Source organism: Lapillicoccus sp., from assembly GCF_036559105.1.
In the GTDB taxonomy this organism is placed as follows: Bacteria; Actinomycetota; Actinomycetes; order Actinomycetales; family Dermatophilaceae; genus Lapillicoccus.
This window is the reverse complement of record NZ_DATBTV010000014.1, coordinates 1-56,593: the sequence shown is the minus strand read 5'-3', so window position 1 is coordinate 56,593 and position 56,593 is coordinate 1. Positions and strand designations below refer to the sequence as shown.

At 70.9% G+C, this 56,593-nt stretch carries 51 protein-coding genes, 1 tRNA gene and 3 pseudogenes (1 of these 55 cut by a window edge); 39 read left to right on the top strand and 16 right to left on the bottom strand.

Going from position 1 to position 56,593, the window contains the following annotated elements:
- Both VIG79_RS01465 and VIG79_RS01460 read left to right on the top strand, forming a co-directional pair.
- Positions 1-248, top strand: partial view of a hypothetical protein gene (locus VIG79_RS01465; RefSeq protein ID WP_331881186.1) — the 3' portion only. The gene continues 259 nt to the left of window position 1, outside the view; 248 of the gene's 507 nt are visible here — the last part of the coding sequence; the start codon falls outside the window, past its left edge; the stop codon is at positions 246-248.
- Positions 249-487: 239 nt separating this feature from the next.
- Positions 488-895 carry a type II secretion system F family protein gene (locus VIG79_RS01460; protein WP_331881184.1) on the top strand — a complete coding sequence of 136 codons (408 nt, stop codon included), beginning with the start codon at positions 488-490 and terminating at the stop codon, positions 893-895.
- On the opposite strand, the gene VIG79_RS01455 is transcribed toward VIG79_RS01460, so the two are convergent.
- Positions 877-1,326, bottom strand: a complete 450-nt coding sequence (locus VIG79_RS01455) for a hypothetical protein (RefSeq protein WP_331881310.1) — start codon at positions 1,324-1,326, stop codon at positions 877-879. The genes VIG79_RS01460 and VIG79_RS01455 overlap by 19 nt on opposite strands.
- On the opposite strand from VIG79_RS01455, the gene VIG79_RS01450 reads away from it, so the two are divergent.
- Positions 1,210-1,770 (top strand): aldolase/citrate lyase family protein, encoded by a 561-nt coding sequence (locus VIG79_RS01450; protein WP_331881301.1) that lies wholly within the window; start codon positions 1,210-1,212, stop codon positions 1,768-1,770. The genes VIG79_RS01455 and VIG79_RS01450 overlap by 117 nt on opposite strands.
- A gap of 82 nt (positions 1,771-1,852) precedes the next feature.
- Positions 1,853-2,191, top strand: coding sequence for an Lsr2 family protein (locus VIG79_RS01445; protein ID WP_331881181.1), 339 nt, complete (start codon positions 1,853-1,855; stop codon positions 2,189-2,191).
- A gap of 19 nt (positions 2,192-2,210) precedes the next feature.
- Here the strand turns inward: VIG79_RS01445 and VIG79_RS01440 are convergent, their stop codons facing one another.
- Genes VIG79_RS01440 through VIG79_RS01430 form a run of 3 tightly spaced genes read right to left on the bottom strand, consistent with a single transcriptional unit; the run spans position 2,211 to position 6,372 of the window.
- Complete coding sequence (locus VIG79_RS01440) at positions 2,211-4,052, bottom strand: sugar phosphate isomerase/epimerase and 4-hydroxyphenylpyruvate domain-containing protein (RefSeq protein WP_331881179.1); 1,842 nt, start codon at positions 4,050-4,052, stop codon at positions 2,211-2,213.
- A gap of 7 nt (positions 4,053-4,059) precedes the next feature.
- Positions 4,060-4,941 carry a shikimate dehydrogenase gene (locus VIG79_RS01435; RefSeq protein WP_331881176.1) on the bottom strand — a complete coding sequence of 294 codons (882 nt, stop codon included), beginning with the start codon at positions 4,939-4,941 and terminating at the stop codon, positions 4,060-4,062.
- Positions 4,942-4,983: 42 nt separating this feature from the next.
- Complete coding sequence (locus tag VIG79_RS01430; RefSeq protein ID WP_331881173.1) at positions 4,984-6,372, bottom strand: MFS transporter; 1,389 nt, start codon at positions 6,370-6,372, stop codon at positions 4,984-4,986.
- A gap of 111 nt (positions 6,373-6,483) precedes the next feature.
- Here VIG79_RS01430 and VIG79_RS01425 point away from each other — a divergent pair, with 111 nt between their 5' ends.
- Complete coding sequence (locus tag VIG79_RS01425; protein WP_331881171.1) at positions 6,484-7,515, top strand: LacI family DNA-binding transcriptional regulator; 1,032 nt, start codon at positions 6,484-6,486, stop codon at positions 7,513-7,515.
- A gap of 19 nt (positions 7,516-7,534) precedes the next feature.
- On the opposite strand, the gene VIG79_RS01420 is transcribed toward VIG79_RS01425, so the two are convergent.
- The gene (locus VIG79_RS01420; protein ID WP_331881169.1) at positions 7,535-8,293 is read right to left on the bottom strand and encodes an IclR family transcriptional regulator; all 759 of its coding nucleotides are present in this window, start codon (positions 8,291-8,293) and stop codon (positions 7,535-7,537) included.
- 70 nt (positions 8,294-8,363) lie between these two features.
- On the opposite strand from VIG79_RS01420, the gene pcaH reads away from it, so the two are divergent.
- The 9 genes and pseudogenes from pcaH to VIG79_RS01375 all read left to right on the top strand — a co-directional run bounded on the left by pcaH (position 8,364) and on the right by VIG79_RS01375 (position 15,418).
- On the top strand, positions 8,364-9,155 hold the full coding sequence (gene pcaH, locus VIG79_RS01415; protein ID WP_331881166.1) for a protocatechuate 3,4-dioxygenase subunit beta: 792 nt from the start codon (positions 8,364-8,366) through the stop codon (positions 9,153-9,155).
- A complete protein-coding gene (gene pcaG / locus VIG79_RS01410; RefSeq protein ID WP_414672560.1) occupies positions 9,152-9,709 on the top strand; it encodes a protocatechuate 3,4-dioxygenase subunit alpha in 558 nt (185 codons plus the stop codon). Before pcaH ends, pcaG begins: the two co-directional genes overlap by 4 nt.
- The gene (locus VIG79_RS01405) at positions 9,706-10,947 is read left to right on the top strand and encodes a lyase family protein (RefSeq protein WP_331881162.1); all 1,242 of its coding nucleotides are present in this window, start codon (positions 9,706-9,708) and stop codon (positions 10,945-10,947) included. Before pcaG ends, VIG79_RS01405 begins: the two co-directional genes overlap by 4 nt.
- Positions 10,944-11,708 (top strand): annotated as a pseudogene (locus tag VIG79_RS01400) (alpha/beta fold hydrolase); the annotation flags it as partial. The gene VIG79_RS01405 and the pseudogene VIG79_RS01400, both read left to right, overlap by 4 nt.
- Positions 11,709-11,765: 57 nt before the next feature.
- On the top strand, positions 11,766-12,182 hold the full coding sequence (gene pcaC / locus VIG79_RS01395; RefSeq protein WP_331881298.1) for a 4-carboxymuconolactone decarboxylase: 417 nt from the start codon (positions 11,766-11,768) through the stop codon (positions 12,180-12,182).
- Positions 12,182-13,381 (top strand): thiolase family protein, encoded by a 1,200-nt coding sequence (locus VIG79_RS01390; protein ID WP_331881160.1) that lies wholly within the window; start codon positions 12,182-12,184, stop codon positions 13,379-13,381. Before pcaC ends, VIG79_RS01390 begins: the two co-directional genes overlap by 1 nt.
- Positions 13,381-14,100: a 3-oxoacid CoA-transferase subunit A gene (locus VIG79_RS01385; RefSeq protein WP_331881158.1), complete on the top strand. Its 720-nt coding sequence runs from the start codon at positions 13,381-13,383 to the stop codon at positions 14,098-14,100. Before VIG79_RS01390 ends, VIG79_RS01385 begins: the two co-directional genes overlap by 1 nt.
- Complete coding sequence (locus VIG79_RS01380; RefSeq protein ID WP_331881155.1) at positions 14,097-14,768, top strand: 3-oxoacid CoA-transferase subunit B; 672 nt, start codon at positions 14,097-14,099, stop codon at positions 14,766-14,768. The genes VIG79_RS01385 and VIG79_RS01380 overlap by 4 nt, the downstream gene beginning before the upstream one ends.
- Complete coding sequence (locus VIG79_RS01375) at positions 14,765-15,418, top strand: class I SAM-dependent methyltransferase (RefSeq protein WP_331881153.1); 654 nt, start codon at positions 14,765-14,767, stop codon at positions 15,416-15,418. The genes VIG79_RS01380 and VIG79_RS01375 overlap by 4 nt, the downstream gene beginning before the upstream one ends.
- 131 nt (positions 15,419-15,549) lie before the next feature.
- Here the strand turns inward: VIG79_RS01375 and VIG79_RS01370 are convergent, their stop codons facing one another.
- Entirely contained in the window at positions 15,550-15,810 is a 261-nt protein-coding gene (locus VIG79_RS01370) for a hypothetical protein (RefSeq protein WP_331881150.1), read from the bottom strand.
- Positions 15,811-16,203: 393 nt separating this feature from the next.
- Between VIG79_RS01370 and VIG79_RS01365 the strand changes: the two genes are divergently transcribed.
- The 3 genes from VIG79_RS01365 to VIG79_RS01355 are packed head-to-tail and all read left to right on the top strand — an operon-like array spanning position 16,204 to position 17,119.
- On the top strand, positions 16,204-16,341 hold the full coding sequence (locus VIG79_RS01365) for a DUF4244 domain-containing protein (protein ID WP_331881148.1): 138 nt from the start codon (positions 16,204-16,206) through the stop codon (positions 16,339-16,341).
- 47 nt (positions 16,342-16,388) lie between these two features.
- Complete coding sequence (locus tag VIG79_RS01360) at positions 16,389-16,709, top strand: TadE family type IV pilus minor pilin (RefSeq protein WP_331881146.1); 321 nt, start codon at positions 16,389-16,391, stop codon at positions 16,707-16,709.
- Entirely contained in the window at positions 16,706-17,119 is a 414-nt protein-coding gene (locus tag VIG79_RS01355; protein ID WP_331881143.1) for an Rv3654c family TadE-like protein, read from the top strand. Before VIG79_RS01360 ends, VIG79_RS01355 begins: the two co-directional genes overlap by 4 nt.
- 129 nt (positions 17,120-17,248) lie before the next feature.
- On the opposite strand, the gene VIG79_RS01350 is transcribed toward VIG79_RS01355, so the two are convergent.
- Positions 17,249-19,762 (bottom strand): DEAD/DEAH box helicase, encoded by a 2,514-nt coding sequence (locus tag VIG79_RS01350; RefSeq protein WP_414672561.1) that lies wholly within the window; start codon positions 19,760-19,762, stop codon positions 17,249-17,251.
- A 183-nt stretch (positions 19,763-19,945) separates the two neighbouring features.
- Here VIG79_RS01350 and VIG79_RS01345 point away from each other — a divergent pair, with 183 nt between their 5' ends.
- The 12 genes and pseudogenes from VIG79_RS01345 (at position 19,946) to VIG79_RS01290 (ending at position 36,071) form a co-directional block, all read left to right on the top strand.
- A complete protein-coding gene (locus VIG79_RS01345; RefSeq protein WP_331881139.1) occupies positions 19,946-20,284 on the top strand; it encodes an STAS domain-containing protein in 339 nt (112 codons plus the stop codon).
- A 201-nt stretch (positions 20,285-20,485) separates the two neighbouring features.
- Entirely contained in the window at positions 20,486-22,936 is a 2,451-nt protein-coding gene (locus VIG79_RS01340) for a sodium-translocating pyrophosphatase (RefSeq protein ID WP_331881136.1), read from the top strand.
- Between the two features lie 84 nt (positions 22,937-23,020).
- On the top strand, positions 23,021-24,532 hold the full coding sequence (locus VIG79_RS01335) for a DUF7059 domain-containing protein (RefSeq protein ID WP_422655579.1): 1,512 nt from the start codon (positions 23,021-23,023) through the stop codon (positions 24,530-24,532).
- Between the two features lie 121 nt (positions 24,533-24,653).
- The gene (locus VIG79_RS01330) at positions 24,654-26,246 is read left to right on the top strand and encodes an amino acid permease (protein WP_331881134.1); all 1,593 of its coding nucleotides are present in this window, start codon (positions 24,654-24,656) and stop codon (positions 26,244-26,246) included.
- Positions 26,243-27,076, top strand: coding sequence for a glutamate ABC transporter substrate-binding protein (locus VIG79_RS01325; protein WP_331881131.1), 834 nt, complete (start codon positions 26,243-26,245; stop codon positions 27,074-27,076). The genes VIG79_RS01330 and VIG79_RS01325 overlap by 4 nt, the downstream gene beginning before the upstream one ends.
- Before the next feature lie 121 nt (positions 27,077-27,197).
- Positions 27,198-27,674: pseudogene (locus VIG79_RS01320) on the top strand (cyclic nucleotide-binding domain-containing protein); the annotation flags it as partial.
- A 54-nt stretch (positions 27,675-27,728) separates the two neighbouring features.
- Entirely contained in the window at positions 27,729-28,940 is a 1,212-nt protein-coding gene (locus tag VIG79_RS01315) for a putative nucleotidyltransferase substrate binding domain-containing protein (protein ID WP_331881292.1), read from the top strand.
- A gap of 184 nt (positions 28,941-29,124) precedes the next feature.
- Positions 29,125-29,325 (top strand): annotated as a pseudogene (locus VIG79_RS01310) (AAA family ATPase); the annotation flags it as partial.
- 132 nt (positions 29,326-29,457) lie between these two features.
- A complete protein-coding gene (locus VIG79_RS01305; RefSeq protein WP_331881128.1) occupies positions 29,458-30,090 on the top strand; it encodes a helix-turn-helix domain-containing protein in 633 nt (210 codons plus the stop codon).
- Positions 30,090-31,823, top strand: coding sequence for an ABC transporter ATP-binding protein (locus tag VIG79_RS01300; RefSeq protein ID WP_331881126.1), 1,734 nt, complete (start codon positions 30,090-30,092; stop codon positions 31,821-31,823). Before VIG79_RS01305 ends, VIG79_RS01300 begins: the two co-directional genes overlap by 1 nt.
- Positions 31,820-33,895, top strand: a complete 2,076-nt coding sequence (locus tag VIG79_RS01295) for an ABC transporter ATP-binding protein (protein ID WP_414672559.1) — start codon at positions 31,820-31,822, stop codon at positions 33,893-33,895. Before VIG79_RS01300 ends, VIG79_RS01295 begins: the two co-directional genes overlap by 4 nt.
- Before the next feature lie 97 nt (positions 33,896-33,992).
- The gene (locus VIG79_RS01290; protein ID WP_331881123.1) at positions 33,993-36,071 is read left to right on the top strand and encodes an alpha/beta-hydrolase family protein; all 2,079 of its coding nucleotides are present in this window, start codon (positions 33,993-33,995) and stop codon (positions 36,069-36,071) included.
- Here the strand turns inward: VIG79_RS01290 and VIG79_RS01285 are convergent.
- The gene (locus tag VIG79_RS01285) at positions 36,068-36,304 is read right to left on the bottom strand and encodes a hypothetical protein (protein WP_331881121.1); all 237 of its coding nucleotides are present in this window, start codon (positions 36,302-36,304) and stop codon (positions 36,068-36,070) included. The genes VIG79_RS01290 and VIG79_RS01285 overlap by 4 nt on opposite strands.
- Before the next feature lie 188 nt (positions 36,305-36,492).
- Here VIG79_RS01285 and VIG79_RS01280 point away from each other — a divergent pair, with 188 nt between their 5' ends.
- The gene (locus VIG79_RS01280) at positions 36,493-37,659 is read left to right on the top strand and encodes a low temperature requirement protein A (protein WP_331881119.1); all 1,167 of its coding nucleotides are present in this window, start codon (positions 36,493-36,495) and stop codon (positions 37,657-37,659) included.
- A 72-nt stretch (positions 37,660-37,731) separates the two neighbouring features.
- Here VIG79_RS01280 and VIG79_RS01275 read toward each other — a convergent pair whose 3' ends face one another.
- Positions 37,732-39,117: an MFS transporter gene (locus VIG79_RS01275; protein ID WP_331881285.1), complete on the bottom strand. Its 1,386-nt coding sequence runs from the start codon at positions 39,115-39,117 to the stop codon at positions 37,732-37,734.
- A 143-nt stretch (positions 39,118-39,260) separates the two neighbouring features.
- Complete coding sequence (locus tag VIG79_RS01270; RefSeq protein ID WP_331881116.1) at positions 39,261-40,049, bottom strand: class III extradiol ring-cleavage dioxygenase; 789 nt, start codon at positions 40,047-40,049, stop codon at positions 39,261-39,263.
- A gap of 144 nt (positions 40,050-40,193) precedes the next feature.
- Between VIG79_RS01270 and topA the strand changes: the two genes are divergently transcribed.
- A complete protein-coding gene (topA, locus tag VIG79_RS01265) occupies positions 40,194-43,037 on the top strand; it encodes a type I DNA topoisomerase (protein ID WP_331881113.1) in 2,844 nt (947 codons plus the stop codon).
- A gap of 5 nt (positions 43,038-43,042) precedes the next feature.
- Positions 43,043-44,401, top strand: coding sequence for a serine hydrolase domain-containing protein (locus tag VIG79_RS01260; protein WP_331881110.1), 1,359 nt, complete (start codon positions 43,043-43,045; stop codon positions 44,399-44,401).
- Positions 44,402-44,442: 41 nt separating this feature from the next.
- On the opposite strand, the gene VIG79_RS01255 is transcribed toward VIG79_RS01260, so the two are convergent.
- Positions 44,443-45,174 (bottom strand): TetR/AcrR family transcriptional regulator, encoded by a 732-nt coding sequence (locus VIG79_RS01255; protein ID WP_331881107.1) that lies wholly within the window; start codon positions 45,172-45,174, stop codon positions 44,443-44,445.
- 101 nt (positions 45,175-45,275) lie between these two features.
- Here VIG79_RS01255 and VIG79_RS01250 point away from each other — a divergent pair, with 101 nt between their 5' ends.
- Complete coding sequence (locus tag VIG79_RS01250) at positions 45,276-46,814, top strand: MFS transporter (protein ID WP_331881104.1); 1,539 nt, start codon at positions 45,276-45,278, stop codon at positions 46,812-46,814.
- A gap of 27 nt (positions 46,815-46,841) precedes the next feature.
- On the opposite strand, the gene VIG79_RS01245 is transcribed toward VIG79_RS01250, so the two are convergent.
- Complete coding sequence (locus VIG79_RS01245) at positions 46,842-47,684, bottom strand: SGNH/GDSL hydrolase family protein (RefSeq protein WP_331881101.1); 843 nt, start codon at positions 47,682-47,684, stop codon at positions 46,842-46,844.
- 119 nt (positions 47,685-47,803) lie between these two features.
- On the opposite strand from VIG79_RS01245, the gene VIG79_RS01240 reads away from it, so the two are divergent.
- Positions 47,804-48,595: a MerR family transcriptional regulator gene (locus VIG79_RS01240; protein ID WP_331881098.1), complete on the top strand. Its 792-nt coding sequence runs from the start codon at positions 47,804-47,806 to the stop codon at positions 48,593-48,595.
- 40 nt (positions 48,596-48,635) lie between these two features.
- On the opposite strand, the gene VIG79_RS01235 is transcribed toward VIG79_RS01240, so the two are convergent.
- Positions 48,636-49,178 carry a DUF1697 domain-containing protein gene (locus tag VIG79_RS01235; protein WP_331881095.1) on the bottom strand — a complete coding sequence of 181 codons (543 nt, stop codon included), beginning with the start codon at positions 49,176-49,178 and terminating at the stop codon, positions 48,636-48,638.
- Positions 49,179-49,206: 28 nt separating this feature from the next.
- Positions 49,207-49,587, bottom strand: coding sequence for a hypothetical protein (locus VIG79_RS01230; RefSeq protein ID WP_331881093.1), 381 nt, complete (start codon positions 49,585-49,587; stop codon positions 49,207-49,209).
- 96 nt (positions 49,588-49,683) lie between these two features.
- Between VIG79_RS01230 and tmk the strand changes: the two genes are divergently transcribed.
- The gene (tmk, locus tag VIG79_RS01225; RefSeq protein ID WP_331881090.1) at positions 49,684-50,322 is read left to right on the top strand and encodes a dTMP kinase; all 639 of its coding nucleotides are present in this window, start codon (positions 49,684-49,686) and stop codon (positions 50,320-50,322) included.
- A 26-nt stretch (positions 50,323-50,348) separates the two neighbouring features.
- On the opposite strand, the gene VIG79_RS01220 is transcribed toward tmk, so the two are convergent.
- Positions 50,349-51,590, bottom strand: coding sequence for an IS110 family transposase (locus VIG79_RS01220; RefSeq protein ID WP_331881088.1), 1,242 nt, complete (start codon positions 51,588-51,590; stop codon positions 50,349-50,351).
- 245 nt (positions 51,591-51,835) lie between these two features.
- On the opposite strand from VIG79_RS01220, the gene VIG79_RS01215 reads away from it, so the two are divergent.
- From VIG79_RS01215 to VIG79_RS01200, 4 genes are all read left to right on the top strand, one after another.
- On the top strand, positions 51,836-52,984 hold the full coding sequence (locus VIG79_RS01215) for a DNA polymerase III subunit delta' (protein ID WP_331881085.1): 1,149 nt from the start codon (positions 51,836-51,838) through the stop codon (positions 52,982-52,984).
- A gap of 143 nt (positions 52,985-53,127) precedes the next feature.
- Positions 53,128-54,321 carry a ScyD/ScyE family protein gene (locus tag VIG79_RS01210; protein WP_331881083.1) on the top strand — a complete coding sequence of 398 codons (1,194 nt, stop codon included), beginning with the start codon at positions 53,128-53,130 and terminating at the stop codon, positions 54,319-54,321.
- Positions 54,322-54,444: 123 nt separating this feature from the next.
- Positions 54,445-56,034 (top strand): alpha/beta hydrolase, encoded by a 1,590-nt coding sequence (locus tag VIG79_RS01205; protein WP_331881081.1) that lies wholly within the window; start codon positions 54,445-54,447, stop codon positions 56,032-56,034.
- Positions 56,035-56,135: 101 nt separating this feature from the next.
- Positions 56,136-56,212: transfer RNA gene (locus VIG79_RS01200), tRNA-Thr, on the top strand.
- 89 nt (positions 56,213-56,301) lie between these two features.
- Here the strand turns inward: VIG79_RS01200 and VIG79_RS01195 are convergent.
- Positions 56,302-56,553, bottom strand: coding sequence for a tyrosine-type recombinase/integrase (locus VIG79_RS01195; RefSeq protein WP_331881079.1), 252 nt, complete (start codon positions 56,551-56,553; stop codon positions 56,302-56,304).
- Positions 56,554-56,593: the final 40 nt, after the last annotated feature.

Here is a 56,593-nt window from a genome sequence, read left to right as displayed (position 1 = left end):
GAGTCCTCACCGCCCTCCCCCTGGCCGGCCCCTTCGTGGCGATCGCGGTCGGTGTCTCTCCGGGGGACCTCTACACCGAACCGGCGGGAGCCATGTCGCTCGCCGTTGGTCTCGCCGTGCTCCTCATCGGTCGGCTGTGGGCCGGCCGGATGATCCGGGCCGTCACCGTCGAGTCGCGCCGTCCGAAGCGGCACGGAGCTCCAGGCCTTCGCGGACGGACCATGAGGCCGAGATCCGAGTCGTCGTGACGTCGAGACTGACCCTGGGTCTCGCCCTGCTCCTGGCAGGCGCGTTCCTGCTGGTCGTGGCGCGACGCCGCCGCGAACGGGATGGGGCGGCCGCGCTCGCCGCGCTCGTCTCCCGGAACCAGCCGAGCTCGCCGATAGCTGATCCGGATTCACCCCGGTGGCGAAGCCGCGGCGGGTGGGCACACCTCGCTGGGCGCCCTCGCGCTCGGGCGCCGACCCCCGAGGAGGTTGCGGCATCGATGGTCCTCATGGCCGTCGCGCTCCAGTCCGGATGCGGCGTCGTCGAAGGGATCGAGCACGTCGCGCACGTGGCTCCGCCGGTGCCCGCCGCCGAGCTCGGCGTGGTGGCGGCGGCGCTGAGGTGGGGCCTGGACGAGGAGTGGGCCTGGGCCGAGGTGAGCCCCAGGTGGTCGCGCGCAGCACTGGCGATGCGACTGGCGCGGGAGGCTGGCGTGGCGCCGTCGTCGCTGCTCCTCTCCGGTGCCGACGACCTCCGGTCGAACCGGCTCGCGGACATCGACGTTGCGGCCGCCCGGCTCGGCGTCCGGCTCGTCGTCCCCCTGGGGGTAGCCTTCCTGCCCGCCTTCGTCCTGACGACGATCGTGCCGGTCGTCCTCGCCCTCGCTCGTCAGGTGCTGGCGTCGTGAGCCGCGGTCCGCCACGTCTCGACGGAGCGTGAGATCGTCGGGACGTGGCTGCCTCCGATCTGGTCTCCGCTCTGCGTACCGCTGCCGTCGATCGTCTCCCGAGCGCCCGGCGCGGGCTCTGGGTGAGCTTCCTGTCCGCGTACGGCCTGGAGGCCGCGCTCGGTGGACTTCCCCTCGGCGGCACGGCCTACGGCAACAACAAGGCAGGCGGTGCTCCGGCGAGCGATCATCCGGCGGGCGGTGATCAGGCGGGCGGTGATCAGGCGGGCGGCATCGACTGGCTCGGACTGGACCTCCAGCACGGCGACCTGAACCTGGCCGATGTCATCCCGCTTCTCCGAGTGGCCGCACGCGCGGGACTGCCAGTGTTTCCCCGCATGGCGTCCCATGCGGCTGACGCGATCGGCAGGATGGTGGACGCCGGTGTCCACGGCGTCATCGTGCCCGGCGTCGAGTCGGCCGACGAGGCGGCCGCCCTGGTCCGCGCGATTCGCCTCCCCCCGGCTGGTGGCCGGAGCACGGGCGCGGCGCGCACGGCGCTCGGCGTCACCGATGTCGGCGAAGCGTTGCTCCTCCCGATGGTGGAGACGGCGGTCGGCCTCCACCACGCGGCGGACATTGCGACCGTCGACGGGGTCGACGGGATCTTCATCGGCCCGTACGACCTGTCGATGTCGCTGGGGTGCAAGCCCGGCGAGGAACCGGTGATGACGGCGATCGCCTCCGTGGTCGAGACCGTCCGGTCGACCGGCAAGATCGTCGGCATGTTCACCGGACGTCCCGACCTGCTCGCGCTGGCGCCGACGCTCGACCTGGTGGCCGTCGACACCGACGTGTCGGCGCTGCGCCGCGGGATCGCCGAGCTCTTCTCCTGACCAGGAGATCCGCCGTCGGGTCCTCGAGGGCGGCGGGCGAGTCGGACCCGATTTCGCAGCGCCTCGTCCTATTCTGCGGCGCATGGCGCAGCGAGTGCGAACGATCCTCATCTCCGATCTCTCGGGGGACGAGGCGGAGGCAGGAGGGGAGTCGGTCGCCTTCAGCTACAAGGGCGTCGACTACACGATCGACCTGACGGCCAAGGAGGCCGCCGGGTTCGACAAGGCCATCGCGATGTACGTCGAGCACGCGACGAAGGCCGGGCGAGCCCGACCCGCTCGGTCGGGTTCCGGCTCGTCGCAGCATCACGCCGAGCGGATCGGCAACATGAAGCGATGGGCGGCGGAGCAAGGTCTCGACTACCCGAAGCGGGGCCGGCTCCCGAAGAGCCTGGTCGACGCGTACGACGCCGCCCACTGACGGCAGCTGAGGCCGTCGGTCAAGACAGCCCGACCCACGGCGCCGACGCCTGCATCGCCAGCCGGACCGGGGTGTTCGCCGCCCCGAAACCGGAGTAGCCACCGCGCCGCTCCAGCACCTCCACGTAGAACCGCCCCGCGACCAGGGGCGTGTAGACGTGGAACAGCTCGCCCTTGCCGTCACGGTCGTAGAGCACCCCGAGGCGACGGAGCCGGTCGAGCAGGAGGGCGTCGAGGCCCAGCCGCGCCTGGAGGTCGTCGTAGTACCCGTCCGGGAATGTCAGCAGCGGCGCACCGGCCGCACGCATACCCTCGACCCGGTCCACCAGGTCGGTGCACGCGAACGCCACCTGGTTGACCCCGGTCGGGGCGCGGCCGGCCCGCACGACGATGTTGTGGACGACCCGCACGCCGTCCTCGCGAGGCAGCAGCACCCGGCTGCGCAAGCGCCCCGCCGGGTCGAAGAACTCCGAGACCGGACCGGGGCGCAGCCCGAAGAGGGTCCGGTAGAACGAGACCTCGGCGTCGGAGCGGTCCACGTCCACGGCCGCGCCGACGTGGTCGATCCCCAGCCAGCCGTCGGCTCCCGCCGTGCGGTCCTGGTCTGCCGGGACAACCTGCACCGTGACCCCCGTCGGGCTGGTCACCGTGAACTCCGGCGCACCGCCGTGGCGGGCGGCCGGCTCCCAGTTCAGCGCCTCCGCCCGCGCCATCAACCGTGTCGGGTCGTCGACCGCGATTCCCAGCGCGGTCACCGACGGACGGGGGAGCGCTGTCGCCCGACGAACCTGGAGGTCCGAACGGCCGTCGAGGACCACGCGGGCCCCACCATTGCGGAACGTCCGCAACGCGTCATCCTCACCGGAGACCGGCTGAAAGCCCAGCGACACCAACAGGTCCGGTACCGCGCTCGACCTCGGGTCAGCGGCGATCTCGACGAACGCAGCCGTCGGGCACGACGGCTCGACGGGTGGGTCGAACAGCTCCACCAGCGGCCGGGTTCGCGGACCGGGTGACGAGGGCGAGCCGCCCGTACGGTCGCCGTCCCAGTGCCGGCGCAGCTGCTCCTCGAGGAACAGCAGGGACCGCATAGCGTCGCGCGCGGTCTCGTGCGGCTCGGCCTCCCGGACGATGTCGTTGAACACCTCCAGGGACAGCGGCCCGCGGTATCCCGCCTCGACCACCGCCGCGACGATCCCCACCACGTCGAGCGATCCCTGGCCGGGGAAGCACCGGTGGTGTCGGCTCCACTCGAGCACGTCCATGGCCTTGTACGGCGCGTCGGCGACCTGGAGGTACTCCATCCGGTCCCCGGGGATGCCGGCCAGCGCGGTCGCGTCGTCGCCCCGGGCGAGCAGGTGGAAGGTGTCCACGGCCAGCCCGACCTCGGGCATGCCGGCGGTGTCGACGACCTGCCAGGCCTCCTGGAGCCGGTTGATGCACGTCCCCCAGGCGAGCGCCTCGAACGCCAGGGTGAACCCGTGGTCGGCGGCGCGTCGGCCCACGGTCGCCAGCTGCTCAGCGGCCAGGTCGAGGTCCGGACTCGCCTCCGGGTGGACGGCCGAGCAGAGGAGGGTCCGAGTGGCACCGAGCCGCTCCATGACCTCGAACTTCGCCTCGGCGAACCGTAGGCGGTCGGGGAAGAGGGCCGGCGAGACACCCACGACGTCGCGCAGCGGCTGGAAGAGGTCGATGGCCAGCCCGAGGTCGCGGCAGCGTGCTGCGACGTCCTCGGCCCTCATGACCGACGCGGTCAGGTCGGCGTCGAACAGCTCGATCCCCGCGAAGTGCGCAGCCGCGATGGCCTCGAGCTTGTCCTCGAGCGTCCCCGAAACCGAGACCGTCGCGATGCTCTTGCGCACGGCGTCCCTAACCCGTGCGGTGGCTGAGGGCCACGTGCTGTCCGGTGAGCGACTCGAAGTGCTCCTGCATCCGCCGGATGTCGGCGTCCCGCCCGGTGAGCAGCCGGAAGGCCGCGGCGTGCTGGTGGACCGCCATGGCCCCACCGGTCATCACCCGGCAGCCGGCGGCGCGGGCGCGGTGCACCAGCTCGGTCTCGAGCGGGAAGTAGATGATGTCGGCCACCCACTGGTCCGGTTGCAGCAGGGCGGGGTCGAGAGGTAGCCCGGGATGCGCGTCCATCCCGACGGGCGTCGCCTGGATGAGGCCGCCGGCGTCGCGGAGCGCGGCGGCCAGGTCGGTGGTCGACGACACCCGGTCGGCCCCGACCAACGCGCCCAGCCGGGCGGCCACCGCGGCGGCACGGTCGCCGTTCTGGTCGACGATGTCGAGGTGCGCGGCGCCATAGCGCAGCGCACCGTAGCCGACCGCCACCCCCGCGCCACCGGCACCGAGGAGGACCATCCGGTCGCCGAGCGCCTCGGGCAACGTCGCCCGCAGCGCCTCGGCGAAGCCGACCCAGTCGGTGTTGTGGCCGATGCTCCGGCCGTCCCGGATGACCACGAGGTTCGACGCGCCCAGCGCCTGCGCCTCCGGGCTCGCCTCGTCGACGTGGGCCATCATCGCGTTCTTGAACGGGTGCGTGACCGCCAGCCCGTCGAACCCCAGCCGCTCCACCCAGCGGATCACGTCGGCGGTGTCGTCCAGGCCGAGGCCGGTATGCGTCGCGTCCAGCAGCCGGTAGGCGAGGGAGAGGCCCTGGGCCTCCCCCTCGCCCTCCTGCAAGGGTTTCGCCAGCGAGCCGCCGATGTTGTCGCCGAGGAGCCCGACCACGAACGACGTGGTGGTCATCGAGACAGCCCCTCTCGGATCGGTATGCGGCGGACGACCGGCTCAGCTGGCGCTGAGGGCGCCGGTGGTTCCGACGGTACGCGCCGACTCCCGACGTTGACCGAGCTCGGTCGTGGGGATGAGGTGGGTCTTCTTGGGACCGGTGGCCACGGCGATCGCCGAGATGGCACAGGCGCCGGCGGCGAAGATGGCGACCCGGCTCCAGCCGTCGCTACCGGTCCCCGCGAGCGCGGCCGCGATGGTCGGGGTGAACCCGGCCAGACCGAATCCGAACTGGGTGCCGATGGCCATACCGGAGAGTCGGACACTGGTCGGGAAGTACTCCGCATAGGTGGCTGGCCAGACCGCGTTAGTCATGCTGTAGACCACGCCGGCGAGGAGCAGGCCGACGGTCCAGACCAGGACGCCGTTCTTGGAGGCGATGGCCGCGAGGTAAGCCACCGCGAGGATCGCGGAGCCGATGGCGCCGGTGACGAAGATCGGTTTGCGGCCGACCTTGTCGGAGAGCCCGGCCCAGAACGGGATGATGGCGATCGCGATGAGGTTGGCCACGATGGCGATCCACAGCATGAAGGTCGAGGAGAACCCGTTTCCGTAGGTCGCTGACGTCGCGAAGGTGAGCGCGAAGACCGTGTAGAGCGTGTTGATCATCGCGATGAAGGCGGCGAACATCACTCGGAGCACGCTGCGCCAGTGGTACTTGAAGAGGATGGACAGAGGGGTCCTCGGGACCCCGCCCTGCGCGACCTCCTCCGAGAAGACTGGCGTCTCGTCGAGCCGGCGCCGGATGAAGTACCCCACCCCGACGACGATCGCGCTGAGCAGGAAGGGGATCCGCCAGCCCCAGGTCAACAGCTGGGCCTCAGGTAGCGCGGCGATCGGCAGGAACACGAGCGGGGCGAGCACCTGGCCACCCTGAGTACCGCTCAGCGTCCAGCTCGTGAAGAACCCGCGCCGGTTGTCCGGCGCGTGCTCGAAGGACATCGAGTTGGCCCCGGCCTGCTCGCCCGCCGCCGAGAGTCCCTGGAGGAGGCGTAGCACGACGAGGAGGATCGGCGCGAGGATGCCGATCTGGTCGTAGGTCGGCAGACAGCCGACGAGGAACGTCGAGAGCCCCATGAGCAGCAGCGTCCCGATAAGGACCGGCTTGCGCCCGAACCGGTCACCGAGGTGGCCTATGATGAACGACCCGATGGGCCGGGCGACGTAGCCCACCCCGAACGTCGCGAGGGACGCGACGGTGGCGGCTACTGGGTCGCCGGACGGAAAGAAGATCTTCGGGAACACCAGCGCGGCCGCTGTCCCGTAGATGACGAAGTCGTAGTACTCCAGCGCGCTGCCGATCCACGCGGCGATCGCGGCCTTCTTGGGCGTCCGGACGGGGAGCCCGTCGGTCGGGACCGCAGCGGCGGCTGAGTTCGTGTCTGGCATCGTTGCCAACCCTTCGCGAGGATCGCCGGGACGGAGTGTCCAGCGATGGACGTGGGGGAGACCGTAGAACCGGCCGTGACGTGATGGCAAACGTTTGCCATAATTTGCCACATGCCCCCGCACCGCCGCCCGCGAGCCGTGACGATCACCGACGTGGCGCGAGCCGCCGGGGTCGCCCCGTCCACGGTGTCGCGGGCCGTCACGCGTCCGGACCGGGTCAACGCGGTCACCCGCGAGCACGTCCTCGAGGTCGCGAACCGCCTTGGCTACCGGCCCAGCCCGGTCGCCCGAGCCCTCGGCAGTGGTCGCACCCGGACCCTGGCCCTCGTCCTTCCCGACATCACCAACCCGTACTTCGCCGGTGTGATCCGGGGTGCCGAACGCCAGGCGGCGGCGACGGGCCACGTCCTCGTCATCGGGAGCTCGGAGGAGTCGGGCCGGGCCGAGTGGCGGATCGTGGAGAAGCTGGCCGGGTCGGTCGACGGGTTCCTCGTCGTGTCGAGCCGGATGAGCGACCAGCGGATCGTCCAGACCGCCGGTCTGCGCCCGGTCGTTCTCGTCAACCGACAGACCCCCGGCGTCACCAGCGTCAGCCCCGACCAGGAGTCGGGGACGCGGCGGATCATCGAGCACCTCTGGTCGCTGGGCCACCGCGAGGTGCTTTTCCTGGCCGGCCCACCGGAGTCGTGGCTGGGGGCCCGGCGCTGGGCCGGGATCAGTGCGGCGGCCAAGCGGCGGCGGATGACCGCGCGGCGCGTCGGCCCGTTCCCGCCGTCGATCGAGGGCGGCTACGTGGCGGGGGAGGCGGCCCAGTCCGACGCGGCCACCGCGGTCATCGCCCACAACGACCTGCTGGCCATCGGCGTCCTGTTGCGGCTGGCGTCCCGCGGCGTCCGGGTCCCCGACGAGCTCAGCGTCGTGGGCTTCGACAACATCTTCGGGTCCGACTGGTGCGACCCGCCGCTCACGACGCTCAGCGACCGCACCGACCAGGCCGGCCGCTCCGCCGTCGACCTGCTCGTGTCACTCGTGGAGGAGCAGCCCGACGACGGGGAGCCGCCCGCGCAGATCGTCGCTCCGACCGAGCTGGTGATCCGCGGCTCCACCGGCCGCGCCCGGGTCGGGCGGCTCGAGCCGGCGTAGCCGACCCGGCGCACCGGCTTCACGCCGGCCGGCCCATGCTCCGTTCGATACCGCTGGCCGCCACCTGCAGCGCTGAGACCAGCCGAGGGCGGTCGCGCCGCAGGCTGGGCACGACGATGCCCACGGACGCGACGACCTCCGATCCCTGCCGGATCGGCACCGCCACCGAACAGGCGCCCAGGCTCATCTCCTCGACCGTCGTCGCATACCCCTCGGCCCGTACTCGGCGCAGCTGGTCGGCGAGGAGTCCGGGCGCCGTGACGGTATGCCGGGTCACCCGCCGCAGCCTCGACCGGAGGACCTCTCGCTGCACCGGCTCCGGCGCGAAGGCGAGCAGTACTTTGCCGACCCCGGTGCAGTGCAACGGAAGTCGGGAACCGACGGTGCTGACGATCGGTACCGACGCCCGTCCCGAGAGCCGTTCGACATAGAGGACCTGGTGGCGGTCGCGGACGGCCAGGTGCACGGTGGCGAGCGTCGCCGCATACACGTCGTGGAGGAACGGGGACGCAGCCTGCCGCAGTCCGGTCTGGACCGGGGCCAGCAGGCCGACGTCCCAGACCCGCCGGCCGACGGCGTAGCGGCCGTCGGCCAGACGGGTCAGCGCTCCCCACTCGACGAGCTCGCCGACCAGCCGGTGGGCCGTCGGCGTCGGCAGGCCCGCGCGGGTGGCGAGCTCGGTGAGGCTGAGCATCCGATGCCGCTGGTCGAAGGCGCCGAGCAACGAGAGCGCGCGGGAGGTGACCGTCGTCCCCGGTGCCGACGTGTTCCCGGCCATGAGGCGCTTCCTTCCACTCAGCGGAAGCCCATCCTGCCGCAGCCCCCGGCCCTGGGCCTACCGTGGCGGCATGACGACGACCGTCTCCTCCCACTCGGCCGACTCGGCCGACTCGGCCGCAGCGACCCAGGCCGAGGTGAGCCGGGAGATCGCCGACATCGCCACGGCGTACCAGGCCGCCGGCGTCGAGGAGACGCAGCCGCGGCTCGACTACGCGCCCTACCGGAGCAGCCTGCTGCGCCATCCGACCAAGGACCTTCACCACGCCGACCCGGAGACCATCGAGCTCTGGGCCCCGTGCTTCGGACAGCGCGACGTGGGCCCCCTCGAAGCCGATCTCACCATCCAGGACGGCGGTGAGCCGTTGGGCGAGCGGATCATCGTGACCGGCCGGGTTCTCGACGGCCAGGGGCGCCCCGTCGCCGGGCAGCTGGTCGAGATCTGGCAGGCCAACGCCGGCGGCCGCTACGTTCACCAGCGCGACCAGCACCCGGCCCCGCTCGACCCCCACTTCACCGGTGTCGGGCGCTGCCTCACCGGCCCGGACGGCACCTACCGGTTCCAGACCATCAAGCCGGGGCCGTACCCGTGGAAGAACCACCACAACGCCTGGCGCCCGGCGCACATCCACTTCTCGCTGTTCGGCACCGACTTCACCCAGCGCATGGTCACCCAGATGTACTTCCCCGGCGACCCCCTGTTCGCGCTCGACCCGATCTACCAGGCCATCACCGACCAGCAGGCCCGCGACCGGCTCGTGGCGACCTACGACCACGACGTGACCCAGCACGAGTGGTCGACGGGCTACCGATGGGACATCGTTCTTACCGGAAGCCAGAAGACCCTGATGGAGGAGTCGTGACCTCGCTCGTGCCGACGCCCGGCCAGACGGTCGGGCCGTTCTTCGGGTATGCGCTGCCGTTCGACCGCGACAACGAGCTGGTTCCGCTGTCGCACCCGTCGGCGGTGCGGCTCCACGGTCGGGTGACCGACGGAAACGGGGTCGGTGTCCCGGACGCGCTGCTCGAGCTGTGGCAGGCCGCACCGGACGGTTCCGTCGTGCAGCAGGACGGTTCGCTGCGCCGGGACGGCTGGACGTTCACCGGCTGGGGCCGCGCGTCCACCGACGCCGACGGTGGTTACGTGTTCACCACGTTGCGTCCCGGCGCGACCGACGCGGGCCGAGCCCCGTTCTTCGCAGTGACGGTATTCGCGCGCGGCCTGTTGAACCGGCTGTTCACCCGCGCCTACCTCCCCGACGACGCCGAAGCGTTGGCCGACGAGCCGCTGCTCGCGTCGCTCGACGCCGGCCGCCGCGCGACGCTGGTTTGCCGCACGGACGAGCACGGGTATGCGTTCGACGTGGTGCTCCAGGGTGACGCCGAGACGGTGTTCCTGCGGTACCCGGGCCAATGACCGACCTCTTCTGGCCGGGCGACGAGCGGGCCGGCGCCACCTTCTCCGACACGTCGTTCCTCGCGGCGATGGTCCAGGTCGAGGAGGGCTGGCTGGCCGGCCTGGTCTCCGCCGGCATCGCCCCGTATGCGGCGAAGGCGGATCTTGCCGGGCTCGTCGGACCGGCGGACGTCGACGAGATCGCCGCCGCAGCAGAGGCCGGCGCTAATCCCGTCATCCCGCTGGTGTCGTTGCTGCGCCGGCGGGCTCGCGAGGTCAACGACGAGGCGGCGACGTGGCTTCACCGCGGCCTCACCAGCCAGGACGTCGTCGACACGGCGCTGATGCTCTGCCTCCGAGAGACTCTCGACCGGGTGAACGGCGAGCTGCACGAGCAGGGGTCTGCGCTCGCGCGGCTCGCCGGCGAGCACCGGTCGACGGTGATGGCCGGGCGGACCCTGACCCAGCACGCGGTCCCGATCTCGTTCGGGCTCAAGGCGTCCGGGTGGCTCACGGGGGTTCTCGACGCCGCCGACGCGGTCGACGACGCGCGGGCATCGCTGGTCGTCCAGGTGGGCGGAGCCGCAGGAACCATGGCCGCGACGGCCGAACTCGCCCGTGCCGCCGGACTGGCCGACCCGGCCGCCGCCGCCGTCGCGACGGCCGAGGGGCTGGCTGCGACCCTGGGACTCAGGGCTCGGCCGCCGTGGCACACCTCGCGACGACCGGTCACCCTCGTCGGAGACGCGCTGGTGGCGGCGACCGACGCCTGGGGCCGGATCGCGTCCGATGTGGCGACGCTGGGGCGCCCGGAGCTCGGTGAGCTGTCGGAGCCGGCCGTGACCGGACGCGGAGGGTCGTCGACGATGCCGCAGAAGCAGAACCCCGTGCTGTCGCTGCTGGTCCGCCGAGCGGCGATCACCGCCCCCGGACTGTCCGCCACACTGCATACGGCGGCCGCCCTGGCCGTCGACGAGCGGCCGGACGGGGCGTGGCACGCCGAGTGGGCGACGCTGCGCACCCTGGCCCGCCAGACCGTCGTGGCCGCGGCGCAGACCACGGAGCTGGTGTCCGGTCTACAGGTGAACGTAGACCGGATGGCCGAAACCGTTGCGACGGCTCGCAACTCGCTCCTCGCCGAGCGCCGGTCCATCAGCGGCGACGACACCGGCGAGCCCGGTGCCTACCTGGGCGCGAACGACCTGCTCATCGACGCGGCTCTGCGGCGCGCTCGGCGCCATCTTGGGGAGTCCGCATGACCCTGCGCATCATCGGGACGCAGCTCAGCGATCCCGGACCGGTCGGGGCGCGCAAGCCGCTGCTGGTCCTCGGGCCGTCGCTCGGGACCTCGGCCCACGCCCTGTGGGCCCCTTGTGTCGTTGGCCTGGCCGACCGGTTCCACCTCGTCGGCTGGGACCTTCCCGGACATGGGGCGAGTCCGGCGGCCGACGGGTCGACGATCGACGTCGCCGACCTGGCGGCCGCGGTCATCGACCTCGTGGACGCGGTCCAGGAGGAGCGCGGAGAGGCGGCCGGACCGTTCGCCTACGCCGGTGACTCGGCCGGTGGGGCGGTCGGGCTCCAGCTGCTCCTCGACGCGCCCGACCGGGTGCGGGCGGCCGTGATCCTCTGCAGCAGCGCGGCGTTCGGGGTGATGCCCGGCTGGCTCGACCGAGCCGCTGCCGCCCGGGCCTCGGGGACCGCGTCGCTCGTGCCGCTCTCGCTGCAGCGATGGTTCACCGACGGGTTCGCCGAACGCGAGCCGGAGCGCGTGTCGGCACTGCTGCACTCCCTGCGCGAGACCGACGACGAGAGCTACGCCCAGGTCTGCGAGGCGCTCTCCCGGTTCGACGTTCGTGACCGCCTGGGCGAGGTGACCGTCCCGGTCCTCGCGGTCGCCGGCTCCGAGGACGTGGCGACACCGCCGGCGCTGTTGGAGGAACTCGCCGTCGGTATCCCGGGCACCCGGGTCGTGGTCCTCGAAGGGGTCGCGCACCTACCGCCGGCCGAGGCGCCGTCGGTCGTCGTGAAGCTGCTCGTCCAGCACCTGGAACCGCACGAGGAGGCGGTCACCGGCATACCGGACGTCGCTGGTGACAACACTGGAGATTCGTTGTACGACCAAGGAATGACCATCCGTCGTGCGGTCCTGGGCAACGCCCACGTCGACCGGGCGAATGCGGGCGTCACCGACCTCACTCGTGACTTCCAGGAGCTCATCACCCGCTACGCCTGGGGCTCCATCTGGACGCGGCCGGGCCTCGACCGCCGGAGCCGTTCGATGATCACCCTCACCGCGCTCATCGCTCGCGGTCACCACGAGGAGCTGGCCATGCACCTGCGAGCCGCACGCACCAACGGGCTGACCGACGACGAGATCAAGGAGGTCATCCTCCAGAGCGCGATCTACTGCGGCGTGCCCGACGCCAACACCGCCTTCCGAGTGGCGCAGACCGTGCTGTCGGAACCCGTTCCAACCGAGGAGCAGTCCTGATGACGCACCACACCGGTGAGTCCGCGTACGTCTACGCGGCGGTCCGAACTCCGTTCGGCAGGTTCAACGGCGGACTGTCCGGCGTCCGCCCGGACGACCTGGCGGCGACGGCGATGCGTGGGGTGCTGGCGGCGCTGCCGGACCTGGATCCTCAGGACGTCGGCGAGGTCGTGTGGGGCAACGCCAACGGCGCCGGCGAGGACAACCGCAACGTGGGTCGCATGGCGGTGCTGCTGTCCGGCCTCCCGGTGACGCTGCCGGCGACGACGGTCAACCGGCTGTGCGGCTCCAGCCTCGACGCGGCGATGATCGGATCGCGGACGGTCGAGTCCGGGGACGCCGACGTCGTGCTGGTCGGTGGCGTGGAGTCGATGACGCGGGCCCCGTGGGTGCTGCCCAAGCCGGACCGGCCGTTTCCCGCCGGCGACGTGACCGCGGTGTCGACGACGCTGGGGTGGCGGCTGGTGAACCCCTCGATGCCGGCGGAGTGGACCGCGTCGCTGGGGGAGTGCAACGAGCAGCTGCAGGAGAAGTTCGCGATCTCGCGGGAGCGGCAGGACGCGTTCGCGACGCGGTCGCACCAGCTCGCGGACGCGGCGTGGAACGAGGGGTTCTACGACGACCTGACGGTGGCCGTGCCGGGGACGGAGGTCACCCGTGACGAGTCGATCCGGCCCGGGACCTCGGTGGAGAGGCTCGCGACGTTAACGCCGTCGTTCCGGGTCGAGGGGACCATCACGGCGGGGAACGCCTCGCCGCTGAACGACGGTGCGTCCGCTGTGGTGCTCGGCTCCAGGGCGGCGTCGTCGCGGATCGGCGGATCACCGCTGGCTCGGGTCGCCGGCCGGGCGGCCGCCGCCCTCGAGCCGCAGATGTTCGGGTTCGCACCGGTCGAGGCCGCCGAGAGGGCGTTGCGGCGGGCGGGAGTCGAGTGGTCGGACATCGGCGCGGTCGAGCTCAACGAGGCGTTCGCCGTGCAGTCCCTGGCCTGTGTCGACGCGTGGGGCGTTGATCCCGACATCGTCAACGCCAAGGGGGGCGCGATCGCGATCGGGCATCCGCTGGGGGCCTCGGGCGGCCGCATCCTCGGGACGCTGGTCAAGCGGATGCGCGACGGGGGTCACCGGTGGGGCGTCGCGGCGATCTGCATCGGCGTCGGCCAGGGCCTCGCGGTCGTGCTCGAGAACGAGGACGCCTGATGTCGCGGGTGTCGGTCGTCACCGACCCGGACGAGGCCGTGGCGGGGATCGCGGACGGGTCGACGGTGCTGGTCGGTGGGTTCGGGATGGCGGGCATGCCGGTCGACCTCATCGATGCCCTGATCCGGCAGGGGGCGTCGGACCTGACGGTGGTGTCCAACAACGCGGGGAACGGTGACACCGGGTTGGCGGCTCTGTTGGCGGCGGGGCGGGTGCGGAAGATGATCTGTTCGTTCCCGCGTCAGTCGGACTCGTGGGTCTTCGACGGGTTGTACCGGGCCGGGGAGGTCGACCTGGAGGTGGTGCCGCAGGGGAACCTGGCGGAGCGGATGCGGGCGGCTGGCGCGGGTATCGGTGCGTTCTTCTCTCCGACGGGGGTGGGAACGCCGTTGGCGGAGGGCAAGGAGACGCGCACGATCGACGGTCGCGACTACGTGCTGGAGCTCCCGATCCGTGGTGATGTCGCGCTGGTCCACGCCCACGTGGCCGACGCGATGGGAAACCTGGTGTACCGCAAGACCGCCCGCAACTTCGGCCCCGTGATGGCTGCCGCAGCGGCACTGACGATCGCGGAGGTGTCCCGGGTCGTGCCCGTCGGAGACCTGGACCCCGAGAATGTGGTCACGCCGTCGATCTACGTCAACCGGGTCCTCGACCTCTCCGGGGCCGAGGCCACGAGAGGATCAAACCCCGAACCGTCACGGACGGAGGCGTCATGACCGTCGAGCACACCGAGCGCCGGCCCCTCGACCGCAAGGAGCTGGCGGCGCTGGTCGCGCGGGACATCCCGCCGGGTTCGTTCGTCAACCTGGGGATCGGTCAGCCGACGATGGTCGGCGACTATCTCGACCCCGCCGCCGGGGTGATCCTGCACACCGAGAACGGGATGCTGGGGATGGGACCCGCCGCGGTGGGTGACGAGATCGACGCCGACCTCACCAACGCGGGGAAGATCCCCGTTACCGAGCTGCCCGGCGCCTCGTACTTCCACCACGCCGACTCCTTCGCGATGATGCGCGGTGGTCACCTCGACGTCTGCGTCCTCGGCGCTTTCCAGGTCTCCCAGCGCGGCGACCTGGCCAACTGGCATACCGGTGCCCCTGACGCCATTCCCGCCGTCGGCGGGGCCATGGACCTCGCGATCGGGGCCAAGCAGACCTTCGTGATGATGACGCTGTTCGCCAAGGACGGCACCGCGAAGCTGGTGCCCGAATGCACCTACCCCTTGACCGGGGTGCACTGCGTGACTCGCGTCTTCACCGACTACGGCGTCTTCCAGATCGGGCCGGAGGGCGTGGCGGTCTCCGAGACCTACGGGATCTCGTTTGCCGATCTGGCAACACGAGTTGACGTTGCCCTGACCGAGGGTGAGACGCTGCCCGGGTGAGACACCACGACCATGAGCTGGACCCCACAACGCTGCATACTCCCGAGTTCTGGGACGACCGTTACGGGTCGACCGAGGCCCTCTGGAGCGGTCGGCCGAACCAGCGGCTCGTGGAGAACGTGTCGGGTCTGACCCCTGGCACGGCGCTCGAGATCGGTTGCGGTGAGGGCGCGGACGCGATCTGGCTGGCGCAGCAGGGGTGGACCGTGACGGCGGTCGACGTGTCGAAGGTGGCGGTGGAACGGGCGGCGGGGCATGCCGCCGAGGCGGACCCGGTGGCGGCGCAGCGGATCACCTGGCGTCAGCAGGACCTGCGCGAGTGGGCGCCCGAACCGGCGTCCTACGACCTGGTGACCGAGCACTTCCTGCACCTGCCGAGTGCGGTGCGCGTCCCGCAGCACGCGCGACTGGCGGCCGCGGTCTGCCCCGGTGGCACGCTGCTGATCGTGGGGCATCACCCCGGGGACAACGAGACGTTGCAGCGTCCGCACCCGGACGACCTCTTCTTCACCCCCGAGGAGGAGGCGAGCCGTCTGGCTGCTGATGACTGGGACGTCTCGGCGACCTCGCCCACGCGGCCGGCGCTCGACCCGGACGGCAACGAGGTCGTCCTCACCGATGCGGTTGTCTGCGCGGTGCGTCGGGGCTGAGGACGTCGGGCTTCTACGTTGGCGCCACGGCCACGCAGACGACGGGAATCCCCGAGTTACCGTCGCCCGCGTGGACGTTCCGTGGCTATCGGGAAGGAGGCCGGTCGCGGCCGCTTGATACGCCCGTGGGGTCAGCCGTCGGCCGCGTCCGGATCCTCTTCGGGCTCGAAGGTGTTCGGTTCGCCGGTGGTCAGCTCGATGCCCTCACCGCTGCCGTCCTCGCGCTGGAGGTCCGACTCGGTGCCGGTCGTCGCTGTGGTGTCCTCGTCGCTCATCGCGTTGCCCTTGTCGTCGGCGTCGTCGTGGGTATGCGGTTCCTCTACCCGCGACGACGGGTCGGCAACCTCGTGCGCGCCGAGGCGGAGCCGCCGGGCCGATGACAGCGCCCCCACGGGGGGCGCTGCCGTGCCTCGTGCGGGCAGGACCGGCGCCGGGTGGTGCAGCAGCCGTCGTCCTGTGCAGGGGGATCCCGCCCCCCAACCACCGAGGTTGGGGGAATCCGAAGCGTCCTCATCGTCGACCCGTGAGCGGTCGCTGTCCATCGGAAGTCCCGGAGATGTGCACAAGGTCTGCTCGTCTCGTCCCATGATCCACACTCCGCATTCCCGTGCTGGTGGTGCGGTCGTCGCTCGGCAACCCTCGAGGCGAGACAGCCGGAAGGTCCGGCCGGCGCCCGTCGGGCGCCATGGCGAGAGGGGATGTCGATGCGGGGTTGGATGCGTGCCCGGGGGTGGGCGAGAGGACGGACGAGGCGGCGGCAGGTCGGTCGGCTGAGGTCCGCCGGCATGACCACGGCGGAGTATGCGGTGGGCACCCTCGCGGCGGTCGCCTTCGCTGCGGTGCTGCTCGCCGTGGTCAAGTCCGGTGCGGTGGTGTCCGCGCTGACCAGCATCATCACGACGGCGCTGGGCTCGGCCCGCTGACGATGTTCGGGCGTGGGGGAGCCCGCGTGGGCCGACGCGACCGGGGCATGGTCACGGCCGAGCTCGCGCTCGCAGTGCCGGTCGTCGTCATGGTGCTCGCGCTCGGCCTGGCGGCCATCCGGGTGGGTGTCGACCAGGTCCGGTGCGTCGACGCCGCACGCCTGGCGGCTCGGGCTCTGGCTCGGGGCGACGCCGAGGGATCGGCCCGCGCGCTCGCCGCGACCGCCGGGCCACCGGGTGCCGTGGTCGTGCTCGCTGCGGCTGGTCCGGAGGTGTCGGCATCGGTGACGGCGAGCCGAGACCTGGCCGGGTGGAGGGTCGTCACCGTGCGGGGGTCGGCGACTGCGGCGCGGGAGGAGGTTCCGTGACTCAGCGGGTCGCCGTGACTCGGCGGGTCGCGGTTCGGGACCGTGGGTCGGGGACCGTCCTGGTGCTGGGGGTCGTGGGGGTGCTGCTCGCGATGACCGTGGGCGCCCTCTGGGTGGTGAGTGCGGTCGTGGCGGCGCATCGGGCGCAGACCGCTGCCGACCTCGCCTCGCTCGCCGTGGCCGCCGCTCTCGTTCGCGGTGAGCCGACCGCGACTGCGTGTGGCGAGGGTGCGGCCCTCGCCGCTCGCAACGGAGGCCGTCTCGCGTCGTGTCAGGCCGGCCCGGACTACTCGGTCGAGCTGGTGGTCCAGGTCCCGGCGACGGTGTGGCGAGTCGGTACGGCGACGGCGAGGTCACGCGCCGGACCGGCCGAAGCGGATGGACCGGCGTGGTCCGGAGGCTCACGATGACCGTGGCGCAGCGGGCCGGAGGGAAACGGGCGCAGCGGGCCGGAGGGAAACGGGCGCGGCGGTCCGATTGACGGGGCGCAGATGGAACGGCCGCCCAGCGCGTGGGCTCGGACGCCGTGGAGTCCAGGCTCAGCGGGGCGAGCGCGCGCGGGCCAGGGTGAGGTCGAGGAGGGTCACGGCCCGAGCCTTGTCCAGAGGTTCGTTGCCGTTTCCACATTTGGGCGACTGGACGCACGACGGGCATCCCGCCAGACAGGCACAACCGGCGATCGCGGCACGGGTCCCGGCGAGCCACTGCTCCATCGCCTCGTACCCGCGCTCGGCGAAGCCGGCTCCTCCCGGGTACCCGTCGTACACGAGGATCGTCGGCACTCCGGTGTCCGGGTGGAGGGCGGTCGAGACCCCGCCGATGTCCCACCGGTCGGAGGACGCGACGAGCGGGAGCATCCCGATGGCGGCGTGCTCCGCGGCGTGCGCGGCTCCGGGGATGGCGGCCTCGGGTACGCCCCACGCTCCCAGCAGGTCGGTGGGGATGGTCCACCACACGGCCTTGGTCGGCAGCGAGCGCACGGGGAGGTCCAGGGCGTGCTCGCCGATGACCTCGCCGGTCGGCAGCCGTCGCAGGAAGGAGGTGACCTGGGTCCGGACCTCGACGTCCCCGAAGTGGCACCCGACCGGTCCCCACTGGCGCGTGCGGTCGACGGCCACGATGTCGAACGCCGACATCGAACGCGCCTGCGTCGACCAGCCGGGGTCGCCGACGCGGACCAGGGCGCACCCTTCGTCGAGGTCGAGGCTGACGACGACGAACGTGTCGCCCTGATGGACGTAGACCGCACCGGGGTGGACCGCCGTGTGCGATCGCGCGTCGTCGATCGTCCCGAGGACCCGGCCGGTGCGGTGGTCGGCGATCCGCAGCGTGCTCCCCGAGCCGCGCAGCGACACCCGGTCGGTGGGCCGGTCGCCCTCGGCCCAGAACCAGCCGGTCGGCCGTCGCCGCAGCACACCGGAGGCCACGAGACCGTCGAGCAGCGGTACCATCGACGACCCGAAGTAGGACTCGTCGGCCTCGGTGAGGGGCAGCTCAACGGCAGCGGCGGCGAGGTGGGGACCGAGCACGTAAGGGTTGTCGGGGTCGAGGACCGCCGCCTCGACCGATGCCCCGAACACCGCGTCGGGATGGTTGACGAGATAGGTGTCGAGCGGGTCGTCGGCGGCGACGAGCACCGCCAGCGACTCGGCACCGGCCCGCCCGGCCCGTCCGGCCTGCTGCCACATCGAGGCCCGCGTGCCGGGCCAGCCCGCGAGCAGGACGGCGTCCAGGCCGGAGACGTCGATGCCGAGCTCGAGGGCAGTCGTGGCCGCGAGGCCGAGCAACCCGCCCGCCCGCAGCGCGGCCTCCAGCTCGCGACGCTCCTCGGGCAGGTACCCGCCCCGGTATGCCGCGACGGTGTCACCCAGTGCCACGTCCAGCTCCCGCAGGTGGCTGCGGGCGGCGGACGAGATGACCTCGACGCCGGCTCGGGAGCGGGCGAAGGCGACGGTCTGCACGCCCTGGGCGACGAGGTCGGACAGCAGGTCCGCGGACTCGGCGACCGCGCTCCGCCGCCGCGACGGCGCACTCCCGGAGCCGGGGCGAACCGTCGGCAGCTCAGCGGCGGCCAGGCCAGCGGCGAGGTCAGCGGCGAGTCCAGCGGCGGGGTCGGTGGCTGGGTCGGCAGCCAGGCCAGCGGCGGGGTCAGCGGCGGGGTCAGCGGCGGGGTCAGTGGCGGGGTCAGTGGCGGGGTCAGACGCGAGCGGTTCGGGACGCCACGCGTATCCGATCTCGCCGGGCTGCCAGAGGCCGAAGGTGAGCGCCGCCCGCGGCGAGCCGTCCTCGGTGACGGCCTGCACGGGCATACCGACGAGGCGGGCGGCGTGCACGGACGGGTCGGCGACCGTGGCGGACGCGAGGACGAAGGTGGGGTAGGAGCGGTAGCGGGCGCACACCCGGCGCAGCCGGCGCAGCACCATCGCGAGATGCGAGCCGAAGACGCCCCGGTAGACGTGGCACTCGTCGACGACGACGTAGCGCAGCGCCCGGAGGAACGACGCCCAGTGCTCGTGGCCCGGCAGGAGGGAGTGATGCAGCAGGTCGGGGTTGGTGAGGACGTAGTTCGCATGCTCCCGGACCCACCGGCGGTCGTCGGGCGAGGTGTCGCCGTCGTAGGCGGCCGCGCGCAGCCCGGGCAGGGCCAGCCGGTCGAGCCGGTCCAGCTGGTCGTGGGCCAGGGCCTTGGTCGGCGCCAGGTACAGCGCGGTCGCGCCCCGCCCGTTCGGTGCCAGGGAACCGTCCACGACGTCGGAGAGGGCCGGCAGCAGGTACCCCAGGGACTTGCCCGACGCCGTCCCGGTCGACAGCACGACATGAGTGCCGGCATGGGCCGCCTCGGCCGCCTCGAGCTGGTGGCTCCAAAGGTTCGACAGCCCCGCCTGGGTGAACGCGGTATACAGCGTGGGCGTGACCCACACCGGCCACGGTGCCGGGGACGCCGCCCGCGCGGGAACCCGGTGGACGTGGGTGAGCCGCTCCTGCCGTCCGCCCGCCAAGTGGGTCAGCAGGGCCTCGGGGGAGGGGCGAGCGGCGCGTCGGCCAGCACCCATCGACGGGCTCGCGGGCGATCCCGGAAGGAGGGGTGGAACGGCAGTGGACATCGCCGATACGGTACGTCCGCCTGACCCCGCAGAGTAGGGTTCGGGCGTCGGTCGGGGCGGCATGTCGCCGCGCCTGACACGAAGGTCGCGCTCCCCGCCGGGACGCACGGACGGGTAAGAACAGGTAGGACTGTGGATCTCGACATCGGGAGCTCGGTGGTAGACGGCCGTACCGTGGTGCAGGTCGTCGGCGAGATCGACGTCTACACGGCGCCCCAGCTTCGCGAACGGCTGGACCAGGAGATCGAGGCGGGCCGCCACGACCTCGTCGTCGACCTGTCCGGGGTCTCCTTCATGGACTCCACCGGCCTCGGCGTCCTCGTCGGGCGGCTCAAGCAGATCCGTCTCAAGGACGGGTCGATGAAGCTGGTCTGCGCCCACGACCGGGTCCTCAAGGTCTTCGTCATCACCGGCCTCGACAAGGTCTTCGCCATCTACCCGACCGTCGGCGAGGCCGTCGCCGCCGGATAGATGTGGCCGACCTCTCAGCGGTTCGCTCAGGGGTGCTCGGGTCAGGCTGCGCGCTCTCTGGTTTGATTAGGGCCAGCACCTACCTACAGGTAGGGTTTCCCCGCGAATCACCCGCGCGTTCCTGCTGTGCTCACTTCTGGGGGCTAAACACGGGTTCGTCCACTCGAGGGTGAGTGAGCGTCCTCAAGGAGGAAGTGCAGTATGCCCAACCTTGCCCCGGCAGCGGCCACACCGCTGGACCTGGCAGGCAGCAACCTGGTCCTTGTCTACGCGGTGCTCGCCATCGCAGTCATCGCCCTGGTGTTCGGCCTGTTCTTTCGACGTCAGGTGCTGGCGACCGACCCCGGTACCGAGAACATGCAGACCATCGGCGCAGCGGTGGAGGAGGGCGCTCAGGCATACCTCCGGCGTCAGTTCTCCACGCTGGTCTGGTTCGTCGTGATCGTCTGTGCGCTGTTGTTCATCCTGCCTGCGGACACCACGAGCATCAAGATCGGCCGTTCCGCGTTCTTCGTCGTCGGCGCGGTCTTCTCGGCGCTCATCGGCTACCTGGGCATGTCGCTCGCGGTCAAGGCCAACGTCCGCGTCGCCTCGGCTGCTCGTGACGGTGACCGTGATGCGGGTATGCGGATCGCCTTCCGCACCGGTGGGACCGTCGGCATGTTCACGGTGGGCCTCGGACTTCTTGGCGCGGCCGTCGTCGTGATCTGGTTCAAGGGTGACGCTCCCAAGGTCCTCGAGGGCTTCGGCTTCGGCGCGGCCCTGCTCGCGATGTTCATGCGGGTCGGCGGTGGCATCTTCACCAAGGCCGCCGACGTCGGCGCCGACCTCGTCGGCAAGGTCGAGGCGGGCATCCCGGAGGACGACCCGCGCAACGCGGCCACGATCGCGGACAACGTCGGCGACAACGTCGGCGACTGCGCCGGCATGGCCGCCGACCTCTTCGAGTCGTATGCGGTCACGCTGGTCGCCGCGCTGATCCTCGGCTCGGTCGCCCTCGGCACCCAGGGCCTCGTCTTCCCGCTGATCATCCCGGCTATCGGCGCGATCACCGCGATCATCGGCGTGTTCATCACGCGGGTGAAGCCGGGCCAGAACGCGCTGTCCGCGATCAACCAGGGCTTCTACACCTCGGCGGTCATCTCGGCGGTCCTGTCCGTCGTCGCGGTCTTCCTCTACCTGCCGACCGCGTCCCCGGACAGCGTGGACGCCGCCTCGGGTGCCGCTGTCGCCGGCGTCGACGGGCTGCGCATCCGCGCCGCCGTCGCCGTCATCCTCGGCATCGTCCTGGCCGGGATCATCCTGTGGCTCACGGGCCACTTCACCGGCACCGACAAGCGGCCCACCCGCGACGTCGCCCGGACCTCGCGCACCGGTGCGGCCACGGTCATCCTGGCCGGCATCGGCGTCGGGTTCGAGTCGGCCGTCTACACCGCGGTCATCATCGGGGCGGCGGTCTACGGAGCGTTCCTGCTCGGCGGCGGCTCGGTCTCGCTCGCGCTGTTCTTCGTGGCGGTCGCCGGTACCGGCCTGTTGACCACCGTGGGCGTCATCGTCGCCATGGACACCTTCGGCCCGGTCTCCGACAACGCCCAGGGCATCGCCGAGATGTCCGGCGACATCGACGCCGAGGGTGCGCGGATCCTCACCGACCTCGACGCCGTCGGAAACACCACCAAGGCGATCACCAAAGGCATTGCGATCGCCACCGCGGTGCTGGCCGCCACGGCCCTGTTCGGCTCGTTCACCGACGCGTGGAGCTCCACCGTCCAGAACCTGCTCAGCACGAACCAGATCACCGAGGCGCCGAGCCAGTTCGTGCAGGACATGTTCAACACCCAGATCGTCACGCCGAGCACGCTCGTCGGGCTGCTGCTGGGTGCCGCGGTGGTGTTCCTCTTCTCCGGCCTCGCCATCAACGCGGTCACCCGCGCCGCGGGCGCCATCGTCTTCGAGGTGCGCCGCCAGTTCCGTGAGCACCCCGGGATCATGGACTACACCGAGAAGCCCGAGTACGGCCGCGTGGTCGACATCTGCACCCGGGACTCGCTGCGCGAGCTCGCCACCCCCGGTCTCCTCGCGGCCCTCACGCCGGTCATCGTCGGCTTCGGCCTTGGCATCGGCGCGTTGGCGGGGTTCCTGGCCGGCGCCATCGGCACCGGGTGCCTCATGGCCGTGTTCCTCGCGAACTCCGGTGGGTCGTGGGACAACGCCAAGAAGATCGTGGAGGACGGCCACTACGGCGGCAAGGGCTCAGCGGCCCACGAGGCCACCGTCATCGGTGACACCGTCGGTGACCCGTTCAAGGACACCGCCGGCCCGGCGATCAACCCGCTGATCAAGGTCATGAACCTCGTCTCGGTGCTCATCGCCCCGGCCATCGTGATCCTCACCGTCGGCAACTCGGCGAACCCGCTGGTCCGTTACGGCATCGCCCTCGTCGCGCTCATCATCGTCGTGGCCGCGGTGGCGGTCTCCCGGTCGCGCGACATCTCGTTCGGCGGCGACGACGACGACATCGACGACGAGGAGCCGCTCGACGACGACGAGCTCGCCGCGAGCCCCGAGGCCGAGGACCACGTCACGGGAGCGGACGACGACGAGGTCGTCCGGGCCAGCGCCGAGGCGGACGAGGAGCAGTCCCGGGTCTGACCCGAAGCCTCACCCGCACCAACCGAACGCAGGGCCCACCCACCGGGTGGGCCCTGCGTCGTCTCCACCGGCATACGGTGAGGCGTGCCGCCGCCCGAGTCGCCCCCGCCGCCGCGCGCCGACGCCGCGGGCCTGGCCACCCTCCGAGCGGATCTGGCCGGCGCCGGCTACACGGTCGACGGAGTCCGCGCCGTCCTCGGGCCGGTCGCGGACGCGGCGCTCCACCGGGAGCAGCCACTGGCCGCGGACCTGGCCACCCGCAGGGTCACCGACCCGGTCGCCGTCATGGCCCGTTGCTTCGCGCTCGGTATGCCCGTCGCCACGGCCGACCTCGACCGCGCCCTGCCCGGTCTGACCGCGGTCGGGGCCGGGGCGCTGGGTCTCGTCGAGCTCAGCGCCGGTGACGCGCGAGCGCTCTGCGACCTGCGCCCCTACGGCGACGAGGCCCACGACTGGTGGGTCGTCTCGGACGAGTCCGAGATCGCCCGGGGTGGCCCCCTGCCCCCGGACCACGTCCTCGGCGTCGGGCCGGCCTCGATGACTGTCGCCCAGTGGACACCGCGCCGGCCCGTAGGGCGGGCTCTCGACCTCGGCACCGGCTGCGGGGTGCAGGCCCTGCACCTCGCCGGGCACAGTGGCACGGTCGTCGCGACCGACGTCTCCGAGCGCGCCCTCGCCTTCGCCCGCTTCACCACGGCGCTGGCCGAGGTGCCGGTCGACCTGCGGGCCGGGAACCTGCTCGACCCGGTCGCGAGCGAACGGTTCGACCTCGTCGTGAGCAACCCGCCGTTCGTCATCACGCCCCGACGCCCCGGTGTCGTGACCTACGAGTACCGCGACGCCGGCCTCGTCGGCGACGCCGTCGTCCGAGAGCTGGTCCGCACGGTGGGCGATCATCTCGAACCCGGCGGCGTCGGCCTGTTCATCGGGAACTGGGAGACCCGCGACGGGCAGACCTGGCGCGACGTCTGGACGTCGTGGCTCGACGGGACCGGCCTCGACGCGTGGGTAGTGCAGCGCGACGACCAGGACCCGGCCGAGTACGCCGAGCTCTGGGCCGGGGACGCCGGCGCCAGGAGCGGCACGCCCGGGTACGAGGACCTGTATGCGGCGTGGCTGGCCGACTTCGCCGCCCGGGGAGTGGAGCGCATCGGGTTCGGGGTGGTCGCTCTCCAGCGCCCGACCGGACCACGACCCCCCTGGACCGACCTCGTCGACCACCGCGGCCCGGTGGCCCACGTGATGGGGCCTACCGTCGACGCCGGACTTCGGGCTCGTACCTGGCTGGCCGAACACGACGACCACGCCCTCCTCGACGTCGCCTGGTCGTGCGCGCCGGACGTCACCGAGGAGCGGCACGCGCGGCCCGGCGCAGCCGACCCGTCAGTCATCCGGCTTCGGCAGGGCGGCGGCCTGGGCTTGACCGTCCCGCTCGACACGGTGGGGGCCGCCCTGGTCGGCGTCTGCGACGGGACCCTCACCGCGCGGCAGGCCCTCGGAGCGATCGCGTCCCTCCTGGAGCAGCCCGAGGCGGCCATGACGGCCGCCGCCGTTCCGCTCCTCCGGGAGCTGGTGGCCGACGGCCTGCTCGTTTGAGCATGAAGCGATCCAGATGAAGTCTGTTACCGCCATGTAACCGCCGGTGGGTCCGACAGGGACATGATGACCCTGATCGACACCACAGTTTCGGGGCAGAACGAGCGCTGAGGACGGTTACATGACCACCACAGAAACCAGTCACGCCGACTCACTGCATGCGGAGCAAGCGGGCTACAAGCAGTCCCTCGGCAGCCGGCACGTCCAGATGATCGCCATCGGCGGTGCCATCGGCACCGGCCTCTTCCTCGGCTCGGCGTCGCGGCTCGCCAGCACGGGACCGGCGCTGCTGTTCAGCTACGCGTTCGTCGGTGTCATCGCCTACCTCCTCATGCGGGCCCTCGGCGAGCTGGTCCTGCACCGCGCGACGTCGGGCGCGTTCGTGTCGTACATGCGGGAGTTCTACGGCGAGAAGGCCGCCTTCGTCACCGGCTGGATGTACTGGCTGAACTGGGCGCTGACCGGCATCGCCGAGCTCTCGGCGGTTGGCCTCTACGTCCAGTTCTGGTTCCCGACCATGCCGACCTGGGCGACCGTGCTGATCGCGCTCGCCGTCGTGCTGTTCATCAACCTGCTCTCGGCGCGCGCCTTCGGCGAGTTCGAGTTCTGGGCGTCGATCCTCAAGGTCACCGCGATCGTCGTCTTCCTCATCGTCGGCCTCGTCGTCGTGGCCTTCAGGCTCGACATCGGCGGCCACCAGGCCGGTATCCAGAACCTCTGGAGCAACCCCGGCGGGTTCTGGCCGAGCGAGGACCCCTTCCACTGGTACGGCCCGATCCTCGTCATGTCCGGAGTCGTCTTCGCGTACGCCGCTATCGAGATGGTCGCGATCGCCGCCGGTGAGATGGAGAACTCCGACAAGGAGGTCCCCAAGGCGATCAACGCCGTGATCTTCCGGATCGCCGTCTTCTACTGCGGCTCGATCCTGCTCATCGTCTGCATGCTTCCGACGAGTGAGTTCAAGTCGGGCATCAGCCCCTTCGTGACCATCTTCGACCGGATGGGCCTCGACTGGATGGCCGCCGCGATCCAGGCGATCCTCATCGTCGCGGCGATGTCGAGCCTCAACTCCGGGCTCTACTCGACCGGGCGGGTCCTGCGCAGCCTCGGCATGTCGAAGCAGGCTCCGAGGTTCACGCTGAAGATGAGCAGCTCGGGGGTGCCGTGGGCCGGCATCGTCATGACCTCGGTCGTCTTCGTCTTCGGGGCGGTCCTCAACGCGGTCACCCCCGACGCCTTCGAGATCGCCCTGGAGGCGGCGGCGCTCGGCGTCCTCTTCACGTGGGCAACGATCTTCATCTGCCAGCTGAGACTGAGAAAGCTGGTCAACCTCGGCATCATCCCCAAGAGTCCGTTCCAGGCGCCCGGGTATCCCTGGACGAGCTATGTCGGCCTCGCCTTCCTGGTCCTGGTCGTCATCGGTCTCGCCGTCCAGGGCTGGCAGCACTCGCCCTACTTCTGGAAGAAGACCGACTTCCTCGTCGTGGTCTTCGGGATCCCGCTCATCGCGGTGATCCTCCAGCTCGGCTGGATGGTCGTGCGCCCCAAGGTCGTGGCCAACACCGGTGACCGGCTCAAGGCGGTGTGGTCCGACACCGGTCCCACCTACGGCACCAGGCTCATCGACCTGGAGGACGAGCCGATCGACCCGCTGCTCCTGCCACCGATCGACCCTGACCTGCTCGAGCCGCCGCACGGCAAGGACGACTCGTGACCAGGCGGTTCCGGCGGCTGTGGCCCGCTGCCGTCGTCGCGACCCTGTCCGCCGTGCTGGCCGGCTGCTCGTCCGGCGGTGCCATCCCGACGCCCCAGGCCACCGGCACCGGGAAGATGACGATCGGCATCTCCTTCGACCAGCCCGGGATCGGGCTCAAGAGCGGGAACACCTACAGCGGGTTCGACGTCGAGACGGCCAAGTACGTCGCCGCGGCCATGGGCGTCCCGCCGGAGAACATCACCTGGAAGGAGGCCAACCCCAGCCAGCGCGAGAACCTCCTGGTCGACAAGTCGGTCGACATGGTCTTCTCCTCGTACTCGATCACCGACGCGCGCAAGCAGAAGGTCGACTTCGCCGGGCCGTACTTCGTGGCGCACCAGGATCTGCTGATCCGGCGCAACGACGCGGAGATCACCGGCCCGGAGAGCCTTGACGGCAAGAACCTCTGTTCCGTGGCCAACACGACGTCCGCGGCCTACGTCAAGGAGCACTACATCGGCCGGATCCAGCTCCAGGAGTACCAGACCTTCTCCGAGTGCGTCGACGCGCTCGCGAAGGGGCAGATCGACGCGGTGACGACCGACGACGTGATCCTCGCCGGCTTCGCTGCGCTGCCCGAGTACAAGGGCCTGCTCAAGGTGGTCGGCAAGGGGTTCACCGATGAGCGCTACGGGGTCGGCCTGCCCAAGGGCGACAGCGCGACGGTGGCCAAGGTCAACGACGCCCTGAAGAAGTACATCGCCGACGGCACCTGGAAGACCGTGCTCGACAACACGGTCGGGCCGTCCGGCTACGTCATCCCGAGCCCGCCGACGCCGGGGAGCTAGCACGCCCCCGCCCGGGGCGGACCTCGGGAGGCTCCTCGCCGCATACCCGCCGTTCGACCGTCTCGACGAGGAGACCCGCGCCGCGCTCGCCGGTGCAGCGCGGGTCGACGAGTATGCGCCGGGCGAGCTGGTGCTCGACGCGTTCGCCACGGCGAGTGTTGAGGTCTACGTCGTCGTCAGCGGGCGAGTTGAGCTGTGGAACGACCCGGCGCATCTCGGCGGGCCCCCCGGCGAGGTGCTCGGTCCGGGTGGCCTCTTCGGCTTCTCGGCGATGCTCACCGAACGCTCCATCGGACCGCGGGCGGTGGCCGCGGTGCCGTCGACGGTCGCCCGCATCCCGGAGGCGGCCGCACTGCCGGTCTTCACGTCGCGCCTCGGGGCGCGGTTCCTGGCGGGGCGGCTGGCGGCCATCCCGGTGCGACCGGAGGTGGGGCCGACCTACAGCACGGTCGACGAGCTGGTCCGGACCGCTCCTCTGGTGGTGCCGCCGGAGACGACGGTCGCCGAGGTGGCCCGGTCGATGACCGCCGACGGCGCCCCCTACGCGGTCGTGGACCTGGGGGAACAGACCTACGGCCTGGTCACCGATGCCGGCCTGCGCCGGCACGTCCTCGTCGACGGCGTACCCGGGTCAGCCACGGTGCGTGAGGTGATGACGTCGTCGCCGCCTAGCGTCATGAGCGGGTCGTCGGCCGCGGAGGCACTGATCCACCTGTTCGACCGCGACGGTGAGTTCCTCCTGGTGACGGACCCGGGAGGTGCCCTGCGTGGGGTCGTGGCACCGCGGGACTTCGCCGTCTCCCCGACCACGGCCGGGGTGTCCCTGCACGAGCAGCTCCGCCGGGCGGCCTCCACGGACGAGCTGGTCGACCGAGCGCACCGCACGCCAGAGGTGCTCGAGGACCTGCTCGCCCGCGGACTGGCCACCGGCCGGGTCATCGCGGTCTACTCCTCGATCCTCGACACCCTGGTCCGCCGTGCGATCGGCCTCATCTTCGCCGAGCACCCCGAGTTGGACGTCGACGCCTTCACCTGGCTGTCGCTGGGGAGCAACGGACGGCGGGAGGCGGTGCTCAGCTCCGACGTCGACTGCGCGGTCGCCTTCGACGACCGCGTGCCCGAGGCGGACATTCCCGTATACCGAGCCGTCTTCGCCGAGGTCGAGGAGGTGCTGTCCCGGTCGGGCGTCCGCGGTGACCGGCACGGGGCGACGGCCTCGCACCCGACGTTCGCGCGGACCAACGCCCAGTGGCGGGCGGCAGCGGAGGAGTGGCTGGCGACCCCGGTCGCCGACAACGGCGCCATGATGACCTCCCTCCTCGTCGACGGCCGGCCGATCCACGGCGACCCCGGCCTGCCCGCGGCCACCGCGGTGTTCGGCGACCTGCGGCGTCACCCCGGCACGATGCGGCTGCTGCTCGAGGAGTCGCTCGCGTCGCGGGCTCGGATGCGGTCCTGGCGCAAGGTGCTGAGCGGCCGACCGGAGACGTTCTCCATCAAGGCCCACGCGGTCCTCCCGGTCGTGAACCTGGCGCGCTGGGCGGCCCTCGCCGTCGGCTCCCCGGCCCTGCCGACCGTGGAGCGGTTGCGAGCGGCGTCCGGGTCGCAGATGCTGCCGAGCGACCGCGCCGAGACGCTGGTCGAGGTGTTCGGGCTCCTCCAGCGGCTCCGGCTGAGGTACCAGCTGCTGCAGCGGCAGAGCGGCGACCGGCCCTCGGACCTGCTGACCCTTGACCGGCTGTCGTCCATCGACCGGAGCCTGGTGGCGGAGGCCGTCCGCGAGATCGCCGCCATCCAGCGCCGGATGACCAACGTCGCGCACTTCGTGCCGGCCGAGGGCTGGGTCGCGGCCGACCGCCCCTGAGTCGTGCGGACGCGGGATGACCGTCACCGACGACGAGGTCGGCACGACCGACGACATGCGCCGGACCCTGCGCGACGTACGCCGCATCGGCCGCCTGCTGATGCAGGGCCTGGAACCCGACGACGGCAGCGGGCCCGAACCTGCTCCGGGTCCTCGAGGAGCACCTCGGCGTCCCACCGGACACGCTCGCCGGCCGGCGATCGTCGTCCTCGAGGACTGCGACCTCATCGCCGAGGACCGGTCGTTCGGGCCGATGGCCAAGCCGCTGCTGTTCGGGGTGCTCGACGCCCTTGACGGCATCGACGCCGACGCCGACGTGGCGTTCCCGCTCACGACGAACCGGGTCGAGCACCTCGAGCGCGCCCTGAGCCGGCGGCCCGGGCGCGGCTCATGACATAACTCACTTGACCCTCCCCCCGGGTCAGGGTCGACAGTGGAGCATGTGGCAGCGGGGGGCCCGGATCTGACCGGAGACAACACGCTTGTGAGTGAGCGCTCACTCATTTATGCTGCCGTCGTGAGTCCTCGCGCCTCGGCCCTGCCGCCCGCTGAACGGCGGGTGTCGATCGTCCGGGCGGCGCTGCGCCTGATCTCGGCCAACGGGACCATGCCGACCACGCGAGAGATCGCGGAGGCGGCCGGGATCGCCGAGGGGACCATCTTCCGGGCCTTCGACACCAAGGAGCGCCTTGTCGAGGCGGTCGTCGGTGAGACCTTCTGCCCGGCGGCGATCTCGCTGCAGATGCAGGCGATCGACCTGGAGGAGCCGCTCCGGGAACGGCTGGTCGCCCTCGTCGCCGTCCTGCAGGGCCGCTTCACCGAGATCTTCGGCGTGATGAGCGCCCTCGGTCTCACCGCGCCGCCGTCGGACCGAGAGGAGCACCGCGGGTGCCGGCCGGACACCGGCCACGTCCCGGTGGACCAGCAGGACCCGGCCGACGAGTCGGCCTGGCGCGGCAGCCCCGGCCGACTGCTGGCCTTCGTGGAGCCGTCGGCCGACGAGCTGACCTGTACGCCCGCCGAGCTGGTCACGTACCTGCGGCTGTTCACCTTCTCAGCCAGCCACCCCGACATCGCGGAAGGCCAGATCCTCCCGCCCCAGACCATCGTCTCCGTCGTCCTCGACGGCGTGACCAGGAAGGCGTCCTGATGCTCGTCCGGCTCGTCCGCACCCATCTCGTGCCCTACCAGGGTGAGCTCGCCGGGGTCCTGGTGCTCCAGCTCATCGGTACCATCTCCGCGCTCTACCTGCCCACCCTCAACGCCGACATCATCGACAACGGTGTCGCCAAGGGCGATACCGGCTACATCATCCGGACCGGCGTGTGGATGCTCGGCGTGAGCGTCGTCCAGATCGTCGCCACCATTGCCGCGGTCTACCTCGCCTCCCGCGCGTCGATGTCGCTGGGCCGCGACCTGCGTTCGGCGATCTTCCACCGCGTCGGTGACTTCTCTGCGCAGGAGGTCTCGAAGTTCGGCGCCCCCACGCTGATCTCGCGCAACACCAACGACGTGACCCAGGTGCAGATGGTCGTGTTCATGGCGCTGGCAATCATGGTCTCGGCGCCGATCAGCATGATCGGCGGCATCTTCATGGCGTTGCGCCAGGACGTGCCGTTGTCGGTCATCATCGCCGTTGCGGTCCCCCTGCTGGCGATCGCCGTCGGCCTGGTCATCCGGAAGATGATTCCGCAGTTCCGGCTCATGCAGACCTCGATCGACAGCGTGAACCGGGTCATGCGCGAGCAGATCACCGGCATCCGCGTGGTCCGCGCCTTCGTGCGCGAGGACTTCGAGACCGAGCGGTTCGGGGTGGCCAACGCGACCCTGACCAGCACGGCCCTCAGGGTCGGCCGGCTGCAGGCGCTGATCTTCCCGATCGTCATGATCATCCTCAACGCGTCGACCGTCGGCGTGCTCTGGTTCGGGGCCGGCCGGGTCGAGAGCGGCGCCATGCAGGTCGGCTCGCTGACCGCCTTCATGGCTTACCTCATCCAGATCCTCATCTCGGTGATGATGGCGACCTTCATGGCGATGATGATCCCGAGGGCATCGGTGTCCGCCGACCGCATCGGGGAGGTGCTCGAGACCGAGTCCTCGGTCGCCGCGCCGACCGAGGCGGTCACCGACATCCGCCGCGGATCCGAGATCGTCTTCGACCACGTGGATTTCCGCTATCCCGGAGCCGAGGCGCCGGTGCTTCAGGGCGTGACCTTCCGGGCTGAGCCGGGCAAGACCACGGCGGTCATCGGGTCCACCGGCGCGGGCAAGACCACACTGGTCAACCTCGTGCCGCGGCTCTTCGACATCACCGGTGGCCACCTGACCATCGGCGGTGTCGACGTGCGCGACGTCGACCTGGACACCCTGTGGTCCCGGATCGGCCTGGTTCCCCAGCGCCCCTACCTCTTCACCGGCACGGTGGCGAGCAACCTGCGCTACGGCAACCCGGACGCGACCGACGAGGAGCTGTGGGAGGCCTTGCGGGTCGCCCAGGCGAAGGAGTTCGTCGAGCGGATGCCCGACCAGCTGGAGTCGCCGATCGCCCAGGGCGGGACCAACGTGTCGGGCGGCCAGCGACAGAGGCTGGCCATCGCCCGGGCGCTGGTGCGCAAGCCGGAGGTCTATCTCTTCGACGACGCGTTCTCGGCGCTCGACCTCTCGACCGACGCCCGCCTGCGCCAAGCGCTGAGGCCCATCACGAGAGAGGCGACGGTGATCGTCGTGGCGCAACGGGTGTCGACCATCATCGACGCCGACCACATCGTCGTCCTCGAGGACGGCCTCGTCGTCGGGTTGGGAACGCATGACGAGCTGCTCGCCTCCTGCGAGACGTACCGGGAGATCGTCGAGTCGCAGCGCAGCGCGGAGGTCGCGGCATGAGCGAAGAGGGCGTGAAGTCCGCCGAGGAGAAGGCGGCTGAGGCTCGCCGAGGTCCCAACCGGGCCGGAGGCATGGGTGGCGGCCGAGGCCCGATGGGCATGGCCATGCCCGGCGAGAAGTCGCAGAACTTCGGCCCCTCGGCCAAGCGGCTCATGCGGCGGCTGCGACCCGAGCGGATGCTCGTCGCCGTCGTCGTCCTGCTGGCCGTTGCCAGCGTCACTCTCACGGCCATCGGACCGAAGATTCTCGGCCACGCGACCAACATCATCTTCGAGGGGTTCTTCAGCAAGCAGATGCCGTCTGGAGTCACCCAGCAACAGGTCGTGGACCAGCTGAGGGCTTCGGGGCAGACCCAGCAGGCGAACCTCATCTCGGGGATGAACCTGGTGCCTGGTCAGGGGATCGACTTCACCGAGCTCGCCCGGGTGCTGCTCTTCGTCATGGCGCTCTACCTCGTCGGCGCGCTGCTCCAGTGGTGGTCCGGCTGGATCCTCGCCGGGGTTGTCACCCGCACCATCAACAAGCTCCGGGCCGATGTCGAGGCGAAGCTGAACCGCCTGCCGCTGCCCTACTTCGACGGCCAGCCCCGCGGCGAGCTGCTCAGCCGGGTGACCAACGACGTCGACAACATCCAGCAGAGCCTGAGCCAGACGCTCAGCCAGCTGCTGACCTCCCTGCTCACCGTTGTCGCCGTGGTCGCCCTGATGTTCTCGATCTCGTGGTCGCTGGCGCTCATCGCGCTGGTGACCATCCCGATCTCCATGTGGATCACGGCGATGATCGCCAAGCGGTCGCAGAAGCTGTTCGTCGAGCAGTGGAAGACCACCGGTCAGCTCAACGGCATCGTCGAGGAGACCTTCACCGGGCACGGCTTGGTCAAGGTGTTCGGGCGTCAGCGCGAGACGCAGGCGGAGTTCGAGAAGAAGAACGACGATCTGTACAACGCGGCCTTCGGCGCCCAGTTCATCAGCGGCATCATCATGCCCGCGATGATGTTCATCGGGAACCTCAACTACGTGGTCATCGCCGTCGTCGGTGGGCTGCGCGTGGCGTCCGGCACGATGAGCCTCGGTGACGTCCAGGCGTTCATCCAGTACTCGCGCCAGTTCACCCAGCCGCTGACCCAGGTGGCCTCGATGGCCAACCTGCTCCAGTCCGGGGTGGCCTCGGCCGAGCGGGTGTTCGACGTGCTCGACGCGCCCGAGCAGGACCCGGACTCGACCACGCCCGCCGAGGTGGGAGCGTCCAAGGGCCGCGTCGCCTTCGAGGACGTGTCGTTCTCCTACACGCCCGACAAGCCGCTCATCGAGAACCTCGACCTGTGCGTGGAGCCGGGCCAGACCGTCGCCATCGTGGGGCCGACCGGGGCTGGCAAGACGACCCTCGTGAACCTCATCATGCGCTTCTACGAGCTGAACTCCGGCCGGATCACCTTGGACGGCGTGGACATCACCGACATGACGCGACACGACCTGCGCTCGCGGATCGGCATGGTCCTCCAGGACACCTGGCTGTTCCAGGGGACCATCCGGGACAACATCGCCTACTCGCGTCCGGACGCCACCGAGGAGGAGATCCTCGAGGCGGCGCGGGCCACCTACGTCGACCGTTTCGTCCACTCGCTGCCCGCTGGGTACGACACGAAGCTCGACTCGGAGGCCGGCAACATCTCGGCGGGCGAGAAGCAGCTGCTCACCATCGCGCGGGCGTTCCTGGCCGCGCCGGAGCTGCTGATCCTCGACGAGGCGACGTCGTCAGTCGACACGCGTACCGAGCTGCTGGTCCAGCACGCGATGGCCGCGCTGCGCAGCGACCGGACCAGCTTCGTGATCGCGCACCGCCTGTCGACGATCCGCGACGCCGACGTCATCCTCGTCATGGAGGACGGTCACATCGTCGAGCAGGGTTCGCACGCCGACCTGCTCATCCGCGACGGGGCCTACGCGAGGCTGTACGCCGCGCAGTTCAGCGGCGCCGCCAACGACCTCGACGAGGAGGCCGCGGCGCTCGCCGGACCCGGCGCGGGCGGCGGCATGATGGCCGGCGCCGGCCGGATGGCGCCCAAGGAGTAGTCCGGCCCGATGCGGACCGGGGTATGCGCGGTGGCGACACCGCGCATACCCCCACGTTTGTGCCTGGCCCGAGTCGGTCTACGACATGATCGGGATCATGAGGTCGTACTCCCGCCCCCTCGCCGCGCTCGGCCAGATCCTCGTGGGAGACAGCGCGGCGAGCCGAGCCGCCGCCCTGTACTCCACGGTCACCGCCGGGGCGTCCTTCATGCCCGGGCTGATGCCGCGCGGCCTGAAGGAACAGGTCGCCCTCACCGGAGTGGCGTCGACGCTGCAGCACACCCTGGTGATGAACGCCCAGGCCCGGCACCGGCTGGCGGCTCGGCTGATCTGCGCCTGGACCGGGCACGACTCGCCCCGCGCCGTCCGGACCGTCGAGGCGGCCGTCGCGGCGGGGACGACCGTGGCGGGGGCGGTCGGGCATGCCGCGCTGCGCCAGCGCGGGGGCGAGTCGTTCCGGCGACGCGCGGGCCGGACCGTCGCCATCCGCAGCTTTCGTATCGGCTCGGCCACGCTCATCGTCACCGCCGCCGAGTTCGTCGACGAGCGGTATGGCCGGCGGTACCCCGTCATCCGGGTGGTCATGCCGATGGCGGGCTTCCTCGTCGGGACCGGCATCGCCACCGCGCTGGTGCGGCGCTTCCACTCCGAGGACGCGGTGGTCGAGGCCCGCGCCGCGCTGTCGCAGGATCCCCTTACCGGCGAGCGGCTGCGCCCGGAGCGCAAGCAGGAGGAGATCGGCGCCACCTCGTTGCCGGCGTCGATCGCGCTCGGGTTCGGTGTTTCGGTGATCCTCAACGTCGCCGGTGACCTCGAGCTCGCGCTCTCCCGGTTCGTCGCGCGGATGATCGACCGCTACATCCCCGGAAGCGGTCCCTACGCGACCCTGGTCGGTCGGACCCTGGTCCTCGGCGGGGTGGTCACGGCGGTCGGGGTGGGCTGGGAGTACCTCTACCGGCAGGCCGAGGCCGGTGGATCGGCCATCGACAAGGCCTATACGAGTGCGCCCACGTCGCACTTCGTGAGCGGCGGCCCGAACTCGGAGGTGGACTGGCAGACCCTCGGTCGTGAGGGCGTCCGGTTCGTGGCCATGTCGTTGCCGGAGAAGCAGATCGCCGAGGTCGCCGGGGTGCCCCTGGAGGACGTCAAGGCGCCGATCCGCTGCTACTCCGGGCTGGAGACCGCGGAGACCGTCCACGGGCGAGTCACCCTGGTGATGGAGGAGATGGAGCGGCTCGGCGCGTTCGAGCGGTCGGTCATCTGTGTGTTCTCGCCCACGGGGACGGGTTACATCAACTACGTCGCCATCGAGGCGGTCGAGTACCTCAGCCGGGGTGACTGCGCGACGGTCGGGCTCCAGTACTCGCTTCGCCCCTCCTACCTCTCGCTGGACCGCGTCCGGATCGCGCGAGAGCAGAACCTGGCGCTGATCAACGCCCTGACCTGGCGGATCCGGGCGCTGCCGGCGGACCAGCGCCCACGGCTGGTCGGTTTCGGCGAGTCGCTCGGCGCCCAGACCCTGCAGAGCTGCTTCCTGCACGAAGGAGCGGCCGGGTTCGAGCGGGCGGGGATCGACGCCGCGCTGTTCCTCGGCACACCGGCCGGCAGCCAGTGGAAGCGGGAGTGGCGGATCCACCCCGAGGAGGAGGACCCGAAGGGTGAGGTCGTCCACGTCGCGAACTACGAGCAGTGGCAGGCCGTCACCGCCGGCCGTACGACGCCCGCCCGGGTCGTGCTGCTCGACAATCCCGAGGATCCCATCACGAAGTTCACCCCCCGGCTCGCCCTGATGCGCCCCAGCTGGCTACCGACCCGACGCCCGAACCCCCCCGGAGTCCCCGAGTCGGCGATGTGGATGCCCTACACGACGATGCTCGTGGTCCTCATCGACATCGTCAACGCGATCGACTTCAAGCCCGGCGTCTTCGTCGCCCGCGGTCACGACTACCGCGCGAGCCTCGCGCGGATGGTGGCGGCGGCATACCGGTTCGAGGTCGGCGACGAGGAGATGGGGCGCATCGAGCGTGCCCTGCGTGACCGGGAGCGGCGATGGGCCGAGCGCCGCATGCTCGCCGAGCAGGTCGTCCGGGCCAGCGACGCCGTCAGCCGACAGGTGCGCAACCTCAGTGACTTCAGCAGCCCCAAGGCGGAGACGGCGGCTGATCACCTCGACTAGCGTCGCGGGGTCAGGTCGGCGTCGGCCAGAGCCCGAGCCAACCCGGCCTCGAGGTCGTCGAGCACGGCCCGCAGGACCTCCACCTTGCGGAGGGCGTTCTCGGCCTCGCGACGGTCGTACGCCGAGAAGTCCAGGGTGATGTGACGGCTGCAGTCGGACAGGTGCAGGCGCGTCGACGTACGGGGCGCCCACGTCGGGTCGCTCGACGTCGACCTCGGCGATGGCGTGGGCACCCAGGTGGTGGCGGGGACGGTTGAGGAACCGTCGGCGGTAGAGGACGGCGCGGCTGGACATGGTGAGCTCCTTGCGTGGCTGCTGGTCAGCCTTGGGGTCTCTTCATGTCCCTCTCCTCCGTCGTGTGGTCGACCCCAGCATGATCCGCGCCGCGGAGCCCGGTCCACCGGTTATCTACGCTGGCGGGATGCCGAGACTTCCTGTCGGTCGGCGTCGTGACCCCACCGCGGCGGTCGCCGGGTCGGTGACGACGCTCGAGCTGTTCTTCGACCTCGTCTTCGTCTTCACCGTCACCCAGCTCACCGCCACGCTGGGCCAGGACCACGGGTGGGGTGGGGTCGGTCGGGTCGTCCTGCTGCTCCTGCTCATGTGGTGGATGTACGGCGGGTACGCGTGGCTCACCAACGCGGCGCCGCCCGTCACTCCCGTCCGTCGGGCGTTCCTCCTGGTCGGGATGGTCGGGAACTTCACCATGGCGCTGGCCATCCCGCACGCCTACACGACCGACCGAGTCGTCTTCGCGGTCGGCTACCTGATCGTGGCGGGAGTCCACACCGCCATGTACCTCACGCAGGCCGAGCGGGTCACCCCCGGCATGGTCGTGCAGCTGGGCGTCGGCAACGGGATCGCCGCAGTCCTCATCCTCGTGGGCGCCGTCGTCGGTGGGGGCGCCCTCGTCGTCCTCTGGGTTGCCGCGCTGGCGTCCGAGACGCTGCTGCCGCAGCTGGCGGCACGAACGTCGGTGTCCCGCCGCGACTCCGGGCCGGCCTTCACCCTGCGGCCGGCACACTTCGTCGAGCGCCACGGCCTGATGCTGCTCATCGTCCTCGGCGAGTCGGTGCTCGCGATCGGCGTCGGCGTGGGCAGCGGTGAGACCGCGATCGGGGTCGCCCAGGTCATGTTCGCGGCGGTCAGCCTGGGACTGGCGGCGCTGCTCTACTGGGCGTACTTCGGCACGCACGAGGACGAGGCCGCCGAGCACACGCTGGAGCGCGTCGCTCCGGAGCGGCAGCAGGCGGTCGCCCTCTGGTCCTTCGGTTACGCGTTCGTCGTGGTCCTGCTCGGCATCGTCCTGGCCGCCGCCGGACTCCACCACGCGCTCGAGCACCCCACCGCGCCCCTCGACATCGGGTACGCGGCGTTGTTGGCCGGTGGGGTCGGGGTCACCTGGGTCGGGTTCGGCGCGTTCCGTCGGGCGGTCGGCCGGGCCGGAGCCGGAGTGCGCGTGGTCGGCGGCGCGGTCCTCGTCGCGGCGACGTGGCTCGGTCCCGTGTCGGGGTTCGCCGAGCTCGTGACCCTGATCATCGGGTCCGTGGCGATCCTCGTCGTCGAACAGCGGTGGGTCGTGGCGTAGGCGGCGAGCGCCGATTGGTCTGCGGGGAGCGAAGCCGGCGTGGGAACGCCGTTCGTGCTCCCCGATCCGTACCTAGCTCGAGTCGGCGGCGGGTTCGTGCCGGCTCAGCTCGGCGTCGTCGGCCCGGATCTTCGGCATCGCCACGGCGCTGATGATGGTCAGCAACGTGGCGACGAGCACGGCGATGAACACCGCCGATCCCGCGTCGATGACCGCATCCGGGTTGGTCGGACCGCCGGACGCGTCGAGCACCGCGTTGGCGACGGCGCCGAACACCGCCACGCCGACGGCACTGCCGATCGAGCGAGCGAACATGTTCGCGCCGGTCACGACTCCACGATCGGCCCACCCGACGCTGGCCTGGGCGGCGATGAGGCTCGGGGCGGCCACCAGGCCGAGCCCGAGCCCGATGACGAAGCAGGAGACCGCCACGACGGCCACCTGCGGCGTCTGGGCGCGGAGGGCGAGCAGCAGGGCACCAAGCAGGACGAGACCCATCCCGATCAGGACCGTCGGCCGGAACCCGTACTTCATGTAGAACAGCCGGCCCGAGAAGGCGGCCGAGAGTGGCCAGCCGAGCGTCAGGGCGGCCAGCGCGAGCCCGCCGACGAGGGGAGCCGACCCGATCCCGACCTCGAGGTAGGTGGGGACGTAGGAGGTGAGCCCGATGAGGATGGCGCCGACACCCAGGGCGGTGAGGCTGGTGGTCAGCAACAGCCGCCGGCTGAGCACCCACATCGGCAGGATCGGCTCGGCGGCCCGTCGCTCCGCGAACACGAAGCCGACCAGCAGCGCCGTGCCCACGGCGAAGACGGCGATGCTCGTCGGCGAGCTCCACGCCCACGCCTGACCGCCCTCGAGCACGCCGAGGATGAGCAGGGTCATGGCGCTGGTGAGCAGCACGGCACCGGCGTAGTCGATGCGATGCGGACGGCGCTCCACCTTCTCGTGGAAGTTGCGCCAGATCAGTACGCCGGCCAGCAGGCACAGCGGGATATTGACGAAGAAGATCCAGCGCCAGAGGTGCAGCTGGGCGAAGAGCCCGCCGAGCGCGGGTCCGACCACCGAGGAGATGCCCCAGACGCTGGCGATGTACCCCTGCACCCGGGCGCGCTCGGCGATGCTGTAGATGTCGCCGGCAATGGTGATCGACATCGGCTGCACGGCGCCCGCGCCCAACCCCTGCAGGGCCCGGAACGCGATGAGGACCGGCATGCTCCAGGCGAGCCCGCAGAGCACCGAGCCGAGCAGGAACACCGCGATTCCGAAGAGCATCAACGGCTTCCGGCCGACGGTGTCCGCGAGCTTGGCGTAGACGGGGACCGACACGGCCTGGGCGAGCAGGTAGACCGAGAAAAGCCACGGGAACGAGGAGAACCCGCCCAGCTCGCGCACGATCGACGGCACGGCCGTGGCGAGGATGGTCGCGTCGATGGCGATGAGGCCGGTGGAGACCATCAGGGCCAGCAGCACCGGTCCGCGTTCCGACCGCAGTCCGACCCCGGCTTCGGCGCTCGTCTGTGTGGGGGCTGTCACCTCAAGGCCAAGTCGTCGGGTGAGGCAACCATTCCCGCATCGTCACAGATCGGGGCAGAATTTCGTCAGCCGAGCTGCCAGGACCGCTTCGACAGGCCGAACCAGAACCCGTCGATGACGCTCCGGCTGTCGAAGCCCCCGCCGTCTGCACCGTAGGCGGCGCCCAGCGACACGAACAACGGGGCGAAGTGCTCGGTCCGCGGGTGGGCGACCCGCGCTGCCGGCGCCTTGTCGAGGAAGTCGAGCAGGGCGTCGACGTCCTCGTGGGCCATCGCCTCCCGGGCCCAGGCGTCGAACTCCGCCGACCAGCCGGGCGGCGGGGCGTCGGCCGGCCTCGCCGGGTTGAACTCGCGCAGGTTGTGGGTGGTGAACCCGGACCCGATGATCAGGGTGCCGGCGTCGCGCAGCGGCGCGATCTTCTGGCCCAGCCGGAACAGCGCGCGCGGGTCGAGGGTGGGCATCGACATCTGCAGGACCGGCACGTCCGCGTCGGGGAACATCTCGACGAGCGGCACGTACGCGCCGTGGTCCAGCCCACGGCTCTCGTCCCGGTGCACCGGCTGACCGGGCGCGGCGACGATCGCCGCCACCTCGTCGGCGAGCGCGGCGGCGGCCGGCGCCGCATACGTCACGTCGTAGTACTTCTGCGGGAAGCCCCAGAAGTCGTAGAACAGGCCCGCGCCGGTGGTGGACGACAGGGCGAGCGGCGCCTCCTCCCAGTGGGCGGAGACGACGAGGATGTTGGCCGGCTTGTCGAGCCCGCCGGACCACTGCGCGAGCTCGCGCGTCCACACCGGGTCGTCAGCGAGCGGCGGTGCGCCGTGGCTGAGGTAGAGGACCGGCTGAGATGTCACGTGATCATTATAGCGTCAAGTTGAACCGTCAACTACCTCGAACGGAATGGACTTTTCGGGCCGAGGGTTTACGGTGTGCATCCGGCCCACGTCGGAGCAGCGACGAATCCGCTGCACGTGGACGGGAGATCAGGGGTGGACATCGTGGCAGCAGGGAAGGGCCGCAAGCTCGTCATCGTCGAGTCGCCGGCCAAGGCGAAGACCATCGCGGGCTACCTCGGAGGGGACTTCGACGTCGAGGCGTCGGTGGGGCACATCCGTGACCTCCCGAACCCGTCGGAGCTGCCCGTCGACATGAAGAAGGGCCCGTTCGGCAAGTTCGCGATCAACGTGGACAACGGGTTCGAGGCCTACTACGTCGTCGACAACGACAAGAAGAAGAAGGTCGCGGAGCTCAAGCGGCTGCTCAAGCAGGCCGACGAGCTCTACCTCGCCACGGACGAGGACCGCGAGGGCGAGGCCATCGCGTGGCACCTCCTCGAGACCCTCCAGCCGCACGTGCCGGTCAAGCGGATGGTGTTCCACGAGATCACCCGCGAGGCGATCCAGCGCGCCGTCACCGACACCCGCGAGCTGGACACCGCCCTGGTGGACGCCCAGGAGACGCGCCGCATCCTCGACCGCCTCTACGGCTACGAGGTGTCGCCCGTGCTGTGGCGCAAGGTCCGCCAGGGCCTGTCCGCCGGCCGCGTGCAGTCCGTCGCCACCCGTCTGGTCGTCGAGCGCGAACGCGAGCGGATGGCGTTCCGGGCCGCGTCCTACTGGGACGTCGAGGGCGAGTTCACGACGCGGACCAGCTCCGGCGCGCTGGTCGAGTCCGACGCCTTCACCGCGCGGCTCAGTGCCGTGGACGGTGACCGCGTCGCCACCGGGCGCGACTTCGCCGACACCGGAGAGCTGAAGCACAAGTCGGTCGTCCACCTCGACGAGGCGATGGCCCGGGGGATCGCGACCGCCGTCCAGGAGGCGCCGGTCGTCGTCACCAGCGTCCAGGAGAAGCCCTACACGCGTCGTCCGGCCGCGCCGTTCACGACGTCGACGCTCCAGCAGGAGGCGTCCCGCAAGCTGCGCCTGTCCTCGAAGAACGCCATGCGCGTCGCGCAGCGGCTCTACGAGAACGGCTACATCACCTATATGCGTACCGACTCGATCACGTTGTCGGAGAGCGCGATCACCGCCGCACGGAGCCAGGCGCGCGACCTCTACGGCGCCGACTACGTGCCCGCCGAGCCGCGCCGGTATGCGGGCAAGGTCAAGAACGCGCAGGAGGCCCACGAGGCGATCCGCCCGGCCGGTGACCGGTTCCGCACCCCGGCGCAGGTGGCCGGTGAGCTGCGCGGCGACGAGTTCGCGCTCTACGAGCTGATCTGGAAGCGGACCGTCGCCTCCCAGATGGCCGACGCCCGGGGCTCGACCGCGACCGTGAAGCTCACGGCGACGCTGGACGGCGTCGAGGTCGCGCGGACCGCGGAGTTCACCGCCAGCGGCACCGTCATCACCTTCCGGGGGTTCCTCGCCGCCTACGAGGAGGGCCGCGACGAGACCGTCGCCAAGAAGCGCAAGGAGATCGCCGAGGAGGAGCGCCGGCTGCCCCGCCTCGGCGAGGGCACGCCGCTCGCGGTGGTCCGCGCTGAGGCCGACGGTCACGAGACCCAGCCGCCGCCGCGTTACACCGAGGCCACCCTCGTGAAAGCCATGGAGGAGAAGGGGATCGGGCGCCCGTCGACGTATGCGTCGATCATGGGCACTATCCAGGACCGTGGCTACGTGGGCACTCGCGGCAACGCCCTGGTACCGACCTGGCTGGCGTTCGCCGTCACGCGGCTGCTCGAGGAGCACTTCCCGCGGCTGGTCGACTACGACTTCACCGCCTCCATGGAGGAGGACCTCGACCGGATCGCCAACGGCGACGAGCAGCGGGTCGCTTGGCTCGATCGGTTCTACTTCGGCGACGAGGCGGGCTCGGCCGAGGGGCTCAAGCAGCTCGTCGCCGACCTCGGCGAGATCGACGCCCGCGAGATCTCGACGATCCAGCTCGGCGACGGGATGGTCGTCCGCGTCGGTCGCTACGGACCGTACGTCGAAGAGGTCACCCCGTTCGGCGTCGACGCGCGAACCGGCGAGGTGCTCCTCGACGAGGCGCCGGCGGTGCCCGAGACGCCGCGCCGCGCCACGATCAACGACGACATCGCCCCCGACGAGATGACTCCGGCCAAGGCGCGCGAGCTGCTCGACGCGGCCGCCGACGACGGACGGGTGCTCGGCCGGGACCCCTTGTCCGGCAACGAGATCATCGCCAAGGCGGGTCGCTACGGGCCCTACGTGACCGAGGTGCTGCCGGAGTTCGAGACCGACGACGCGGCACCCAAGCGCGGCAAGGCGGCGGCGAAGGCCAAGCCGCGTACCGCCTCGCTGTTCAAGGACATGGACCTCGCGACGATCGACCTCGACGCCGCACTGCAGCTGCTCTCGCTGCCGCGGGTGGTCGGGACGGTCGCCGAGGATGACGGCACGTCGGTCGACATCACCGCGCAGAACGGACGCTACGGGCCCTACCTCAAGAAGGGGACCGACTCGCGGTCCCTGGTGACCGAGCAGCAGCTCTTCGAGATCACCCTCGACGAGGCGCTGGCGATCTACGCCCAGCCGAAGCAGCGCGGCCGCGCCGCCGCGGCTCCGCTCAAGGAGCTCGGCACGGACCCGGTGTCGGGCAAGGCGGTGACGGTCAAGGACGGGCGGTTCGGGGCCTACGTCACGGACGGCGAGACCAACGCCACGCTGCGACGAGACGACGACCCCGAGTCGATCACGCCCGAGCGCGGGTTCGAGCTGCTGGCCGAGAAGCGGGCCAAGGGTCCGACGACCCGCAAGCGAGCGGCGAAGAAGACCACGAAGTCGACGGCCAAGAAGACGACCGCCAAGAAGACGGCTGCGGCCCGGTCCGCCGGGTCGACGTCCACGGCGCGAGCGTCGGCCCGCAAGGCCTGAGCGCGGTGGCGACGCTCGAACCGTCGACCGCTCGCGAGCTCTCGGCCCGGCTCGCCGTCGAGCAGCGGAAGGTCCGGCTGCCGTCGGTGTCCGCCGGGATCGTCCGCGGCGGCGACCTGGTGTGGTCGGACGCGCGCGGCACCCTCGACGGGCGCGCCGACGGGGTGGCCGCCGACGCCGACACGCAGTACCGGATCGGCTCCATCACCAAGACGTTCGTGGCGGTGTGCGTCATGCGGCTGCGCGACGCGGGGCGGCTCGACCTCGACGACCGGTTCGAGGACCACGTACCCGGCAGTGCGTTCGGCCGCGCGACGATCGCGCAGCTGCTGACGCATACCTCCGGGCTGCAGTCGGAGACCGACGGGCCCTGGTGGGAGCGCACGCCGGGCGGGGACTGGGCCGCGCTCATGGCTCCGTCCCCGGTGCAGCGGATGCGGGCGGCCAGCCGGTACCACTACACGAACGTCGGCTACGCCGCGCTGGGCGAGCTCGTCGCGCGGGCCGGCGGGTTCTCGTGGGTGGATGTCGTCCAGCGCGACCTGCTGGACCCCTTGGGCATGACGCGGACGACGACGCGACCTACGGGTAAGGCCGCGGTCGGGCAGGCGGTCCATCCGTTCGCTGACCTGCTGCTCACCGAGCCGGAGCACGACGCCGGGGCGATGGCGCCCGCGGGGCAGCTCTGGTCGACGGTGGTCGACCTCGGCCGGTGGGCCGCCTTCCTCGGCGGCGACACCGGGGACATCCTCGCGAAGGACACGCTCGAGGAGATGTGCGTCGTCCAGGCGGTCAACGACCTGCCCGGCCAGGCGTGGGTGTCGGGACACGGCCTGGGGTGGCAGGTGTGGAACGTCGAGGGGCGACGGTACGTGGGGCACGGCGGCTCGATGCCCGGCTTTCTCGCGGGGCTCCAGGTCGACGTCGAGACCGGCGACGGCGTGGTCATCTTCAGCAACACCACCAGCGGGCCGGTCTCGTTCGCTCGTGACCTGCTCACCCTGGTCCGCGAGCGCGAACCGGTCCTGCCGGAGACCTGGTACGCCGGTGGCTCCGACCCCGATGCGGTCGAGCTGGTCGGGCTGTGGCATTGGGGTCCGGCCGTGACGATGATCAAGGCGAACGGCGAGGGCGGCCTCGAGCTGGGAGTCCCGGGGGAGGGCCGCGGGGCCCGGTTCCGGAAGGCGGCCGACGGGTCCTGGGTCGGTCTCGAGGGCTACTACGCGGGCGAGCCGCTGGTCGTGGTCCGGGACGCGGACGGCGCCGTGAGCCACCTCGACCTCGCGTCGTTCCGGTTCACCCGGCTGCCCTACGATCCCGAGCGCGACGTCCCCGGCGGCGTCGACACCGCCGGCTGGCACTGACCGCCCCGCCTTCTCCCGCCGGACGCGTGGGGGGCGGCGGGTCACTTGTGGGTGAGGGCCTCGATGCCGTCGAGGATGAGGTCCAGGCCGAAGCCCATCTCGTCGCGGAAGAAGTCCCCGCCCTCGCTCTCGTCGGTGATCGCCGGTGACGCCGCGAGCAGGGCGGGGAACCGGTCCGGGTCGAGCAGCAGCGGCAGGAAGGTCACGTAGGGATCGGGCGGCGCCGGTTCGGAGCCGGTGAACCCCATGGCGACCGACATCGCGACGTGGCTGCGTACGTAGCCGTCCACGACGAGCAGCGACGACATCTTCTGCTGGTTGGTGAGCGCCATGCCCTCGAACGACCGGGCGCCGGCCTCGGTCCACCCGATGATGTTGGGCGAGAGCGGCGGCGTGGTCATCGACGTCGCCGAGATCCACGGGTGCAGCACCAGCGCGTCGGCGAGCGCCCACGCCCACCGGGTCAGCCGTTCGCGCCACGGTCCGGACGACACGATCGACAGGTCCGCCGGACCGTAGGCCGCGTCGAGCATCACCTCGAGCAGCTGCTCCTTGGAGTCGACGTACCGGTACAGCGACATCGGCGTCATCCCGAGCTCCGCCGCGACCGACTTCATCGAGACACCGTCCAGGCCGGCCCGGTCGGCGACGACCACCCCCGCGGCGCCGATCTCCTGGATGGTCCGCCCCGGCTTCGGCCCGCGTCGCCCACCCGCGGCGCGGTCCCACAGCAGCTGGAGGTACCGCGGGAGCGGAGGGTCGACGGCGGCCACGGAAACAGCATACGGAAACTGCTTGCGCGGTACGCATCTCCTGTCGTAAGTTCTGCGTACATCAATAACAGTTAGTTAGGTACGCAGTTAAGGAGACCCCCATGACCCCACGAGCCGGGCGCCGCGAGTGGATCGGTCTGGCCGTGCTGATCCTGCCGATCCTCATCGCGTCGATGGACGTGTCCGTCCTCTTCTTCGCGGTGCCGTTCATCGCCCAGGACCTGCAGCCCACGGCGACACAGCAGCTCTGGATCTTCGACATCTACGGGTTCGTCCTCGCCGGGCTGCTCCTGACGATGGGCACGGTCGGCGACCGGATCGGACGGCGTCGGCTGCTGCTCATCGGAGCCGTCGCGTTCAGCGCGGCGTCCCTCCTCGCGGCGTACGCGCAGTCGGCCGAGATGCTCATCGCCGCCCGTGCCGTGCTCGGGATCGCCGGCGCCACCCTGATGCCCTCGACCCTCGCCCTCATCCGCAACCTCTTCCACGCCGAGGCCGACCGCACCAAGGCCGTCGCGATCTGGTCCGTCGCCCTGACCGCCGGCGTCACCGTCGGACCGATCATCAGCGGGGTGCTGCTCGAGCACTTCTGGTGGGGTTCGGTCTTCCTCATCAACCTGCCGGTCATGCTCCTGCTCCTCGTCAGCGCGCCGTTCCTCCTGCCCGAGTCGCGGGGCGTCCGCTCGGCCCGGTTCGACTGGCTCAGCTCGTTGCTCGCCCTCGGCACGGTCATCCCGGTCATCGCCGGCATCAAGTCGGTGGCCTCGGACGGCTGGTCGACGCATGCCGTCCTGTATGCGGTCGCCGGGGTCCTCATCGGACTGGCCTTCGTGCGGCGTCAGCTCGCTGCGGAGGTGCCGATGCTCGACGTGCGCGCCCTGACCGAGCGTCGGTTCGGCGGGTCCGTAGTCGTCAACATCCTGGCGATGTTCGCGATCATGGGCAACGCCGTGATCCTCACGCAGTACCTCCAGTCGGTGCTCGGGTTCAGCCCGCTCGCGGCGGCACTCTGGAGCCTCGTGCCGTCCGTCGTCGTGGGGGCCGCTGCGCCCGTGTCCGCGATGCTCGCTCCGCGGCTCGGGCGACCGGTGGTCATGGCCGGCGGGTTCGGCGTGTCGGTCGTCGGGTTCCTGATGATCAGCCGGGTCGACGAGGCCAGCGCGCTGTGGCTCGTGCTGCTGGCGGCCGGCCTGGTGTCCGGCGGACTGGTCGCCGTCCTCTCGCTCATCACCGACTACGTCGTGGGCGTGGCCCCTGCCGAGCGTGCAGGGTCGGTGGCCGGCCTGGTCGAGACGTCGAGCGAGCTCGGTGGGGCACTGGGCCTGGCGTTGCTCGGAAGTGTCCTCGCCGCGGTCTACCGGACCCAGGCCGATCTCCTGATGCCCGCCGGACTGCCGGCGCCGGCAGCGGCGGAGGCCAGCCAGACGCTGGCCGGAGCGGGCGCGGTCTCGGCGCAGCTTCCGGGCGCCCTGGGCCAGGCCGTCATGGAGGCGGGGCGGGCCGCCTACACCGCGGCGATGCACACCGCCGGTCTGACGGCGGCGGGCGTCCTCGTCCTCGCGGCCGCAGTCACCCTGGTGATGCTCCGCGGCAGCGACGCCGAGGCGATGCCGGCCCCCGAGGCGGCACCCGTCTCCTGAGCGGGAGGCCAGGGTTGCGCGGTTCGGTCAGCCGAGCCGCGCCACCACCGTCCGGCCGATCAGCGCATACCCCGCGTCGTTGGCATGGATGTCGAAGAGGGAGCACATCCAGGTGAGCGCGCAGATGACCGACACGTTGGTCGGAAGGGCGCCACCGGGCGGCACCGTCCAGTTGGTGCTCTGGAACGCCGTCGCAACGTCGGCCACGGTCGAGCCGCTGGACGCTGCGGCCACACCGATGATCGTGTTGAGCGTCCCCTGCAGCACGGCGGACTGTTGGGCCAGCTGGGCGTTCCCGATGGCCCAGGCGGCGAGGAACGGGTTGTAGTAGTTGAGGACGACGACCTGGGCGTGGGGCGCCTCGGCGTGGACCTTGCCGAGGATCATCGGCAGGTACGTCGCGACATCGGCCATCCCGGCCTGGATGCAGACCGGGTCGATGGCCAGGGTGCTCCGGTCGACGCACCGCTGCACGTCGTTCGCGCCGACCTGGACGGTCACCACCCGGGTGTTCCGGCCGTGGGCGTGGAGGAACGCGAGCGCCTGGTCGAGCTGGTTGCCCTCGTCGTAGGCGCAGACCCCGCCCGAGACCATCGTCGTCGAGCGCTCGCCGGGGCAGGCCAGGTTGACCAGCCGGGTCTTCGGCCGGGTCGCCTGGATCCCCGCCAGGACGTCGCCGGTGTAGCCCCCGTCCCGGTCGACGCCGGTGGTCGGCTGGTACCCCGCGGCGAGCGAGTCGCCGAGTGCGAGGTAGTAGCCCATGGCGTTGGCCGACCCCGTGGGTGAGGGTGCGGCCCAACCGGCGGTGGCTGAGGCGAGGACGAGGGCAGCGGCGGCGACGAGCGCGACGACGAGACGTTTCACGACCATCCCCGGACCGTACGACGAACTCGCCCGGTCCGCTCGCTCGAGGACTTGCCACGCTGCTGGAACGACGCCCGCATACTCGACTTGACCCTCACCCGACGTGAGGCCGGACCCTTGAACCTATGACCGGAGGAGTGCTGGTGGACGCCGCGTGGACGGTGGGGCAGGTGGCCGACGAGCTCGGTGTGACGGTGCGGACGCTGCACCACTACGACGAGATCGGGCTGCTGCACCCCAGCGGACGCACGCCGGCGGGCTACCGGCTCTACACCGCGCAGGACCTCGAGCGGCTCCAGAACATCGTCGTGTACCGGCGGCTGGGGTTCCCGCTCGAGGAGATCGGCGAGCTGCTCGACGCGAGGGGCGCCGATCTCGAGTCCCACCTGCGCCGCCAGCGGGCGGCGGTCATGTCCCGGCTGGACGAGCTCGGCGAGCTCGTCACCGCCATCGACCGAGCATTGGAGAAGGAGATGTCAGGACTCAAGCTGACGAAACAGGAGCAGCAGGAGCTGTTCGGCGACGGGTACTCCGAGGAGTATGCGGCGGAGGCCGAGGAGCGGTGGGGTGACAGCGACGCCTGGAAGCAGTCGCAGCGCCGCACGTCGCAGTACAGCAAGGCCGACTGGGTCGAGATCAAGGCGGAGATGGACTCCATCGGCGCCGAGCTGGTCGAGGCCAAGCGCTCCGGGGCTCCGGCGACCAGCGAGCGGGCCATGGATGCGGCCGAGCGGCACCGTCGGCACATCAACGACCGGTTCTACGAGATCACGCCGGAGTTCCACCGGAACCTCGGCGACATGTACGTCGCGGACCCCCGGTTCACGACAACGTACGAGGACCAGGAGCCGGGTCTCGCGCAGTACGTGCGGGACGCGATCCACGCCAACGCCGACCGCGCCGGGGCGCAGGGCTGAGGCCGGGTCCGGGTGATAGCGGTCGGAGTCCCGGCTGCTATCACCCGGATGCGCGTGCGGCGATCTTGTCGCTGAGCTTCGTCAGAGCCTTGACGTTGCGGCTGGTCGAGCTCATCGGCCCGAGGATCTGCTCCCAGTGACGCTTGGCGATCTGGCTCTCGATCGACCGGCCGTGCATCAGCCAGTGCACGTCCGCGCCCTGGACGACGAGCGTGTCGAAGTCGGTGGACAGTCCCTGGATGGCCTTGGCCGCGCTCGCGGACGGGGCCTTCTTGAGGAAGGTGACGAAGTGCGTGTCCCCGTTTCCGACCTCGAACGGCGTTGCGGCCAGCGTCTTCTCGAGCTCGGCCGCGGTCCGGACGAAGGTCGTGCACTCGAAGCCGAACTCGTCCTCGAGGGCCTTCTCGAGGTTCTTCTCGACGGTGGCACGGACGCCTTCCGCGTCGAAGACGACGTTGCCGCTGTTGATGTAGGTCCAGACGTCGTCGTAGCCCAGGCCCTCGGCGAGCGCCTTGAGGCGCGCCATCTCGACCTTCCGCTTGCCGAGGTTCACCGCGCGCAGGAAGCCGACCCGGACCGTCATGGCCGCACCCTAGTGCGACCGCGACCGGTCAGGAGGTGGGTGGGATGCGCTGGATCTGTGCCTCGTCGAGGCGTACCCACTCGCCGTGGCCCATCTGCATGAGCATCGGGTCGTCCCAACGCAGCCGGATCCGGTCGGGTTTGACCTCCAGCAGCCACGCCTCGCGCCAGTCGGCGTCACCGACCCGGACCCACCACCGCTCGGCCAGCGACGAGAGTCCGCGCTCGCGGACGATCGACTCGGCCAGCTCCTCGTCGGTCGCCGGCCCGAGGGCGGCCCCGAACACGGTGGCGGGCACCCACTCCCCGTCGTCCACGGGCAGCAGCAGGCCGACGAGCTCGCCGGGCTCGTCCGGAGCCCAGTCGTTCAGACGTCGCACCTCTCGGAGGGGTGTCGGCTGCGTGGTCATGGTCGGGCACGTTACGGACTGACCCCACGTGAGGGTCAACCGCATTTGTGGGCCGCGCCCGATCGGCTGACCCCGGTCTGGCCTAGCATCGCGGGCATGGCGACGCCGCAGACCGGGCTGTTCGTCGCGTTCGAGGGGGGCGACGGAGCGGGTAAGTCGACGCAGGTGCGGCTGCTCGCCGAGACGCTGCGCCGTGGCGGACTCGACGTCCTCGAGACGCGTCAGCCGGGCGGCACCGAGCTCGGGGCCCGGCTGCGCGACCTCGTCCTGCACGGCGACCATGTCTCACCGCGGGCCGAGGCGCTCTTGTATGCGACAGACAAGGCTCAGCACGTCGACACGGTGATCGCACCAGCGCTGGAGGCCGGCCGGGTGGTCGTCACCGACCGCTACATCGACTCGGCGATCGCCTACCAGGGCGCCGGCCGCGACCTCGGGTCGCGGGAGGTCGCCGACATCCAGCTGTGGGCGGTCGACGGACTCGTCCCGAACCTCACGGTCGTCCTCGACGTCGGCGCGGGGACCGGCCGGAGCCGCCGCGGCGACGTGCACGACCGTCTGGAGGCCGAAGGCGACGACTTCCACGAGGTGGTCCGGAAGCACTTCCTCGCCCTCGCCGAGGCCGAACCCGACCGCTACCTCATCGTCGACGCCACCCTGGCGCCGGACGAGATCCACGCTCGGGTGGTCGCACGGCTGCGCGCCACCGGAGTCGCCCTGGAGGTGGGCGCATGAGTTGCCCTGTGTCAACCGCGTCCGGGTCAGGCGACTTTTCGGGCCTGTTCGTTGAGGACGCGTTGGAGGGCTTGGTGCCGATCGGGTTGGTAGGCGAGTTGGTCTTGCCAGCATCGCCAGATGATGCTGGCCCAGGCTCTGCCGAGGATGCGTACGGCGTGTGGGTGGTCGTGACCGCGGGCGCGGGCTCGTTGGTACAGGTCGTCGGCCCAGGGGTTGGCGTGTCGGGAGTCGCCGGCGAAGTCGCACAGTGCGTCGCGCAGCTGGTGGTCGGCGGACCAGCGGAAGGTGACGGCTTTGACCTTGCCGGATTGGCGGGTCGAGGGGGCGACTCCGGCGAGGCAGGCCAGGGAGTCTGCGGTGGGGAACCGGCCGCGGGCGTCACCGATTTCGGCGAGCAGGCGGGCGGCGCGCAGCATCCCGGAGCGGGGCAGCGAGGTCATGATGTGGCGGTCGGGGTGGACGTCCAGCTGTGCGGCGACGCTGTCTTCGAGCTGGTCGATCTGGGTGGTCAGGGCGCGCAGTACGGCGACGAACGCGAGCGTGGTGGCGGTGTGAGCGTGGGCGTTGTCGTCGGTGGTGCCGCGGGGTGCGTCCAGCAGCCGCTGGTGCAGGGTCTCGGGTGCGACCCGGCCGCTGTAGCCGAGTTTGCCGAGCCAGTCGGCCAGGCGCTTGGAGGTCAGCCAGTCGGCCTTGCTTTGGGTGGGGAAGCGTTCCAGGAAGGACAGGCTGACCGCGGAGTCGAGCGCGGCGAACAGGCCCACTACACCTGGGAATACGACTTGCAGGTGGGCGCGCAGCTGGTTGGCGGCGGCGACCCGGTGCTCGACCAGGTCACGGCGGGCTCGCACGGTGGAGCGCAGCGCGATGGTCGCCGGGGTGGAGCGGGTCAGCGGGGTCAGGCGGCGCCGGTCGGTGCGGACCGCGTCGGCCAGCACGTAGGCGTCGAATCGGTCGTCCTTGTTGCCGGCCGACCCGTAACGGCTGCGCAGGTTCTTGACCTGGTTCGGGCTGATCACCAGCACGGTCAGCTCGGCCTGGAGCAGCGCCTCGACCACGGGCCCGTCGCCGCGTTCGATGCCGACCTCGGCCACGCCTACGGCGAGCAGGCGACGGACCAGGGTCTTGAGCCCGGCCGCGGTGTGGGGGACGGTGAACCGCTCCACAACCAGGCCGTCGGGGTCGATGAAGCAGATCGCGTGGTCGTCCTTGGCCCAGTCCACGCCCGCGCACGCTCGCGCCGGGATGGCTTCAGGGGTGACACTCATGGTTGTTTCCTCGCTGTTCGAGCAGTGAGAGAACACCCGGTGGTCCCGGGACCCCGCAGCCGGTCGCTCACTGATCGGCGCTCGATGGCGCACAGCCCTGTAGCCAGTCCGAGGGTCCTGGGCCACCGGACCTCGCAGAACTCATGCTGGACCTCGAAGGTCGAGCGTCGCTGGCGATGGCCCGGTGGGGACCAGGGGTGCATCAGCAGTCCATCCAGAACCACCAACGTGAGGATGGTGCACCAGTGAGCGTCTGGGACCACGTCATCGGCCAGCCGGCCGCCGTCGCCACGCTCACCCGAGCCGTGACCGACCCCGCCGCGATGACCCACGCCTGGCTGTTCACCGGCCCCCCCGGGTCGGGCCGGTCCGTGGCCGCTCGCGCGTTCGCCGCAGCGCTGGAGTGCCCGGACGACGGTTGCGGAACGTGTCGCGAGTGCCGGACGGCGATCGACGGCACCCACGCCGACGTGACGGTCAAGGCGACCGAGGGCCTGTCGATCCGGGTCGAGGACACCCGTGCGCTGGTGCAGGAGGCCGGGCTGCGGCCGTCGGTCGGCCGGTGGCGGGTCATCATCGTCGAGGACGCCGACCGGCTCACCGAGCGAGCGGCCGACGCCCTCCTCAAGGCCCTCGAGGAACCCACCCCGCTCACCGTCTGGATCCTCTGCGCACCCTCACTCGAGGACGTCATCATCACGCTCCGGTCCCGTTCGCGGCATGTGCGGTTGCGGACCCCGCCGGTCGAGGACGTGGCCGACCTGCTCGTGCGGCGCGACGGGATCGACCCCGCGATGGCCCGGTATGCGGCTCGCGCGGCCCAGTCGCACGTCGGCCTCGCGCGGCGGCTGGCTCGTGACGAGGGGGCGCGGATCCGGCGGCGGGACGTCATCGCGATGCCCGGACGCATACGAACCATCGGCGACGCCATCGCGGCCGCCGCCGACCTCGCGTCGATCGCCGACGAAGAGTCCTCGTCGTCCGGTGCGGAGCGTGACGCGGCCGAGCGGACCCGGCTGCTGGAGACACTCGGCGCCGACCCGGCCGCGCGCACCCAGCCCCCGCACATCCGCGCGCAGCTGAGTGCCCTGGAGAAGGAACAGAAGACGCGCGCGACGAGGTTCGCGCGCGACACCGTCGACCGGGCCCTGGTCGACCTCTTGTCCGTCCATCGCGATGCCCTGGTCCTGCGCATCGGCGCGAACGTCGACCTGGTCAACGAGGACAGCGTCGACGTCGTGCGAGCCCTGGCCGCGATGCGAACCCCGGAACAGCTCTTGCAGTCGATGGAGGCCGTTGGCGAGGCCAGGGACCGGATCAACCTCAACGTGGCGCCGCTGTTGGCTCTGGAAGCGATGACCATCACCGTGATGAGTGGGAACGCGACCGACTGAAAACGTTTGCTCGAATTCACCGGAACGGGTGACGAGGGAGCGTGACCCACGCCACACTCTGGCTAGGTCGGCCGGGGACGTGGTCGGGAGCATGACCAAGGACGTCGCCGTCGGGGTCGGCCGCAACCGATGAAGGAGGCTCCATGCTGCTCACCCGAACCCGCATCATCGTCGCCTGCGCCACCACCGTGGCCGTGGGTATCGCCGTCGCACCGGCGTCCTCGGCGAAGGGGCACGACGCGCACCCGACAAAGGGGTGGTCTCGGACCCTGACCACGGACGTCCTGCTTCCGTTCGGGATGGCCGTCGACAACAAGGGCAAGGTCTACGTCGCCGACGGCGCCAAGAACGCCGTGTTTGCCGTCAACAGCGACCAGTCGCTGACGTTCTTGGCGGCCGGTCTGGAGAACACCGCGCCGCCGGGCGCCCAACCGAACGTCGACGTGGCCGGCATCGACGTGGCCGACGACGGGACGTGGGCGTACACGACCAGCCGGACGGACGCGTCAGGATTCCAGCACACCGACGCCCAGCTCATCATCATGAAGGGGACCAAGCGCCTCGCGGTGGCCGACATCTTGGCCTACGAGACCGCCAAGAACCCGGACCAGAAGAACACGTACGGGCTGGCGCCCGGCACGGACTGCGCCGACGGGCGCGCCTGGCTCGGTCAGGTCACCGGGGGGTCGGCCACCTACCAGGGCCTCGTCGACTCGCACCCCTACGCGGTGGCCAGTCTCGGGCACGGCAGCTGGGCGGTCGCGGACGCGGGGGCGAACGCGATCTTCAAGGTCACGGCGTCCGGGCAGGTCTCGACGATCTCGGTCCTGCCGCCCCAGCAGACGACCATCACCCAGGCGCTGCTCGACTCGGCGTCGGTCGACCAGAACGGCAACCCGGTGCCCGTGCCCGACTCGGCGAAGTGCCTCATCGGCAAGTCGTACGGGTTCGAGGCGGTGCCGACTGATGTCGAGGTCGGCCCGTTCGGACAGTTCTGGGTCTCGACCCTGCCGGGAGGCCCCGAGGACCCCAGCCTCGGAGCGCGCGGAAGTGTCTACCTGGTCAACCCGCAGACCGGGTGGTCCTGGCGGCTCGCCACCGGTTTCGCCGGCGCGACCAACCTCGCCGTGGCCAAGGACGGCACGACGTACGTCTCGGAGCTCTTCGGCGGCAAGATCACCAAGGTCAGCCTGTGGGGCGGCAAGAGCACGTTCAAGACCGTCGACAGCCCACTGGCCCTGGAGACCCAAGGTCCCTACGTGTACGCGGCCCTCTCGGGTCTGGACTTCGCCACCGGACCCACCGGCAAGGGTGCGATCGTCCAGTACAAGCGCTGACGCATACCGTATCGACCATCGCTGCGACGGCAGGCCCGCGGGACATCCGCGGGCCTGCAGTCGTTAGCACGTCGTGAACCGACTGTGGCCCCCGGCGGAGACGACTCGGGTTACCGTGCTCCGGTGCTGCTGACCCCCCAACGTCCCGGCCGTCGGGGTCGGCGGACGCTTCTCGCGGTGGTGGGTGCCGTCGTGGCGTCACTCAGCCTCTCCTCCTGCCTCGTCCTGCCGTTCCTGCCGACCGACGACTCCGGCGGCTCGTCGGGGGAGCCCACGTTCGTGCCGCAGACGCCGCCCACGGGGACGACGGGTCTGGAGACCTTCTACAACCAGCGCCTGCAGTGGGCCAGCTGTACCGGCGGCGAGTGTGCCAAGCTGCGCGTCCCGATCGACTACGCGAACCCCACCGGCGAGACGATGCAGCTGGCGGTGATCCGGTCCAAGGCGCGCTCGTCCAACCAGCGGATCGGCGCCCTCGTCTACAACCCGGGCGGTCCGGGCGCCTCTCCGGTGGACTACGTCGCGCAGTCCGCGAGCTCGCTGGTGAGCAGCGACGTCCGGCGCCGCTACGACCTCATCGGCTTCGACCCTCGAGGGGTGGGCCGGTCCTCGCCCATCGACTGTGTGGGCGACCGTGAGCTGGACACCTTCATCGGCGGCGTCGACGCGACGCCGGACACACCGGCCGAGGAACAGGGGCTGATCGCCGAGGCGACCAAGCTCGCCGAGGGGTGCGCCGCGAAGAACCCCAAGATCATCGGCCATGTCTCGACGGTCGAGGCCGCTCGCGACATGGACGTGCTCCGGGCGGCGCTCGGAGAGCCGAAGCTGAACTACCTCGGCAAGTCCTACGGCACGCTGCTCGGTGCGACCTACGCCGGCCTCTTCCCCGGCCAGATGGGCCGGTTCGTCCTCGACGGACCACTTCCGCCGGACCTCACCCCACAGGACCTCGCCAGCGGACAGGCCAAGGGGTTCGAGATGGCGACGCAGGCCTACGTCGACAACTGCGTCAAGCAGTCCGACTGCCCGGTGGGTCAGAGCCGCGCCGAGGGGATGGCCTGGATCCGCGACTTCCTCAAGGGCCTGGACGCCCAGCCGCTGCCGGTCACCAACGACCAGACGGTCACCCAGCTGACCGAGGCCTGGGCGTCGACCGGGATCGCTCAGGCGATGTACACCACATCGCTCTGGCCGCAGCTCACCGACGCCCTCAAGGACGCGAAGTCGGGGGACGGGAACAGGTTGATGCGCCTCGCCGACAGCTACGCCCGACGCACTCCGGGCGGCCAGTACCAGAGCAACATCATGGAGGCGATCTACGCGGTCAACTGCCTCGACAAGGCCGACACCGCGGATCCCGCGCAGATCGAGGCGTTCGCGCAGAAGCTGAGCCAGGACGCCCCGACCTGGGGTCGCTACCTCGCATGGGGCAACGTGCCGTGCGGGGTGTGGAAGGTCCCCGCGACGGGCACGACCGCACCCATCGCCGCTCAGGGGTCGCCGCCGATCGTCATCGTCGGAACGACCCGTGACCCGGCCACCCCGTACGAGTGGGCCACCCGAATGCGCCAGCAGCTCGCGCACGGCGTCCTCGTCACCCGCGACGGTGACGGGCACACTGCCTACCCCCGGTCCAGCCCCTGCGTGGACAAGGCCGTGGACGGCTGGTTCATCGACGGAACGGTGCCGCAGGACGGGCTGAAGTGCTAGCCGGTCCGTGGCCCCGCCGGGTCCGCGCGCAGGCTCGTTGCTCGGTTCGGAGAACGCCTGGCCAGTCCGTATAGTGGTGCCCCGCGCCCGCCAGGGTGCACGCCGCCTTAGCTCAGTCGGCCAGAGCGATTCACTCGTAATGAATAGGTCATCGGTTCGATTCCGATAGGCGGCTCCACGAAACCCGCGGTGACCAGCGCAGAAACCCTCAGCGCCAGGTGGGCCACGCACGCTGGGAACGGCTCGCGTACCACGTCGCGTACCACGTCAGGCCCTCTCGGCCTCGCCGGGGCGGGCTACCAGGGAGCCCAGAGTGGCATCTAAGGACGTCGCGGCGGCATCGCTGGCGATCCGGCGACCCATGTAGACGTCCTGAGTCATCGACGGCCGGGCGTGGCCCAGCTGGTCGGCAATCGCCCGCGCTGACAGGCCTTGCTCGTCGAGCAGAGTCGCCACGGTGCGCCTGGTGATGTGCGAGACGAACCACTCCGTAACGGCCGGGCATGCGATCGACTGCATGCCCGACCGGCGGCGTCAGCTCAGCTTTTCCAGTCAGTCG

Bases quoted from the DNA above. Each gene is read 5' to 3' on its own strand.
- VIG79_RS01420 (WP_331881169.1), bottom strand. From the start codon at position 8,293: ATGGCCGGGAACACGTCGGCACCGGGGACGACGGTCACCTCCCGCGCG.
- VIG79_RS01445 (WP_331881181.1), top strand. From the start codon at position 1,853: ATGGCGCAGCGAGTGCGAACGATCCTCATCTCCGATCTCTCGGGGGAC.
- VIG79_RS01350 (WP_414672561.1), bottom strand. From the start codon at position 19,762: ATGGGTGCTGGCCGACGCGCCGCTCGCCCCTCCCCCGAGGCCCTGCTG.
- VIG79_RS01430 (WP_331881173.1), bottom strand. From the start codon at position 6,372: ATGCCAGACACGAACTCAGCCGCCGCTGCGGTCCCGACCGACGGGCTC.
- VIG79_RS01245 (WP_331881101.1), bottom strand. From the start codon at position 47,684: ATGGTCGTGAAACGTCTCGTCGTCGCGCTCGTCGCCGCCGCTGCCCTC.
- VIG79_RS01250 (WP_331881104.1), top strand. From the start codon at position 45,276: ATGACCCCACGAGCCGGGCGCCGCGAGTGGATCGGTCTGGCCGTGCTG.
- VIG79_RS01405 (WP_331881162.1), top strand. From the start codon at position 9,706: ATGACCGACCTCTTCTGGCCGGGCGACGAGCGGGCCGGCGCCACCTTC.
- VIG79_RS01295 (WP_414672559.1), top strand. From the start codon at position 31,820: ATGAGCGAAGAGGGCGTGAAGTCCGCCGAGGAGAAGGCGGCTGAGGCT.
- VIG79_RS01360 (WP_331881146.1), top strand. From the start codon at position 16,389: ATGGTCACGGCCGAGCTCGCGCTCGCAGTGCCGGTCGTCGTCATGGTG.
- VIG79_RS01195 (WP_331881079.1), bottom strand. From the start codon at position 56,553: ATGCAGTCGATCGCATGCCCGGCCGTTACGGAGTGGTTCGTCTCGCAC.
- VIG79_RS01380 (WP_331881155.1), top strand. From the start codon at position 14,097: ATGACCGTCGAGCACACCGAGCGCCGGCCCCTCGACCGCAAGGAGCTG.
- VIG79_RS01385 (WP_331881158.1), top strand. From the start codon at position 13,381: ATGTCGCGGGTGTCGGTCGTCACCGACCCGGACGAGGCCGTGGCGGGG.
- VIG79_RS01220 (WP_331881088.1), bottom strand. From the start codon at position 51,590: ATGAGTGTCACCCCTGAAGCCATCCCGGCGCGAGCGTGCGCGGGCGTG.
- VIG79_RS01435 (WP_331881176.1), bottom strand. From the start codon at position 4,941: ATGACCACCACGTCGTTCGTGGTCGGGCTCCTCGGCGACAACATCGGC.
- VIG79_RS01240 (WP_331881098.1), top strand. From the start codon at position 47,804: ATGACCGGAGGAGTGCTGGTGGACGCCGCGTGGACGGTGGGGCAGGTG.
- VIG79_RS01280 (WP_331881119.1), top strand. From the start codon at position 36,493: ATGCCGAGACTTCCTGTCGGTCGGCGTCGTGACCCCACCGCGGCGGTC.
- VIG79_RS01425 (WP_331881171.1), top strand. From the start codon at position 6,484: ATGCCCCCGCACCGCCGCCCGCGAGCCGTGACGATCACCGACGTGGCG.
- tmk (WP_331881090.1), top strand. From the start codon at position 49,684: ATGGCGACGCCGCAGACCGGGCTGTTCGTCGCGTTCGAGGGGGGCGAC.
- VIG79_RS01230 (WP_331881093.1), bottom strand. From the start codon at position 49,587: ATGACCACGCAGCCGACACCCCTCCGAGAGGTGCGACGTCTGAACGAC.
- VIG79_RS01460 (WP_331881184.1), top strand. From the start codon at position 488: ATGGTCCTCATGGCCGTCGCGCTCCAGTCCGGATGCGGCGTCGTCGAA.
- VIG79_RS01340 (WP_331881136.1), top strand. From the start codon at position 20,486: ATGCCCAACCTTGCCCCGGCAGCGGCCACACCGCTGGACCTGGCAGGC.
- pcaH (WP_331881166.1), top strand. From the start codon at position 8,364: ATGACGACGACCGTCTCCTCCCACTCGGCCGACTCGGCCGACTCGGCC.
- VIG79_RS01365 (WP_331881148.1), top strand. From the start codon at position 16,204: ATGACCACGGCGGAGTATGCGGTGGGCACCCTCGCGGCGGTCGCCTTC.
- VIG79_RS01290 (WP_331881123.1), top strand. From the start codon at position 33,993: ATGAGGTCGTACTCCCGCCCCCTCGCCGCGCTCGGCCAGATCCTCGTG.
- VIG79_RS01275 (WP_331881285.1), bottom strand. From the start codon at position 39,117: ATGGTCTCCACCGGCCTCATCGCCATCGACGCGACCATCCTCGCCACG.
- VIG79_RS01210 (WP_331881083.1), top strand. From the start codon at position 53,128: ATGCTGCTCACCCGAACCCGCATCATCGTCGCCTGCGCCACCACCGTG.
- VIG79_RS01300 (WP_331881126.1), top strand. From the start codon at position 30,090: ATGCTCGTCCGGCTCGTCCGCACCCATCTCGTGCCCTACCAGGGTGAG.
- VIG79_RS01315 (WP_331881292.1), top strand. From the start codon at position 27,729: ATGACGTCGTCGCCGCCTAGCGTCATGAGCGGGTCGTCGGCCGCGGAG.
- VIG79_RS01235 (WP_331881095.1), bottom strand. From the start codon at position 49,178: ATGACGGTCCGGGTCGGCTTCCTGCGCGCGGTGAACCTCGGCAAGCGG.
- VIG79_RS01330 (WP_331881134.1), top strand. From the start codon at position 24,654: ATGACCACCACAGAAACCAGTCACGCCGACTCACTGCATGCGGAGCAA.
- VIG79_RS01390 (WP_331881160.1), top strand. From the start codon at position 12,182: ATGACGCACCACACCGGTGAGTCCGCGTACGTCTACGCGGCGGTCCGA.